Below are 56300 nucleotides of genomic sequence, written 5' to 3' on the forward strand. Positions count from 1 at the left end.
GCGGCCGCCAGGCAGGCATCCGCACCGACGGCGAGCGCATCGCCGACCTGCGCCTCAGCACCCGCGTCGACCAGCGCTCCGACCGCCGGCACGAGCGCGTCGCCGCTCGAGCCATCACCGACCGCAGCCGCCGAGTCGCAGCCGCCCCGCAGGCTGCCGCCCAGCGCGGCCGCCAGGCAGGCATCCGCACCGACGGCGAGCGCATCGCCGACCTGCGCCTCAGCACCCGCGTCGACCAGCGCCTCGACCGCCGGCACCGAAGCACCGTCGACCGTCGCATCCGTCTCGGCGTCCGTGGTCGTCGCCGCAGCGTCGACCAGCACGGCATCGACCGCGCCATCAGCCGTGGTGTCCGCCACCGCCTCCACCGTGGCGTCCACCGTGGCATCCGCTGTCGCGTCCACCACCGCACCCGCCGTCGTGTCGACCGCATCCACCGTGGCACCCGCCGTCGTGTCGACCGCATCCACCGTGGCATCCACCGTGGCATCCGCCGTGGCGTCCACCGTGGCGTCCACCGTGGCATCCGCCGTGGTATCCGCTGTCGCGTCCACCACCGCATCCGCCGTCGTGTCGACCGCATCCGCCGTGGCATCCACCGTGGCGTCCACCGTGGCATCCACCGTGGCGTCCACCGTGGCATCCGCCGTGGCATCCGCTGTCGCGTCCACCACCGCATCCGCCGTCGTGTCCGCCACCGAATCGGTCACGGTCACGACCGCGACCTGGTCTCCGACGCCGACTGTCGCGTCGGCCTCGACGGCACTGGCTACGCCAGTGCCAGCGGCCCAGAGGCCGCCCGCGAGCGCTGTCGTCCACAGCGCTCGCATGATGAGCTTGTTCATCGCTCAGCCCTTCCATTGATTGAGTCGATCTGCCGCCCCGCTCCGGGACGGCCGCGTGCCGCGCGCATGGCGCGGCCGGGGATCGCTCAATCAGGGCTCGCGGCGAGCTCCTCCACGAGTGATGCGGGGACGCGGTCGTGCTCGACCGCGCCGGCGCTCCCGCCCGGCAGCTCGGGCTCGGAGCGGGCATCGAGGGTCGCCGGCGGCTGCCCGGCGGCGCCGCCGCCCGCGCCGGAGGGCGCGAGCGCCGGGGGACCAGGATCCGGACCGGCATCCGGCGACAGATCGACGAGCAGCTCCGACGCCGGCAGCCCAGGCACGGCAGCCCCGGACGACGGCGACCAGCGGACCGCTCCCGATGCGGCGACGACGGATGCGTCGCCGGCCGCGGTCCGGAGCACGAGTCCGGTGACCGCAGGCTCCGGAGCGCTGGGCTCCGCGGCTGCGGATGTCGGGACGGCGATCGTGGATCGCTCCTGGAGCAGCGCATCGGCGACCGGCACGGCATCGACCGCCGGATCGATGCCCTCGGCGATGGACTCGAGCGCGGACGCGACGACCTCGACGGCGTCTCCGCCGAGCGATGCGACCGGTTCCGTCACCGACGCGAGTGGATCCGGCAACGCCGGCACGACCTCAGCCACAGCAGCCGGCACGGCCTCAGCCACAGCAGCCGGCACGACCTCGGCAGCGACCGCTACGGTCTCGACGAGCTCCGCTGCAGGAGCGGCGGGCTCGGGTGCCGGCAGCCCGGCCGGCTCGACCACCGTGATCGCGGCCGCGAGTCCGACGTCGGGATCGGGCGAGAGGGGGATCGCTGCGCCGACAGCGCTGCCGGCTGCGCCCGCACCACCGTCGACGCCGTCCTCGGCGGCGCTCGCAGCAGCACCGCCCACCAGGAGCGAGATCGCAATGGTGCCGATCGACGCCGCCCCGGTGGCGACGGCCAGGCGCAGCAGGCGGCGGCCGCCTGCACGTGCGCCCGACTCGGCCATGCGTGCCTCCGATGCTGGGATCTCCGGGCTCTACCGTGCAGACGGTACTCCCGATGTGCCGCGCATTCCGCGATTCCCAGGACCTTGCCAGGCGCACCTCGCCGCCGAGGCACCGCTCACACCAGCTCGTCTCCAGCCAGCACGGCCGCGGCGAGGAGCACCGCGACGATCACGAGCACGGCGTCGCGCGACCCGAGGCGAGCAGGGCGCCAGGCGGTGCGAGGGCCGTCCCGGAGCCCGCGCGACTCGAGCGCGAGGGCGACGCGCTCGGCGGATCGGATCGCGGCGACGAGGAGCCCGAACGCCTGCCGCGCGAACCCCACGATGCCGCGACGGGGCGTGCCGTCTGCGCGCAGCGGCGCGCGGACCGCGTGCGCAGCGCTGATCGTCGACCACGTGCGCGGCATCCCGGCGAGCATCCGCTGCCCCGCGAGCAGCGCGAACGCGTAGCGCGGGCTCAGCCGAGCGTGCGCCACGAGGCTCGTCATCAGCTCCCTCGGGGGAGTGCTCGCCAGGAAGCCGACCGCGAGTGCGCCGATGACGAGGCCCCGGAGCGCGAGCGCCGCACCGACCGACAGGCCCTCGACCGTGACGCGCAGCGGCGCGTCGGGCAGCAGCGGCTCGCCGGGGCGCGCGAGCGCGTTGATCACGACGAGGCCGAGCCCGAAGAGCGCGAAGGGCGCCTGCGCGAGCGCGAGCGTGCCCCAGCCCACCCGTGCCGCGGCGCGCACGGCGACGAGCACGAGCGCGTGGAGCGCGAGCAGCGGCAGCGGCTCGAACACGAGCTGCAGTGCGACCGAGGCGGCGAAGAGCACGCCCGCCTTCACGGTCGGGTCGCAGCCCGAGAGCCAGGAGTCCTTCACCGCGGCGCCTCCGCAGCAGCGGCCATGGACGCCTGCATCGCCCGGTCGTCGAGCGCGCGGAGCGCCCGCTGCAGGTGGGCCGGGTGCCGCACCGCAGTCGCCAGCCGCCGCAGCGATCGGGACGGTCGCATGCCGGCGGCGGCGAGCAGCGCAGGATCGCGCAGCAGGGCCAACGGCTCGACGTCGGCCGCGAGCCGCCCGTGGGCGATGACGAGGACGCGGTCGGCGTACCCGGCGACGGCCCGTAGATCGTGGCTGGAGAAGAGGACGGCGCGGCGGCCGGCCGCTTCGCGCAGCGCCCGCAGCGCCTCGATCGTGCCGCGGCGGTCGAGGCCGAACGTCGGCTCGTCGGCGAGCAGCAGCTGCCGCTCGTGCACGAGCATCGCCGCGAGGCTCAAGCGCCGCTGCTGACCGCCGGAGAGCCGGTGGGGGTCGCGATCGGCATGCTCGGCGAGCCCGAAGCGCGCGAGCATCGCCTCGACGCGCCCCTGCGCACCAGGGCCGAGGCCGTGCGCGATCTCGGCGCGCACGGTCCGGGCTGCGAACTGGTGCTCGGGATGCTGGAAGACCAGGCCCGCGCGCGCTCCCTCCACCGTGCCCGCCCGGGGCCGTGCGATGCCGGCGAGGCACGTGAGCAGCGTCGACTTGCCGCTGCCGTTCGCGCCGACGAGCGCAGCGGTCTCGCCGGTGCGCAGGTCGAGGTCGATCCCCTCGAGCACCGGCGGACGCCGGGCGGAGCGGCGCGCGAAGGGATCGCGCGGGGCGACAGCGAGTCCGCGGGCGCGCAGCACGGGAGCCGCGGCGGGCGGCGGCGCGGCCGAGGCCGCAGCGGCGTCCGACAGCGCGAGCGCGATCGCCCGGCCCTCGACCGCGTCCGCCCCCTCGGCGGCGTCGGCGTCGAGCAGCGCGCGCAGCTCGAGCTCGAGCGGCAGCCAGCACCCCTCGGCGAGCAGCCGCCGCAGCAGCGGCGCGCCCATCTCGCGGGGCGGCCCGTCGTGCAGCACGCGCCCGGAGCGGCTGAGCACGAGCCAGCGCGGCGGCAGCGCGACCAGCCCCTCGTCGCCCGCGAGCTCGTCGAGGCGGTGCTCGACGAGCACGTGCGCGGCCCCGGTGCGGGTGCGCAGCTCGGCGATCGCGGCCCGCACCGCGCGCACGCCGTCGCCGTCGAGCATCGACGTCGGCTCGTCCAGCAGCAGCAGCGGCGGATCCGCCGCCGTCGCAGCCGCGAGCGCGACCAGCTGCAGCTCGCCGCCGGAGAGCTCCGTCGTGCGGCGCGCCCGCAGGCCGCTCGCGCGGACCCGCTCGAGGGCGGCGGCGACCGCGGGCTCGATGCGATCGCGTGGCACGGCGAGGTTCTCGAGCGGGAAGGCCACCTCGTCCTCGACGTCGGGCATGCACACGCCGCTCTCAGGGTCCTGCGCGAGCACGCCCACCGCATCCGCGAGCGACGCCATCCCATGGACGCCCACCTCGCGCCCGGCGACGGCGACGCGGCCGGTCGTCCGGGCCGGCACCGCGTGCGGCACGGCGCCGTGCAGCATGCGCAGCAGCGTCGACTTGCCCGAGCCGGACGGCCCGACCACGAGCAGCGACTCCCCCCGCTCGACGACGAGGTCGATGGGACCGACCCCGTCGCCGCTCGGGAAGACCGCCTCGAGCGCGCTCGCGACGAGCAGCGGCTCCTCAGCCACGCCGCCGCACGGGCGCGGCCTCGGCCGTCTCGCGGACGATCGGGAATGCATCCAGCACCCCCGTGCGCCGCAGCGCGTCGACGATCAGCTTGGCGAGGATGCCGCCGAGCACGATCCCCGAGACCAGCTGGATGCCCAGGCGCAGCAGCAGGATGTCCTGCTCCCACCACGCGAACCGGAACGCCGAGTAGACGAACACCAGGCCCGCCCCGGCGAGCCCGGAGAGCGCGAAGGTCAGCCAGCCGAACCTGCGATAGCGCCCGAGCGCGAAGGGCAGCTCGCTGCCCGCGCCCTGCAGCAGCGCGGCGATGAGCAGCAGCGGCCCGACGGGCGAGCCGAGGAAGACCACCTCGATGACGGAGGCGATCACCTCGGCGATGATGCCGACGAACGGGCGGCGGATGATCGCGACGGCGATCGGCGCGACGAGCAGCCAACCGCCCAGCAGGAAGTGCTGGGCGAGATCGCCCGCCGGCCCCATCGCGATCGACAGCGCGGTCCACGCCTGCACGAGCGCCCAGTAGAGGAAGCCGAAGACGGCCCCGAGCATCACCATCAGCACGATGTCGCGCATCGCCAGCCGGGGGCGGGCGGCGCGCGGCTCAGCCGACACGGGCGTGGCTCGGGCTGTTGACCGAGATCGTGAGGTGGCTCGTGACGTGCTGCACGCTGCGACCGACCACGACCCATCCGGCGAGCGCCGTGGCGATGACGTCGCCGAGGTCGCCCTCGAGCCGCGTGACGAAGTGCTCCGACGCCCGGTACGTGCCGTTCGACTTCGCGAGCTCGATGGCGGCGAGGATGTCTCGCATGTGATCGGCCTCCTGCGCGCCGGCGGTGTCGGCGAGCGGGTAGAGCGCCCACTCGGCGGCCGCGAACCGGCCGGTGCGGCGGCCCTCGGGCACGACGACCGCGCGCGGGCCGGCACCCCCGGGCAGCTCGCACACGGCTTCGCCGGGGCAGCCGCGCGAGAGGTGGATGGTGATGGATGCGTGCAGGCCGGTGGCCGCGACCGTCTCGGCGAGGCCGGTGAGCGCGCGCAGGAGCTGCGGCTCCGACCCGCCGAGGTAGGTGCTCACGTCCCCGGTCTGCACCGTGAGGCCGGTGGTGTCGGTGCGGCGGAGCGCGTCGAGGACGACCTCGACGAAGCGGTCCGACATCACCGCGACGGTGACGCGGGCGCCGACGCCGAACCGCAGCGGATCCTCCCGCAGCTCCTCCGGCGCGAGCGCTCGCTGGGCTGTGTCGGTCATGGTTCCCCTCCCGGGCGATCATCAGCTCGGGAGGACGCCCCGCTCGACGGGGCTGCTGATCGCTCCCTGCGCTGGCATGATCCAGATCAGGTTCGACGGTCGGAGTTGGAGTACTCCCTCTCAGCCCGCTGTACGGACTCCCGTGCTCGGGACGAGCGTACAGGGCACCGGATGCCGTGTCGACGCCGGACGCCCCGGCTCACGCGGCCGGCTGCTCCTCGGCCGCCGGGCCGCCGATGGGGATGCGCGCGAGCCGCGGCGCTCCGCCCGACGACGCCTCGACGAGCAGGCTGCCCCCGGCGATCCTGCCGTCGCCGTCGGCGAGCCCCTCCCACTCGGCGCACAACGACCGCACGACGGTCGCGGCGTTGGGCCACGGGCCGGCGACCAGCAGCGTCGCGGACGCCTGGCGCAGCCGCGCCGCGATGCGGGCGGCGTCGGTGTGGGTCACGCGCCCGGGCGAGGCGGCGAGCACGACCGGCATCGCCTCGGCGAGGCTCGCGACCACGTCGAGCCAGGCCCGGCCGGGATGCGGCACGAGCGCGATGCGCTCGATCGGCACGCCCAGGTCGCGGGCGGCCTCGACGCCCAGGTCGGGCATCCCCACAATCGCGCCCCACGCGCCGGCCGGCATCGCCGCGCCCAGGCAGGCGAGGGCGAGGCTGCGCGACTCGATGCTGTGCGCGGCGCCTGGCCGGAGCGCGCGCACGACCTCCGCGAGCCCCACCGCGGCCGGCTCGACCGGGGCGGGCTCGACCTGCAGGGAGCCCGCCTGCTGCATGCCGCGCAGCCGCTCGCGCAGCGCCTCGACCGTCGCCGTGCGGTCCTCCCCCGTGCGGCGCTCGAGCCTCGTCGATGCCATCCCCATCCCTCCATTCTCGAACACACGTTCGAACGGGTCAACCGGCGGCGGCGTGTCGACGATCGGCCCCGCGTGGGATGATCGAGCCACCCCGCCCGCTGCGGGGGCGACCGCGACGAGGAGGCCAGATGGCGACCGACGCCGATGCCCGAAGCGTCGCACCGACCGCTGACTCGGCCCCTCGCGGCCCGATCCTCTGCGTCACCACGAACCCCGCGATCGACATCACCTACACGATCGACGAGCTGCGCCCGGGCGTCAGCCATCGCGTGCCCACCGGCCTCGCCCGCGCCGGCGGCAAGGGCGTCAACGTCGCGCGCGTGCTGCACCAGCAGCACGAGGACGCCATGGTCATCGCCCCGATCGGCGGCCCGGTGCAGGCGATCTTCGTGCACGACCTCGACCGCTCGGGCATCCGCCACCGGCTCGTCGAGGTCGACGCGCCCACCCGCCGCACCACCGCGATCGTCACGCCCGCCGGCACCACCAACCTCAACGAGACGGGCGAGGCGGTCGACGCGCGCGGCTGGGAGCAGCTGCTCGACATCCTGCGCGAGGAGGCGCCCGGCGCCCGCGCGATCGCCTCCTCCGGCTCGCTGCCGCCCGAGACCCCCGCGCACCTGTGCGCGAGCATCGTCGAGATCGCCGTCGCTGCCGGCACGCCCGTGATCGTCGACGTCGGCGGCGAGCAGCTGCGCCACGCGGTCGCCGCGGGCGCCACGGCCGTCAAGCCCAACCGGCACGAGCTCTTCGACGCCATGGGCGGCGCCGACCCGCTCGACGCCGCCCGCCGCCTCGCCGCCCTCGGCACCGGCACCGTCTTCGCGTCGCTCGACGTCGAGGGGATGCTCGCGGTGCTGCCCGACGGACGGGCCTGGCACGCGCGCATCCACCAGGTGCTCGACGGCAACCCGACCGGCGCGGGCGACGCCGCCGTCGCCGCGCTCGCGCAGGCGATCCCCGAGGGCGCGACCCTCGAGGAGCAGCTGGCGCGGGCCACCGCGTGGTCGGCCGCGGCCGTGCTGGCAGCCCAGGCGGGCACGATCGCCGACCCGCGCGAGCTCGCTCGGCACATCCGCATCACGCCCATCGGCTGACGCCGAACGTTCATCCCCAGGCCCCTGGGCATCCGTGGGCGCGCTGGTACGGTGTGCGCATGGAGAACCTGCGCCTCGAAGAGCTGAACGCGGCCAACATCGTCGCCGCCAACGGCATGACGCTCAAGCGGGGCCAGGAGGCCTTCCTCGCCGGCAACGCGCGGCTCGAGGAGTTCGTCAACACGCAGAGCGCCTGGCAGCGCGTGATCTTCGACGGCGACGACCCGGTCGCGTTCGTGATGGCGAACTTCGACCCCGAGGTCGACCGCGAGGAGTACCGCTCGAGCATCCTGCGCATGTACGTCGCAGGCGACGCGCAGCGCAGGGGCGTCGGCAGCTTCACCGTCGACCAGGTGTGCGAGGAGGCGCGCCGGCTCGGCTTCGACAGCGTCTACGCCGTCTGGGAGGAGGGCGACCTCGGCCCCGGCAAGTTCTTCGAGGCCGTCGGCTTCGAGGTGATCGGCGAGAACGAGTACGGCGAGGCCATCGGCCGCAAGAGCCTCTGACGCGCCGAGCTCCGAGCCTGCCGTGCCAGCGGGTCGCACCGCGCGCCGCCTGACGGCAGCCGTCGCCACCGCCGCCGTCCTCGCGGTCGCCGGCTGCGCATCCGCCGCCCCCGAGCGCCGCGACACGGGGCTCGCGATGTTCCAGTGGACGTGGGACGCGATCGCCGCCGAGTGCCCCGCGCTCGGCGAGGCGGGCGTCGCCTGGGTGCTGACGTCGCCGCCGCAGGAGCACGTCGACGGCGCGACCGCCGGCCTCGCGGGTGCCGACGGCTCCGAGTGGTGGTGGTCGTACCAGCCGGTCTCGTACGCCGTCGAGTCGCGGCTCGGCACGCGCGACGAGTTCGCCGCGATGACCGCCGCCTGCGCCGAGGCTGGCGTCGACGTCTACGCGGATGCGGTGGTCAACCACATGGCGGGCGTCGAGTCGGGCAGGGGCTGGGCGGGCACCGACTTCACCCACTACGCGTATCCCGGGCTCTACGCGCCCGACGACTTCCACGACTGCGACCGCACGCCGGACGACGACATCGACGCGTACCGCGAGCCGTTCGTGATCCAGCACTGCGAGCTCGAGAACCTCGCCGACCTCGCGACCGAGTCCGAGCGGGTGCGCGCGACCATCGGCGCCTACCTCGACGACCTGCTCGCGCTCGGCGTGACGGGCTTCCGCATCGACGCGGCGAAGCACATCGACCCCGACGACGTCGCCGCGATCGTGGCGGCGCTCCCCGAGGGCACACCCGTCATCAGCGAGGTGATCCGCGGCACGGGCGAGCCGGTGCAGCCCGAGCAGTACACGGCCTCCTCGACCGTGTGGGAGTTCGGATGGGCCGACCGGGTCGGCGCGTTCGTGCGCTCGGGTGCCGCGCGGGCGCTCGCCGACCTCTCCCCCGAGGCCTACGGGCTGCTCGACGAGCAGGCGCGCACCTTCGTCGCGAACCACGACACCGAGCGCAACGGCTCGACGCTCGCCTACCGCGACGGCGGCGCGTTCGCGGCGGCGACCGCGGTGATGCTCGCGAGCGACTACGGCCCGCCGACGCTCTACTCGGGCTACGCCTTCAGCGACCGCGACGCGGGGCCCGCGCTCGAGGCCGACGGCTCGGTGACGGATGCGTCGTGCACGGGCGACGAGACCGCCGACACCGAGTGGGCCGACGGCGCGTGGGTGTGCCAGCACCGCTGGCCCGGCACGCTGGAGCTCGTCGCGTGGCGCACGCGGGTCGTGGATGCGCCGGTGACAGCGACCGAGCCCATGGGCAGCGTGCTGGCGCAGCTGCGCGGCGAGACCGGGGCGTTCGCCGTGCAGCTCGACGACGAGCCGACGACCGTCGAGGTTCCGGTCGAGCTGCCCGACGGCCGCTACTGCGACGTCGTGGTGCCCGACTGCGCATCCGTCGTCGAGGTCGTCGACGGTGTCGCAGCCCTCGAGCTGGGCCCGTGGCAGGCGGTCGCGCTCGACCGCTTCACGCGGCCGTAACCCTCCGGCCGCCGCTGGTCGAGGAGCCGGCCGCCGCCCCCTCCGCTGGTCGAGGAGCCCGCGGCCGCAGGCCGCGGGCGTCTCGAGACCACCCCGCGTCCGCCCCTCCGCTGGTCGAGGAGTCCGCGGCCGCAGGCCGCGGGCGTCTCGAGACCACCCCGCGTCCGCCCCCTCCGCTGGTCGAGGAGTCCGCGGCCGCAGGCCGCGGGCGTCTCGAGACCACCCCGCGTCCGCCTCTTCCGCTGGTCGAGGAGTCCGCGGCCGCAGGCCGCGGGCGTCTCGAGACCACCCCGCATCCTGCAGCAGCGGGGTGGTCTCGACTCGCCGGCCTCCGGCCGGCGGCTCGACCAGCGACGGGAGGCCGGCGGCTCGACCGGCGACGGGCGCTAGCTAGACCAGCGACTCCCGCCACGCGCGGTGCAGCGACGCGAACTTGCCGCCCGCCTCGATCAGCTCGTCGGGCGAGCCGTCCTCGATGATGCGGCCGTGCTCCATGACGAGCACCCGGTCGGCGATCGCGACCGTCGACAGGCGGTGCGCGATGATGATCGCCGTGCGGTCGGCGAGCAGGGTCGTGAGGCCCTCCTGCACGAGCCGCTCCGAGGGGATGTCGAGCGAGGCGGTCGCCTCGTCGAGGATGAGCACCCGCGGGTCGGCGAGGAACGCGCGCGCGAACGACAGCAGCTGCCGCTGCCCCGCGCTCACGCGCCCGCCGCGCTTGTTGACGTCGGTGTCGTAGCCGTCGGGCAGCGCCTCGATGAACTCGTGCGCGCCCACCGCGCGGGCGGCCGCCTCGATCTCGTCGTCGCTCGCGCCCGGCTTCCCGAGCGCGATGTTGTCGGCGACCGTGCCCGAGAACAGGTAGGCCTCCTGCGTGACCATCACGACCGCGCGCCGCAGGTCGTCGTTCGACAGCTGGCGCAGGTCGACGCCGTCGAGCTTGACGCTGCCCGCCGTCGGGTCGTAGAACCGCGAGACGAGCTTCGCGAGCGTCGACTTGCCGGCGCCGGTGGTGCCGACGAGCGCGATCGTCTGGCCGGACGGGATGTGCAGGTCGAAGTCGGGCAGCACGACCTTGCCGCTGCCGTACGAGAACTCGACGCGGTCGAAGTCGATCTGGCCTCGCGAGGCGGGCAGCGCCTTCGCGGCGACCGGCTCCTTGACCGTCGGCTCCTCCTCGAGCACGCCCGAGATCTTCTCGAGCGCGGCCGAGGCCGACTGGTAGCCGTTGAAGAACATGCCGATGCCCTGGATGGGCTGGAAGAAGTTGCGGGCGTAGAGCGCGATCGCGAGCAGCGCGCCGATCTGCAGCGACCCATCCACGACCCGCAGGCCGCCGACGAGCACGAGCGTGGCGACGGTGATCGCGCCGATCGCCATGATGCCCGGCTCGTAGATGCCGAAGATGTTGATGGTGCGGAAGTTCGCGTCGCGGTAGTCGTCGACCCGCTCGTCGAAGTCGCGCTGGTTGGCGGGCTCCTTGCGGAACGCCTTCACGGCGCGGATGCCGGTCATCGTCTCGACGAAGTGCACGATCATGCGCGCGCTCGTCGTGCGCGTCTCGCGAAACAGCACCGTCGAGCGCACCTGGAACCAGCGCGTGAGGATGATCGCCGGGATGAGCGCGATGCCGATGATGAGGCCCGACAGCGGGTCGAGGATCGCCATCGCGATGCCCGTGAACGACATGAACAGCACGCCGCGCACGAGCTCGTTGAGGCCCTGGTCGAGCAGGTCGCGGATCGACTCCAGGTCGCTCGTCTGGCGCGCGATGATGCGGCCCGACGTGTAGGACTCGTGGAACTCGAGGCTCAGGCGCTGCGCGTGGTCGAAGAGCCGGCGGCGCAGCTCGAACAGCACCGTCTGGCTGATGCGCGCGATGCTCACCGTGTAGACGTACATGAGCACGCCGCCGAGGATCGCCGCGACGATGTAGGCGAGCGTCGCAGCCCACAGCGGCATCCAGTCGGCGCGCTCGACGATCGCCGGCAGGCCGTGGTCGATGCCGTACGCGATGAGCATGGGCCCGGCGATGTTCGCGGCGACCGCGATCACCACCAGGATCATCGTCACGACGACGCGGCCGATGTGCGGCCGCAGCAGCGCGCCGAGCAGCTTCCGCGAGCGCGCTCGGATGGCCTTCGACTCGGCCTTCGTGTAGTCGGTGCGGTCCTCGCCCGCGACGCCCTGGACGGTCATCGGGACACCTCCTCGGTCTGTGCGTCGAGACCGTCGAGGTCGTCGAGGTCGACGCGCTGCATCGAGCCGGTGATGGCCTCGATGCTGGTCCTGTCGCGCTCGGCCTCCTCGAGGCTCGAGATCACGTAGCGGTAGTGCTCGCTGCGCGCGAGCAGCTCGGAGTGGGTGCCGACGTCGTCGATCCGGCCGTCGCGCATGAGCGCCACCCGGTCGGCGAGCTGCACCGTGCTCGGGCGGTGCGCGACGATCAGCGCCGTCGTGCGCTCGAGCACGTGCCGCAGCGCGGCCTCGACCTGCGCCTCCGTCTCGACGTCGAGCGCCGAGAGCGGGTCGTCGAGCACGAGCACCGCGGGGTCGGCGGCGACCGCGCGGGCGAGCGCGAGGCGCTGCCGCTGGCCGCCGGAGAGCGAGAGGCCCTCCTCGCCGATCTGCGTGTCGAGGCCGTCCGGCAGGTCGCGCGCGAAGTCGGCCTGCGCGATCGCGAGCGCGCGGTCGAGGGCCTCCTCCGACGCATCCGGGGCGCCCATGAGCACGTTCTCGCGCACCGAGGCCGAGAAGAGCGTGGCGTCCTCGAAGGCCATCGCGACGTGCGTGCGCAGCTCCTGGAGCGACAGGTCGCGCACGTCGACGCCGTCGAGCAGCACGCGGCCGCCAGTGACGTCGTAGAGGCGCGCGGGCAGCGCCGTGAGCGTCGTCTTGCCGGAGCCGGTGACGCCGATGAGCGCCATCGTCTCGCCCGGCTCGAGCACGAGGCTCGCGCCGTCGACGAGGTCGCGCTCGTGCGGCTGCGCGTCCTGGTAGCGGAAGTGCACGTCGTCGAACACGAGCCGCCCCTTCGGCGCCGGGATCGTCGTCGGCCGCTCGGGGTCGACGATCGTGTTCTCGGCGTCGAGGATCTCGTGGAAGCGGCGCGAGGCGTTCGACGCGTCGATGAGGAACGCGAAGAGGAACCCGATCGACTCGATCGGCCAGTTCAGCACCATCGCGACCGCGAAGAACGCGAAGAGCGTGCCGACGGAGATCTGGTCGCTCGCGGCCAGCCAGACGCCCAGGAAGAGGCAGACGGCGTACGAGATGTACGGCACGATCGTCAGCCACATCCACAGGTACCCGTCCATGCGGGCCTTGTCGATCTCGGTCTCGCGCAGCGTCGACGCCTGGTCGGTGAAGCCCTCGAGCGCGTGGCGGCCGCGGCCGAAGGCCTTCAGCACGCGGATGCCGTGGATCGACTGCTCGACCGTCGTGGCGAGGTCGCCCGCCTGGTCCTGCGCGGCGCGCGAGACGACGAAGTAGCGGCGCTCGAAGCGCAGCGCCACGAACACGACCGGCGCCGAGAGCACGACGAAGACGGAGGCGAGCAGCGGGCTCCAGAAGAACAGGATGACGATGCCCACGACGAGCGTGATCGCGTTCACGACCAGCAGCGGCGCGCCGAAGGCGCTGAAGCGGCGGATCATGCCGAGGTCCTGCACGGCGCGGCTGAGCAGCTGGCCCGACTGCCAGCGGTCGTGGAAGGCGACCGGCAGCGCCTGCAGCTTCGCGTAGAGGGTGCGGCGCATCGACGCCTCGACCTGCGTCGACGGCAGCGTCACGAGGAACCGGCGCATGTAGACGAAGAAGGCCTCGCCGAGCGCGAGCGCGAGGATCGCGATCGCGACGGGCCAGACGGCCGCGGAGTCGCGCTCGGCGAGCGGGCCGTCGACGAGCGCGCGCATCGCGATCGGGGTGGCGAGGCTCAGCAGCGCCGAGACGAGCGCGGCGGCGGTGCCCCAGAGCAGCCGCGGCAGCACCGGGCGCAGGAACGGCAGCAGGCGCGCGAGCGCAGGCAGGTGCCCGGCGACCTTGGTGGGAGTGGGATCGGGAGGCGTCGAGGACATGGGAGGGGATCCTTCGAGGTCGCCGACGTCGTGCATCGGCGATGGTGCGGTGCGACGGGTGGGTCGCGATGGTGGTGCTGCATCGATCGTCGGCGGTGCCGCCGACACGACGGGGCGAGCGGTGCTCGCGGCGGGCGGGAGGCCCTGCTCGCTACCGGCGTCCGGCGGGGACGAGGCGGACGCGGAGGGCACGGCCGGCAGCGATCGGGGCGGTCGTCGTCGTGCTCATGGCATCCTCCAGGTCAGCCGCTCCCTGGTGGCGCGGACAGCCTTCGATTGTAAGCAGGCTCACAGCGCCGCGTCCAGCCCCCATCGGCGTTTCCCGATCACTTTCTCGAGCAGTCCTCACCGCGGTTCCCGACCCGATCGACCCGGCACGACCCGGTGCACCGGGTCGTCCGGGGTGGAACGGGTCGGCGAAGCCGGCTCAGCCGAGTTGCGCGAGCAGCGCGTCGGCCTCCGCGGGCCGGCGCAGCAGCAGCACCGGCGGCGCCGACGCATCCGCGTGCCATCGGCGCATCCGCTCGCGCTTCGAGCGCCACGAGCGGAAGTGCCACACGATGATCGAGTCGCGCGCGAGGGCGAGGCGCAGGGTCTCGACGTTGCCGTTGCAGACGAGCTCGCCCGTGCGGATGCGGCGGGCCGTGCGGCGGATGAGCCGCGCCAGCGAGACGTGCCGGGGGTAGTCGAGCGCGACGATCGCGTCGACGCGCTCGAGCGCGACCGCGTTGTGCGGGCCGTAGACGGAGTCGAAGACGTACGCCTCGCGCTCGAGCAGCGGCAGCACGCGCCGGTCGCGCTCCTCCTGCGACGGCTCCCGCCAGCCCGGATCCCAGCACAGGTCGTCGACGAGCGTGACGGGGAGCCCGAGCCGCTCGCCGAGCCGCGTCGCCATGGTCGACTTGCCCGACCCGGTCGCGCCGAAGCACAGCAGGCGACGCGCCCGCCGCACGTCGTCGATGGTCCCGGCGCTCACCCGGAGACCCTACACAGCCGCCCGGTCAATGCGCGAAGTGGCGCTCCCCCGTGAAGTACATCGTGATGCCGGCGGCGTTCGCGGCCGCGATGACCTCCTCGTCGCGCACCGACCCGCCCGGCTGCACGACCGCGGTCACGCCGGCGTCGAGCAGGATCTGCAGGCCGTCGGCGAACGGGAAGAAGGCGTCCGACGCGGCGACCGAGCCCGCGGCCCGCTCCCCCGCGCGCGTCACCGCGAGGCGGCACGAGTCGACCCGGTTGACCTGGCCCATGCCGACGCCGACGGAGGCGCCGCCCGAGGCGAGCAGGATCGCGTTCGACTTCACCGACCGCACCGCCCGCCACGCGAACTCCAGGTCGGTGAGCACCGCATCCGGCACGTGCGGTCCCGAGACGCGCCGCCACGTGTGCGACGAGAAGCCCTCGAAGGTGTCGGGCTGCTGCACGAGCACGCCGCCCGAGACCTGCCGCAGCTCGGAGCCCTCGCGCGCGTAGCCCTCGGGCAGGCGCAGCAGGCGGATGTTCTTCTTCTGCGTCAGCAGCTCGAGCGCCTCGGGCTCGAAGTCGGGCGCGACGACGACCTCGGTGAAGATGTCCTTGACCGTCTCGGCCATCGCGCGCGTGACCGGCCGGTTCGCGGCGATCACGCCACCGAACGCCGAGACCGGGTCGCACGCATGGGCGCGCTCGTGCGCCGAGGCGATCGGGTCGTCGGCGCGCGGCGCGGCGATGGCGATGCCGCAGGGGTTCGCGTGCTTGATGATCGCGACCGCCGGCTCGGTGAAGTCGAAGGCGGCGCGCAGCGCGGCGTCGGCGTCGACGTAGTTGTTGAACGACATCGGCTTGCCGTGCAGCAGCTCGGCCTGCGTGATGCCGCGGCCGCCCGGCAGCGCGAAGATGCCCGCCTGCTGGTGGCTGTTCTCGCCGTAGCGCAGGCCGGCGACGAGCGTCGCCCGGCCGACGGCCTGCAGCAGTCCCGTCGCGCTCGAGGTGTCGGGGGCGGATGCCTCGGCCGGCTCCGGCGCGCGGGTCGCCGCGGGCGAGGCGGCAGCCGGCGCCGCCTCCTCCACCGGCGCCGCGGCCGCATCGCCCGCCGCGGCAGCGGCCGGCTGCGCGGCGGCCGCCTCGTCGACCGGCTCGCCGGCGAACCAGCGCGCGACGGCGCGGTCGTAGGCGGCGGTGTGGGCGAAGGCGTCGCGGGCGAGCGCGCGGCGCTGCATGAGCGACAGCCCGGTGGCGGCGGCCTTCGCGATGAGCGGGTAGATGCGCGGGTCGGTGACGATCGCGACGTTGGCGTGGTTCTTGGCCGAGGCGCGCACCATCGCCGGTCCGCCGATGTCGATCTGCTCGACGACGTCGGCGTCGGCGGCGCCCGAGCGCACGGTCTCGACGAACGGGTAGAGGTTCACGACGACGAGCTCGAACGGCGCGATGCCGAGCTCGGCCAGCTGCGCCTCGTGGTGCTCGAGCCGCAGGTCGGCGAGCAGGCCAGCGTGGATCGCCGGGTGCAGCGTCTTCACGCGCCCGTCGAGCGCCTCCTGGAACCCGGTGACCTCGGCCACCTCGGTGACCGCGAGGCCCGCGTCCGCGAGCATGCGCGCGGTCGAGCCGGTCGAGACGAGCTCGACGCCCGCGTCGGCCAGGGCGCGGCCGAGCTCGACGATGCCGGTCTTGTCGCTCACCGACAGCAGCGCCCGGCGGAAGGGCACCGCGTCGCGCTCGCGGTAGAGGCTCGGGTCGTGCTGGGGTCCGCTCACTGTGCTTCCTCTGGTCTCGGGTCGGGGTGCGTCGGTCGCTTGCGGCCGCGCTCGCTGCCGTGCTCGGCGAGGTCGCACGTGCCGTCGGCGATGTCGCCGATCACCTGTGCGAGCAGGTCGCGCTCGACGAGCTTGATGCGGTCGTGCAGCGAGTCCTGCGTGTCGCCCTGCAGCACGGGCACGCGCTGCTGGGCCAGGATCGGACCGGTGTCGACGCCGCTGTCGACGATGATGACGGATGCGCCGGTCTCGGTCGCGCCGGCCGCGAGCGCGTCGCGCACGCCGTGGGCGCCCGGGAACTCGGGCAGGAACGCGGGGTGCGTGTTGAGGATCGCCGGCTCGAAGCGGGCGACCGCGGCGGCCGACAGCAGCCGCATGAAGCCAGAGAGCACGATCACGTCGGGCTCGAACGCCGCCATCCGGTCGGCGATCCGCATCGACCACGCCTCGCGCGGCGGCTGGAACGGCTCGACGAAGGTGGGGATCCCTGCGGCGCGGGCGATCTCGAGGCCGCCGCACTCGCGGTCGGCGCCGACGGCGATGATCTCGGCGGGCACCCGCCCCGCGCGCGTGCGCTCGAGCAGATCCGCGAAGTTGGTGCCGCTGCCGGAGACGAGGACGACGAGGCGCAGCACGCGCTCCATCCTACGTCGCAGGACGATCCTGCTCGGGCGCGGGCTCCGGATGGGTGGGCTCGGTGTCGGCCGCGCGCTCGGCCCGGGAGTCGGCGAGCGGCGCGATCGCCGCCGTCTCCTGCGCATCCGCGAGCGGCGCGATCGCCGCGGTCTCCTGCTCGTCGGCGCTCGGCGCGACGACCGGCGCGTCGTCCGCCGACGCATCCGCCGCCTCGCCCTCGCCACCGTCGGCCGGATCCGCCGCCTCGTCGCGGGCGTCGGGCGCATCCGCCGCGCCGAAGCCGAGGAGGTCGCGCACCCGCGAGCCCTCGCGCTCGCCGGCGAGCGGCAGCGCGACGCCTGCGAGCGCCCCGGCGCCGCGGCCGCCCGCGGCCATGCCGACCAGCAGCCCGGCGCCCACCTCGAGCGCGCCCCACGCCGCGACGAGCACCGCGTCGGGCCCCGTCTCGGCGAGGCGGCCGGGACCCGCCGAGCCCGTGGCGAGCATGGCGGCGACGCCGAGCAGCGCCCCCGCGAGCACGCCGCCGCCCACGCCGGCGATCGCGAGCTCCCACCAGTGCACCGGGCGCTCGGCCGTGCCGGCGAGCATCGTCTGGCGCGCGAGCACCCCGACGAGCACGCCCGCGAGCACGGGCAGGGCGACCACCGCGAGCATCCAGGGCGCCGCCTCGGGGTCGATCGCGGCGAGGAGCGGGAGCGACGGCACCGGCCCCAGGTCGGTGCCGAGCGGCGAGATGCTCGAGCCGGTGCCGATCATGAAGCCCGGCCCGATCGCCCATGACGCGGCCCACACGACCGCGACGGGCAGGAGCGCCAGCTGCACGAGGAACAGCACGACGACCCCCACGTGCGAGACCTGCAGCGCCTCCATCAGCAGGATGCCGTCGGTGAAGCGCAGCACGAGGCCCGCGCCGAGCACGAGCGCGCCGGCGCCGAGCACCCCGGCCGCGCCGCCCAGGCCCGACCGGATGGCGGTGCGGATGGCGCGCATCCACCCCTCCTCGATCGTGAGCCCGCGCGCGGCGGCGGCGAGCCAGTCGTGGCCGTGCACCGCGAGGACCGCGGCGAGCATGCCCGCGAGCGCGACGAGCGCCGGGTGGGCGAACGCCTGCCCGAGGTTGGGCGCGGCGATGCCGTGCGTCGCCGTCGCGGCGGCGCCGAGGCCCACGAGACCGGTGGCGAGGGCGCCCGCCGCCACGGCGATGCCGGTCTCGATCAGCGGCAGCTCGGCGAGCCGGCGGCCGCTGCGCCAGTGCAGCCAGAAGGTGATGAGCCCGATCCCCCACGCGCCGAGGCTGAGCACGAAGGGCCTCCCGGCCTCCTCGATGCCCACCGCGACGATCGCGTCGGTGCCGAGCGTCACGCCGATCGCGACGCCGTGGCCGAGCAGCCACGCGTCCACCGCGACGCGCCACTGCGCGGACGGGTCGCCGGCGAAGCCCTGGTCGATGCCCCAGACGGCGAGCAGCACGAGCGCGCACAGCACGATGCCGACCGCCACGATGGCGGCCGACTCCACCGCCTGGCCGATCCCGGCCCACAGGCGGCGCACTGCGGGCCCTGTTCTCACGGCTGGCAACTGTATCGACGCATCCGCCCTCGTCGGGGCTGCCCCGCCGCGCGCCGCCCGAGCGAGGTCGCGGTAGGTTGGAGCCGCACGGCGCGGCCCGCGCACGCACTCGCGGCCGCCGCCATTCCGAGACCGCAAGGGGTTCGAGCCGCATGGCCAAGATCATCTACACGTACACCGACGAGGCGCCGATGCTCGCGACGCACTCGTTCCTCCCGATCGTCGAGGCATTCGCTGCCGCGGCCGACGTCGAGGTCGAGCGCCGCGACATCTCGCTCGCCGGGCGCATCGTCGCGTCGTTCGCCGACCGCCTGCCGGCCGACCAGCAGGAGGCGGATGCGCTGGCAGAGCTCGGCGAGCTCGCCAAGACGCCCGAGGCCAACATCATCAAGCTGCCCAACATCTCGGCATCGGTGCCGCAGCTGAAGGCCGCGATCGCCGAGCTGCAGTCGCAGGGCATCGCCCTCCCCGACTACCCGGACGAGGTCACGACCGACGACGAGCGCGACATCCGCGCCCGCTACGACTCCGTCAAGGGCTCCGCCGTCAACCCCGTGCTGCGCGAGGGCAACTCCGACCGCCGCGCGCCCCGCTCGGTGAAGGAGTACGCCCGCAAGCACCCCCACTCGATGGGCGCGTGGGCCGACGACTCGAAGACCGCCGTCGCCACGATGGGCGCCGACGACTTCCGCGCCAACGAGCAGTCGGTCACGATGCCGGCCGCCGACACCCTCCAGATCCGCCTCGTCGCCGACGGCGAGACGACGGTGCTGAAGGACGGCCTCGCGGTGCTCGAGGGCGAGATCGTCGACGCGACGTTCATGAGCGCGAAGGCGCTCGACGCGTTCCTCGCCGAGCAGGTGCAGCGCGCCCGCGACGAGCACGTGCTGTTCTCGGCGCACCTGAAGGCGACCATGATGAAGGTCTCCGACCCGATCATCTTCGGCCACGTCGTGCGCGCGTTCCTGCCCGCCGTCTTCGAGCGCTACGGCGCCCAGCTCGAGGCCGCGGGCCTCTCGGCCGAGAACGGCCTCGCCTCGATCCTCTCCGGCCTGTCGGAGCTCGACGAGTCGACCGCCGCGGGCGTCCGCCAGGCGATCGAGCAGGGCCTCGCCGACGGCCCGCGCCTCGCGATGGTGAACTCCGACCGCGGCATCACGAACCTGCACGTGCCCTCCGACGTGATCGTGGATGCGTCGATGCCGGCGATGATCCGCCAGTCCGGCCACATGTGGGGCCCGGACGGCGAGGAGGCCGACACGCTCGCCGTGATCCCCGACTCCTCCTACGCGGGCATCTACCAGGTCGTCATCGAGGACTGCCAGGCCAACGGCGCCTTCGACCCCACCACCATGGGCTCGGTGCCGAACGTGGGCCTCATGGCGCAGAAGGCCGAGGAGTACGGCTCGCACGACAAGACGTTCCGCATCGAACGGGCAGGCCGGGTCGAGGTCGTGAGCTCGTCCGGCGAGGTGCTCATGGCGCACGACGTCGAGGCCGGCGACATCTGGCGCGCCTGCCAGACGAAGGATGTGCCGGTGCGCGACTGGGTGAAGCTCGCGGTGACGCGCGCCCGCGCCTCGTCGACGCCCGCGGTCTTCTGGCTCGACAAGGCGCGCGCGCACGACGCGGAGCTGATCAAGAAGGTCGAGGAGGAGCTCGCGAAGCACGACACCGACGGGCTCCAGATCACGATCCTCAGCCCGGTCGAGGCGACGAAGCTCTCGATCGAGCGCATCCGGCGCGGCGAGGACACCATCTCGGTCACGGGCAACGTGCTGCGCGACTACAACACCGACCTGTTCCCCATCCTCGAGCTCGGCACGAGCGCGAAGATGCTGTCGGTCGTGCCGCTGCTCAACGGCGGCGGCCTGTTCGAGACCGGCGCCGGCGGCTCGGCGCCGAAGCACGTGCAGCAGCTCGTCGAGGAGAACCACCTGCGCTGGGACTCGCTCGGCGAGTTCATGGCGCTCGCGGAGTCGTTCCGCCACCTGTCCGAGACGACCGGCAACGCCCGCGCGGGCGTGCTCGCCGAGACCCTCGACGCGGCGACGGGCACCTTCCTGAACGAGAACAGGTCGCCGTCGCGGAAGGTCGGCGAGATCGACAACCGCGGCAGCCACTTCTGGCTCGCGCGCTACTGGGCCGAGGAGCTCGCGGCGCAGACCGACGACGCCGACCTCGCGGCCACGTTCGGGCCGGTCGCCGAGCAGCTCGTCGCGCAGACGGCGACGATCGAGCAGGAGCTGCTCGACGTGCAGGGCAGCCCGGTCGAGCTGGGCGGCTACTACCGCGTCGACGCCGAGCTCGCCGACGCGGCGATGCGCCCGAGCGCGTCGCTGAACGCGATCCTCGCGCCGCTGCGCTGACGCAGCGCTCGAAGGGCCCGGCTCCGGCCGGGCCCTTCGTCGTCGAGCGGGGCGGATGCGCCCGAGCGTGGTGGGCGCGCCGGCCCCAGACGGGCGCATCCGCCCCACTCGACGCGGCGGGTGCAGCGCGGCGCCCTACGTGAGGTCGTCGTGCTCGCCCGTCACCCAGGCGATGTGCCGCTCGGCGCTGCGGGCGATCGCGGCGGGGCCGTCGTCGATCACCTGCCCGCCGATGTTGCCGTAGATGCGCCGGAAGCGCAGCGTCGCCGCCTGGTCGGCCAGCCGCCGCACGACGCCCGCCGACAGCGGGATGTTGTTCGGGTACGACCGCATGAAGCCGACGCTCGCGCGGTCGGGCTTCGGCTGCATCGTGTCGCCCGCCAGCAGCGAGCCGTGCCCGTCGCTGCCCTGCTCCCACAGCACGACCGCCGCGCCGGGGAAGTGCCCGCCCATGCGGATGAGCCGCACGCCGGGGAGCACCTCGAGCTCGTCGTCCCACTGCTCGACGCGCGGATGCTCGCGCTGCACCCAGGACGCGTCGCGCGCGTTCACGAGCACGCGCGCGTCGAGCGCGTCGGCCCACGCGCACTGCACGCCGAACATGTGCGGGTGCGAGGCCGCGACGACCGCGAGGCCGCCGAGCTCCTGCACCTGCTCGACCGCCGCATCCGTGATCGTGCCGAGCGGATCCCACAGCAGGTTGCCCTCGGGCGTCTGCACGAGCAGCGACCGCTGCCCGATGCCGACAGCCGGGTCGGAGGTGAGCGCCCACAGGCCCGGCTCGTCCTCGACGAGGTCGATGCGCATCCCGCGCTCGGCGTGCTCGCCGGTGCTCGTCCAGATCTGCCCGTGCAGCGGCACCCACTGCCGCTCGTCGGCGCAGATGGCGCAGGTCTCGGGGAGCGGCTCGCCGGTCTCGACGCCGCACGTCGCGCAGAGGATGGTCATGCGCCCACTCTGCACCCGCACCGGGCGCTCGCGCGAGCGTCCGATGCCGCCGGCGCTAGCGCGAGGGCAGGTCGGGGCCCGCCTGCTCGTCCTCCTCGGGCTCGAACGTCGACTCCTCGTCGGTCGTCGTCGCGCCGAGGCCGTCCGGGTCGTTCGGGATGGTGCCCTCGTCGCCGAGGCCGCCGGGCTTCCTCGTGCCGTCGTCGCCCGCGTCGTGCTGGTGGTCGTGCTGGTGGTCGTCGTGATGGCTCATGTCGTCCTCCGTGCTCGCGTCAGGTGCGCCCACCCTAGCCCCCGCATCCGCACGCCGGCATGACGGAGGGCCCCGGCCGCAGCCGGGGCCCTCCGCGAGCGCTCACGTCAGAGCGACTCGATGACCTCGCGCATGAGGCGGGCGGTCTCGGACGGCGTCTTGCCGACCTTCACGCCGGCGGCCTCGAGGGCCACCTTCTTCGCCTCGGCGGTGCCCGACGAGCCCGAGACGATCGCACCTGCGTGGCCCATCGTCTTGCCCTCGGGCGCGGTGAAGCCGGCGACGTAGCCGACGACCGGCTTCGTCACGTGCGCCTTGATGTAGTCGGCCGCGCGCTCCTCGGCGTCGCCGCCGATCTCGCCGATCATCACGATCGCCTTCGTCTCGGGGTCGGCCTCGAAGGCCTCGAGCGCGTCGATGTGCGTCGTGCCGATGACCGGGTCGCCGCCGATGCCGATGGCGGTCGAGAAGCCGAGGTCGCGCAGCTCGAACATCATCTGGTACGTCAGCGTGCCCGACTTCGACACCAGGCCGATCGGGCCCTTGCCGGTGATGTTCGCCGGCGTGATGCCGACGAGCGACTCCTCCGGCGTGATGATGCCGGGGCAGTTCGGGCCGATGATGCGGGTCGTGCCCTTCGCCTTCGCGTGCGCCCAGAACTCGGCGGAGTCCTGCACGGGGATGCCCTCGGTGATGACCACGAGCAGGCCGATGCCCGCGTCGATGGCCTCGAGACATGCGTCCTTGGCGAAGGCCGGCGGCACGAAGACGATCGAGACGTCGGCGCCGGTCTCGGCCATCGCCTCCGCGACCGAGCCGAAGACCGGCAGCGAGACCTCGGAGCCGTCCTTCGCGGTGTGCGTGACGGTCGTGCCGGCCTTGCGCGCGTTGACGCCGCCGACGACCTGGGTGCCGGCCGCGAGCATGCGGGCGGTGTGCTTGGAGCCCTCGCCGCCGGTGATGCCCTGGACGATGACCTTGCTGTCCTTGTTGAGGTAGATCGACATCTTCTGCTCTCCTATGCCGCAGCCAGCTCGGCGGCCTTGGCCGCTGCCTCGTCCATGGTGCCGACGACGGTCACCAGCGGGTGGTTCGCCTCGGCGAGGATGCGTCGGCCCTCCTCGACGTTGTTGCCGTCCAGTCGGACGACGAGCGGCTTCGAGGCCTCGTCGCCGAGGATCTCGAGCGCCTTCACGATGCCGTTGGCGACCTCGTCGCACGCCGTGATGCCCCCGAAGACGTTGACGAAGACGCTCTTGACGTCCGCGTCTCCCAGGATCACGTCGAGGCCCGCCGCCATGACCTGGGCGGATGCGCCGCCGCCGATGTCGAGGAAGTTCGCGGGCTTCACGCCGCCGAACTGCTCGCCGGCGTACGCGACGACGTCGAGCGTCGACATGACGAGGCCCGCGCCGTTGCCGATGATGCCGACCTGGCCGTCGAGCTTGACGTAGTTGAGGTCGGCGGCCTTGGCCTTCGCCTCGAGCGGGTTGGCCTCGGCCTTGTCCTCGAGGTCGGCGTGCGCAGGGTGGCGGAACGCGGCGTTCTCGTCGAGCGTGACCTTGCCGTCGAGCGCGATGACGTCGCCGCCCGCGGTGAGCACGAGCGGGTTGACCTCGACGAGCGTGGCGTCCTCGGCGGCGAAGACGCCGTAGAGCTGCACGAGCACGGGGGCGACCTTGGCGACGAGCTCCTCGGGGAAGCTCGCGGCGCGCACGATCTCCTCGGCCTTGGCGGCGTCGATGCCGACGGCGGGGTCGACCTCGACCTTCGCGAGCGCCTCGGGGCGCTCCTCGGCGAGCTGCTCGATCTCCATGCCGCCCTCGTACGAGCACATGGCGAGGTACGAGCGGTTGGCGCGGTCGAGCAGCACGGAGAAGTAGTACTCCTCCTCGATCGATGCACCCTCGGCGACCATCACGCGGTGCACCGTGTGCCCCTTGATGTCGAGGCCGAGGATGGCCTCCGCCGCGGCCTTCGCCTCGGCGGGGCTCTTCGCGAGCTTCACGCCGCCGGCCTTGCCGCGGCCGCCGGTCTTGACCTGCGCCTTCACCACGACGACACCGCCGCCGAGCTCCGTGGCTGCTGCCTCGGCCTGCTCGGGGGTGTCGGCGGTGATGCCTCGCAGCACGGGCACGCCGTGCTGCTCGAACAGGTCCCTTGCCTGGTACTCGTAGAGATCCACGCGTCATCCAATCCGTGTGTGGGTGGGGGATTCGCCTGGGCAAGCCTAGCCCTCCGGCGGAGGCCGCCCCCGCCGCTTTCGGCCCGCCGAAGCCCGAAGATTCGGGTTTCTTGCCGGAATCGCACGAGCCTCGCCTTGCTTGCGGGGGTCCCGGCGACCGCCGACGATGGACCCAGGAGGAACCATGGATCCCGCGATGCAGCGCCGTCCCGACCTGCCCCCGCCGGTCGAGTCGATGGCGTCGAAGCTCAACTGGCTGCGCGCCGGCGTGCTGGGCGCGAACGACGGCATCGTGTCGACGTCGGCGCTCATGGTCGGCGTCGCCGGCGCCGGCACGGGCATCGGCGGCATCCTCACGGCGGGCGTCGCCGCGCTCGTCGCGGGCGCCTTCTCGATGGCGGTCGGCGAGTACGTCTCGGTCTCGTCGCAGCGCGACAGCGAGCGCGCGGCGATCCGCCGCGAGCTCGCCGAGCTCGAGAGCAACCCCGAGGGGCAGATCGACCAGCTCGCCCACATGTACGAGGCGCGCGGCCTCGCCCCGGCGACCGCGCACCAGGTGGCGGTCGAGCTCACCGAGGCCGATCCGCTGCGCGCGCACCTCGACGTCGAGTACAAGCTCGACCCCGACGACCTCAACAACCCCTGGTCTGCAGCGGCGTCCTCGGCGGTCGCGTTCACGCTCGGCTCGCTCGTGCCGCTCGTCGCGGCGCTCGTCGCGCCCGCGGCGTGGATGCCCTGGCCGATCGTCGTCGCGACGGTGCTGGCGCTGCTCGTCACGGGCGTCGTCTCGGCACGGATCGGCGGCTCCGGCAAGCGCATCGGCATGCTGCGGGTGCTGCTCGGCGGCATCCTCGCGCTCGCCGCGACCTGGCTGATCGGCACGCTCGTCGGCACGCCCGTGCACTAGCGCGGCGGGCCGCCGCCGCTCAGCGGCGCGCGGTGTACCGCAGCTCGGGGCGCCCGGTGCCGCCGTAGCGGGGCGCGACCTCGGCCGCGCCGTCGACGACGAGCCGCTCGAGGTAGCGGCGGGCGCTCACCCGCGACATCCCGAGCCGCTCCCCCACCTCCGCCGCGCTCACGTCGGCGCCGATCGAGTCGAGCAGCGCCGCGACGCGGTCGAGGGTGAGCTGCGACCCCGCCGGCGCCGGCTTCGCCGAGCGCTCGGACGGCTGCAGCATCGCGTCGACCGCGCGCTGGTCGAGCGCGCGCGGCCCGTGCGCCTCCGCCCGCTCGATCTCGGCGCGGATCGCCTCGAGCCGCTCCCGCATCGCCTCGAGCCCGAACGGCTTCACGAGGTAGTGGCGCACGCCGAACGCGCGCGCCGCGCGCACGGTCTCGAGGTCGCGCGCAGCGGTGACCGCGACCACCTCGCCCGCGAAGCCGCGCGCGCGGGCGACGCGCAGCACCTCGATGCCGGATGCGTCGGGCAGGTGCACGTCGAGCAGCACGAGGTCGGGGCGCACGGCCTCGATCGCCTCGAGCGCGTCGCGCCCGGTGGCGGCCTCCCCCGCGACGACGAACCCGCCGTGGCGCTCGACGAAGCCGCGGGTGACGATCGCGACCGCCTTGTCGTCCTCGACGATCAGCGCGCGCAGCGGCCTCACGCGGGCACCTCGCTGCGGTCGACCGGCAGCGTCGCGACGAAGCGCGCGCCGCCGAGCGGCGACGTCTCGACCCGCACGTCGCCGCCGAGCCGCTCGGCGACGCGGCGCACGAGCGTCAGCCCGTAGCCGCGGGTGAGGCCGGCGGCGTGCGTCTTCGTCGAGACGGCGAGGTCGAAGATGCGCTGCCGCCGCTCCTCGGGCACGCCGGGACCGTCGTCGTCGACCGCCATCGTGACGACCCGGCCGGCATCGGTGTCGTCGTCGGCGATCGCGACCTGCACGCGCCCGCCGCCCGACGCATCCACCGCGTTGTCGATGAGGTTGCCGAGCACCGTCACCCAGTCGCTCGAGCCCGCCGTCGACGCGGCGGGGCGCAGCGTCGACCCGGGCGCGACCGCCAGCTCGACGCCGTGCTCGCGCGCCTGCGCCCGCTTGGCGAGCAGCAGCGCCGCGACCTCGAGGTCGAGCACGCCCTCGGCGGGCGCGAGCGACGACAGCGCCCCGCCGGCGCCCGCGCGAGCGATGACCTGCATCGCCGCGTCGGCCTCGCCGAGCTCGAGCAGGCCGCCGAGCGTGTGCAGCGTGTTGGCGAACTCGTGCTGCTGCGCCCGCAGCGTCTCGGTCATGCCCTGCGCGCCCGCGAGGTCGCGCAGCGCCGCGTCGAGCTCGGTGCGGTCGCGCAGGATGAGCACGGTGCCGACCGTGCGGCCGTCGACGACCACGGGGTCGGCGCGCGCGACGAGCACGCGCTCGCCGGCGAGCACGAGCTGCTGCTCGCCCGCGTCGGCCAGCAGCGGCTCGAGCCGCGCGTCGAGCACCTCGGCGACCGGCACGCCCGCGAGCTCGTCGCCCTCGCGCCCCAGCAGCCGCAGCGCCGCGTCGTTGCAGAGCGCGATCGTCGCCCGCTCGTCGAGCACCACGAGGCCCTCGCCGATGCCGTGCAGGGTCGCGTTGCGGGTCTCGAGCATCGACTTGATCTCGTCGGGCTCGACGCCGTGGATGCGCCGGCGCACGAGCGACGCGGCCCAGCTCGCGAGCAGCACGCCGACGACGGCGGCCGCGGCGAGGCACAGCGCGAGCACCCAGATGCTGCCGAGCCAGTCGGCGTGCAGCTCGGCCTCGAGGATGCCCACCGAGACCTGGCCGATCACCTGACCGTCGGCGTCGTGCACGGGCACCTTCACGCGCCACGAGGTGCCGAGCGTGCCGGTCTGCGTGCCGACGAACCGCTCGCCCGACTGCGCGGCGGTCGGGTCGGTCGAGACGACCTCGCCGATGCGGTCGGGGTTCGGGTGCGAGTAGCGCACGCCCGCGACGTCGGTGACGACGACGTACGTGACGGCGGATGCGACGCGCACCGTCTCGGCGATCGGCTGGATGACCTCGGCGGGGTCGGGATCGTCGAACGCGTCGACCACCGACGGCAGCTGCGCCACCGACGAGGCGACGCCCACCATGCGGTCGAGGTAGGCGTCGCGGATCGCGCGCTCCTGCACCCAGGCGGCGGCGACGCCGGAGCCGACGATGACGACGAGCATGATGGCGCTCTGCAGCAGCACCAGCTGCGTCCGCAGCGTCATCGCCCGCCCCATGCCCTCAGGATAGGCGCGCGCTGGCTCCCGCGGCGGGCGACCGAAACGACCGAAACGTGCACATCGACCACAACCGCGCACCGGGCATCCGTCGCCGCTAGCGTCGCCCCCAGATCGCGACCCGGCACGGCGCCGGGCGCTCAAGGAGGAGACGTGCGATCCATGCACCCACGCACCGCGCCCAGCACGCGCACCAGCACCATCGTCCGCATCGGCCTCGCGGGGGCTGCAGCGCTCGCGCTCGCCGCCTGCTCGTCCGGCGGCGCCCCCGCCTCGACCGGCGGCGCCGAGGGCGAGGCGCCGGCCGCCGTCACCGAGGTCAGCGTCATCGCCCCCGCCGACCCGGGCGGCGGCTGGGACCAGACCGCCCGCGCCATCGGCCAGGTGCTGACCGACACCGACCTCGTCAGCTCGGCGCCGGTCGAGAACATCGGCGGCGCTGGCGGCACCGTCGGCCTCGCGAGCCTCGCGACCGAGACCGACCCGAACACGCTCATGATCACCGGCTCCGTCATGGTCGGCGCCGTGGAGACGAACGCCTCCGAGGTGCGCATCGAGGACATGACGCCGATCGCGAAGCTCACCGAGGAGCCGCTCGTCATCGTCGTGCCGGCCGACTCTCCCTACGAGAGCCTGCAGGACCTGGTCGACGCGATCGTCGCCGAGGGCCAGGGCCTCGCGGTCACCGGCGGCTCCGCCGGCGGCATCGACCACATCCTCGCGGGACTGCTCCTCACCGAGGCCGGCGTCGACGCGGCAGAGGTCCCGACCACGCTCAACTACGTCGCCAACTCCGGCGGTGGCGAGGCGCTCACGATGCTGCTCGGCGGCACCGTGCAGGCCGGCATCTCGGGCGTCGGCGAGTTCTCGGAGTCGGTGCTCTCGGGCGACCTGCGCGCCCTGGCCGTCTCGAGCGAGGAGCCCGCGCAGGCGCTGCCCGACGTGCCGACGATCCAGGACGAGGGCATCGACGTGACGCTCACGAACTGGCGCGGCGTGATCGCCCCGGGCGGCATCACCGACGAGGAGCGCACGGCGCTCGTCGACCTCGTCACGCAGCTGCACGAGCAGGACGCGTGGACCGAGACGCTCGAGACCAACGGCTGGACGGATGCGTTCATGCCGGGCGACGAGTTCGACGCGTTCCTCGCCGACGACATCACGCTCACCCAGGAGACGCTGCGCACGATCGGCCTGATCGAATGAGCACCGCCCCGGCCGGCGCACCCACGGGTGCGTCGGCCGCGGCGCGCTCGGCCCGCATCGAGGCGATGGTCTTCGTCGGGCTGCTCGTGGTGCTGGCGATCGCCGTGCTCATCTCGACCACCACCATCCGCGAGCCCCCGGGATCGACCAACACGCTCGGCGCGCGCGTCGTGCCGTACGCCGTCGGCGGCCTGCTGCTGCTCTCGTCGCTCGTGGTGCTCGTCGGCCAGCTCCGCGGCCGCTTCGGGCACGCCGAGGAGGGCGAGGACATCGACCTGAAGCACGGCACCTCGTGGGGCTCGACCGGCATCGTCGTGCTGAGCTTCCTGTCGCTCATGCTCACCATCCCCCACCTCGGCTGGCCCCTCGGCGTCGCCATCCTCTTCACCGGCGCCTCGCTCGCCCTCGGCGCGAAGCGCTGGTGGCTCGCCGCCGCGATCGGTCTCGCCCTCGGCGTCGTCACGCAGCTCGTGTTCGGCACGCTGCTCGGCCTCTCGCTGCCCGCCACCGGCACCCTGACCTCCTGGATCGGCCTCTGATGGACACCTGGACCCTGCTGCTCGAGGGCTTCGCGACCGCGCTCCAGCCCGTCTACCTGCTGTACGCGCTGCTCGGCGTGCTGCTCGGCACCGCCGTGGGCGTGCTGCCCGGCATCGGGCCGGCGATGACGGTCGCGCTCCTGCTGCCCATCACGTACGCGCTCGAGCCGACCGCGGCGTTCATCGTCTTCGCCGGCATCTACTACGGCGGCATGTACGGCGGCTCGACCACGTCGATCCTGCTCAACACCCCCGGCGAGTCCGCGTCGATCGTCACCGCCCTCGAGGGCAACAAGATGGCGCGCGCCGGCCGCGGCGCGGCGGCGCTCGCCACCGCCGCGATCGGCTCGTTCGTCGCGGGCACGATCGCCACGGTGCTGCTGACGCTCCTCGCACCCACCGTCGCCCGCCTCGCGGTCAGCCTCGGCCCATCCGACTACTTCGCGCTCATGGTGATCGCGTTCCTCACGGTCGGCGCGCTGCTCGGCGACAGCGCCTGGCGCGGCATGGTGTCGCTGTCGATCGGCCTCTTCATCGGCCTCATCGGCGTCGACTCGCTCACCGGGCAGGCGCGCTTCACGCTCGGCATCCCGCAGCTCGGCGACGGCATCGACGTCGTGCTCGTCGCGGTCGGCCTCTTCGCGCTCGGCGAGGCCCTGTACGTGGGCTCCCGCCTGCGCAACGGCGAGATCCCGATCATCCCCATCACGCGCGGATGGCGCACGTGGATGCGCCGCTCCGACTGGGCGAGGTCGTGGAAGCCGTGGCTGCGGGGCGCCGGCATCGGCTTCCCGATCGGCTCGATCCCCGCCGGCGGCGCCGACGTCGCGACCTTCCTCTCCTACGCGACCGAGCGGAGCCTCGCGAAGGGCGAGTACCGGAAGCAGTTCGGCAAGGGCGCGATCGAGGGCGTCGCGGGTCCGGAGTCGGCCAACAACGCGGCGGCCGCGGGCGTGCTCGTGCCGCTGCTGACGCTCGGCATCCCGACGACGGCGACCGCGGCGATCATCCTGAGCGCCTTCCAGACGTACGGGATCCAGCCGGGCCCGCGCCTGTTCGACACGCAGCCGGCGCTCGTGTGGGCGCTCATCGCGAGCCTCTTCATCGGCAACGCGATGCTGCTCGTGCTCAACCTGCCGCTCGTGGGCATGTGGGTGAAGCTCCTGCAGATCCCCCGCCCCTACCTCTACGCGGGCATCCTCGTCTTCGCCGGGCTCGGCGCCTACGCGGCGAACTTCACCGTCTTCGACATCGCGGTGCTGCTCGTGCTCGGCGTGCTCGGCTTCTTCATGCGGCGGCTCGGCTTCCCGATCGCGCCGCTCGTGGTGGGCGCGATCCTGGGCCCGATGGCCGAGGAGCAGCTGCGCAAGGCCATGCAGATCGGCCAGGGCGACCCCGCCTACCTCGTGCACAGCCCGTTCTCGATCGTCGCCTACGCGCTGCTCGCGCTCATCATCGCGCTCGCGCTGTGGCTCAAGCGCCGCCGCGCGCGCTTCGAGGCCGCGCTGCCCTCGATCGACACGACCACGATCGCCGCGGTCGACGAGGAGATCGAGTCGCACGAGCCGCACCCCGAGCTCGACCGCGGCCGGCTGTCGACCCGCGCGGTGCCGCTGCAGCGCGGCGGCGCCGACCCGGACGCGGAGCCCGGCCCGGGTCGCGACCCGGATCGCGACCGCGACGCGTAGCGAGCCGCCTCGGAGCCGCCGCCCGGATCACTCCGGCGCGGCGGCTCCGTCGTCGGGGCGGTCGTCGTCGCGCCGCTCGGCCTCCGGCGACGGCAGCCGGCCCATGACCGCGATCGTGACGTCCTGCACGCGCCAGTCGAGCGCGGTGACCTGCGCGACCGCGCGGTCGACGTCCTCCACCTTGACCTTGCGCCGCAGCGGCACGACGTACGCCTCCACGTGGAACACGTGCCCCTCGTCGCGCACGCGACTGGCCGCATCCCGCACCCACGGCAGCCGCCGCAGCGTGTCCTCGATGCGGACGATGAGCGGGTCGGGCTCCGACTGGTCGACGGTCGTCGCGCGCATGTCCATGAGGTCGAGCACCGAGGCGCGGGTGTTCTTCACGCCGTCCCAGATGATGCCGGCCGAGATGAACAGGGCGGCTGCGCCGTCGAGCCACCAGATGCCGAGGCCGACGCCCAGCACGCCCACGATCGAGCCGGCGTGCGTCGTCCAGTCGGCGCGCATCATGTCGGCGTCGGCGTGCAGCAGCTTGCTGTGCAGCTGCTTCGCGAGCCGCATCTTGACGATGCCGAGGATCACGGGCGGCGCCGAGATGAGCAGCATCGTGCCGACCATGAGCCAGCCGAGCCAGATCGTGGTGCCGAAGAGCCGCACCGTGCCGATCGACGGGTGCTCGAGCGAGGCGAGCCCGCTGATCGCGTCGAACGCGAGGGTCGCCCCGACGGCGAAGAGCGCGACGCCGGCGACGAGGTGGCCGATGCCCATCGCCCGGTGGTACCCGTACGGATGCTTCTGGCTCGGCGGGCGGCGGATGACCGCGAGGGCGATGAGGAACGCGAGCTGCGGGACGGTCGAGAGCATGTCCTCGATCCACGCCGTGCGCATCGCCTGCGAGCCGCCCATCACGAGGCCGACGAGCGTGATCGCGATCGCGGCGTAGCCGAGGCTCAGCCACTCGACGAGGCGCGCCTTGCGGAGCGCCTGCTCCTGGGCCGGGGGCAGCTCGGTGCGGCCGATGCGCTTCATGGCGCCGCCTCGTCGAGGTGCTGCTCGAGGGCGGCGAGGAAGGCGTTCTCGCCCATCGGCGTGAGCATGACGACGCCGGTGGTCGAGCCGTCGGGCTGCAGCGCCTGTGCGTAGGCGCGCGTCGGCGCGGCGTGCGCCGCCCAGGGCGTCTGCTCGGTGATGCCGCCGATGACGAGGTCGAGGTCGCCCTCCTCGAGCTGGCGCACGAGGTCCTCCTCGCTGCCGACCGTCCACGAGAGCTCGGCGTCGATCGACGCCGCGAACGACTCGACGAGCGTCACCTCGGTGCCCGACGGCTCCTCGTCGTCGGCGTCGTCGATCTCGGTGAACGGCGGGTTGGGCGTCACGCCCACCTCGAGCACGCCGCCCGAGACGGTCTCGAGGGTGCCGTCGGGGTCGGAGGGCACGGTGAGGCCGCAGCCCGCGAGGGCGAGCGCGAGCGCTGCGATGCCGCTCGCTCCGACCAGTCGACGCATGCTTCGCACCATAGTCCGGCGCTGCCTGTGCGTCGCTGATCGTCTCGTGGGAGGCTGGGGCGCATGCAGGAGCAGCGCCACGAGCACGACCGCGTCCCGCCCGAGCTCGACCCCTACTTCGAGCGCTTCGACGACGACCGGCCGCCGCGCACGATGGCGCGCCGGTTCCGCCCGCTCATCGTGGGCGCCGCGGCGCTCACCCTCGTGGCGATGGTGCTGCTGGTGACGCAGGCGCTGTAGCCGCCGCCCTCCCGCCGGTCGAGCCGGGCCGCCGCCCTCCCGCTGGTCGAGCCGGGCTGCCGCCGGAGGCGGCCGCCCGAGTCGAGACCATGGTTCAGAGCAGCTCGATCGGCGCGATCTTGATCAGCAGCCGCTTGCGCCCCACCTGGTCGAACTGCACCTCGGCGATGCGCTTCGCGCCCGCGCCCGAGACCGCCTGCACGCGCCCCTCGCCGAAGTCCTTGTGGCGGATGCGGTCCCCGGGCGAGAGCTCGAGGGCCGAGTTGTCGCGCACCTCGGTGATGGTGTTGGCGAAGGTGCCCTTGCCCTTCGGGAGCGGCTTCGGGTCGCGGAAGCCCGTCACGAACGACTCGCGCGGCCCGTCGCTCCAGCGCCCCACGGCGCGCTGCGCGGGCGCCGGCCGCATCGTCGTCGGCAGCGTGCGCCAGTCGACCAGCTCGGCCGGGATCTCCTCGAGGAACCGGCTCGGCACCGCGGGGTTGACCTCGCCGAACTGCGCGCGCGTCATCGCGAGCGACAGGTGCAGCCGCTGCCGCGCGCGCGTGATGCCCACGTAGAACAGCCGCCGCTCCTCGGCGGGCCCGCCGGGCTCGTTCGCCGAGATGCGGTGCGGCAGCAGATCCTCCTCGACGCCGGTGATGAACACCGCGTCGAACTCGAGCCCCTTCGCCGTGTGCAGCGTCATGAGCGAGACCTGGCCGCCCGAGTCGTCGAGCTCGTCGGCGGCGGCGACGAGCGCCGTCTCGGTGAGGAAGTCGATGAGGTTGCCGCCCGGGTTCTGGCGGCGGTACTCGCGCGTCACCGCGACGAGCTCCTCGACGTTCTCGAGCCGCGCGGCGTCCTGCGGGTCGGGCGAGCGGCGCAGCTGGTCGGTGTAGCCGGAGCGGCTGAGCAGATCCCGCAGCACCTCTCCCGGGTCGGCCTCGGGCCGCTCGCTCCAGTGGTCGAGCAGCGCCGCCAGATCCTTGATGGCCGCGGCCACCTTCGGGCCGAGGGCGATCTCGTCGACGCGCCGCAGCGCATCCCGCAGCGTGATGCCGTGCTCGTCGGCGAACGCCTGCAGCGCCGCCTCGGTCGCGGGGCCGATGCCGCGCTTGGGCACGTTCATGATGCGCCGCAGGCTCAGCGGATCGGCGGGGTTCGCGACGGTGATCAGGTACGCCATCGCGTCCTTGATCTCGGCGCGCTCGTAGAACTTCGTGCCGCCGATCACCTTGTAGGGGATGGCGGTGCGGATGAGCACCTCCTCGAGCGCGCGCGTCTGGGCGTTGGTGCGGTAGAAGACGGCGATGTCGCTGTAGGCCATGCCGCCCGAGGTGAGCTCGACGATCTCGTCGGCGACGAACTGCGCCTCGTCGTGGCCCGAGTAGCCGGTGAAGCCGACGATCTTGGCCCCGTCGCCCGAATCGGTCCAGAGCCGCTTCTCGCGCCGGTCGAAGTTGTTGCCGATGACGGCGTTGGCGGCCGAGAGGATGTTCTGCGTCGAGCGGTAGTTCTGCTCGAGCAGGATCGCGCGGGCGCCGGCGAAGTCGCGCTCGAAGTCGGTGATGTTGCGGATGTCGGCGCCGCGGAAGGCGTAGATCGACTGGTCGGAGTCGCCCACGACCGTGAGCGAGGCGCCCGGCAGGTCGCTGCGCAGGTCGGGCAGGTCGGCGCGCGTGACGGGCTGCGTCAGCTCGCGGATGAGCGCGTACTGCGCCGCGTTGGTGTCCTGGTACTCGTCGACGAGGATGTGCCGGAAGCGCTTGCGGTACTGGGCGGCGACGTGCGGGAACGCGCGGAAGAGGAAGACCGTCTGCGAGATGAGGTCGTCGAAGTCGAAGGCGTTGGCCCGCCGCAGCTCGCGGTCGTAGTCGCGCCAGAGCTCGAGGAACGCCTGGTCGAGCGGGTTCTCGAGGTTGGCCGTGCGCGCCCACGAGTCGACGTCGTGCAGCTCGTTCTTGGCCTTCGAGATGCGCGCCGAGACGCCGCCGGGCGTGAGGCCCTGGATGTCGGCGCCGCGCTCCTTGATGAGCCGCTTGATCAGCGCCCGCACGTCGCCCGAGTCGTAGATCGTGAACGACTGCTTGAAGCCGAACTCCTCGGCCTCGCGGCGCAGGATGCGCACGCACGCGGAGTGGAACGTGCGGATCCACATGCCGCTCGCCTCCTCGCCGATGAGGCTGTGGACGCGCTCGCGCATCTCGGCGGCGGCCTTGTTCGTGAAGGTGATCGCGAGGATCTGGCTCGGCCACGCCTCGCGGGTCGCGAGCAGGCCGGCGATGCGGTGGGTGAGCACGCGCGTCTTGCCGGAGCCGGCGCCGGCGACGATGAGGAGGGCGGGCCCGCGGTGCAGCACGGCCTCGCGCTGCGGCGGGTTCAGCCCCTCGAGCAGGTGCTCGGGCACGGCGTCGCCGCGCGGCCCGATCGGCGAGGGTCGCTGGACCGAGTCGAAGCCTTCGTCGCCCAGTCCCCAGAGATCGCTCATCAGCAGACCAGTCTACGAGGGGCCGGTGACGCGCCGGGCCGGGCCGGCGTCGTCGGATGCGCCGGCTACGCCTCGAGGCGGCGCCAGAGGTCGGGGTGGTCGGCGAAGACCGCCTCGAGGCCGAGCGATGCGAGCATGCGCCACTCGGTCGTCCAGTCGCCCCACGCGGCCGGGTGCTCGCCGAGCCGGTGCTCGGCCTCGAGGAAGGCGTTCTCGGGCCGCAGCGTCCAGGCGATGGTGCCGAGGCCGACGGCGCGGGCGCGCTCGACGAGGTCGCTCGCGCGCAGCGCGCCGTCCGACCGGTCGAAGAGCACCGCCTTGTCGACGCTGATCGCGTCGACGCGCCGGGCGAGCTCGGCGAGCGACGCGTCGCCGCGCTGCTCGGCGTACGTGGGGGCGGATGCGCCGTCGCGGCCGACGAGGTCGGCGGCGGTGCCGCCCTCCCCCATCAGGTAGACGAGGCGCGCCTCGACGCCGCGGTCGCGCACCTCGTGGAGGACGCCCTCCTCGAACGACTCGACCGTCAGCCGCCCGTCGCCCGCCCAGTGGGTGCCGGCCACCGCATCCGCCAGCAGCGCGTCGAGCGGGAGCCCGAGCGCGGCGTGGTGGCTCGCGTGCTTGAGCTCGGCCACCACGTCGAGCCCCGTCTCGTCGGCGATCGCGAGCAGGTCGCTGAAGCGGAGCACGCCCTCGCGGCCCTCGCGCAGCGCGCCGAGCGGGCGCAGCCGCGGCAGGCGCTCCCGGGCGCGGAGCGTGGCGACCTCGGCCCAGGTGCAGTCCTCGACGAACCAGCCGGCGACCTCCTCGCCGTCGATCGTCTGCGTGCGGCGCCGGTCGGCGAGCTCCGGCCGGTCGGCGATGTCGGTGGTGGAGCCGAGCTCGCTGTCGTGCCGCACGACGAGCACGCCGTCGCGGGTGGCGACGAGGTCGGGCTCGACCGCGTCGGCGCCGAGCCGCGCGGCCAGCCGCACGGCCGTCTCGGTGTGCTCGGGCGCCCAGCCGGACGCGCCCCGGTGGGCGATGAGTCGAGTGGGCTGCACGGCGCCAGGCTAGGGCGCGCGGGTGAACGATCGGCGCGGTGCGGGTGAACGGCCTGCGCCTGGCGCGAACATGCCCGGATCCACAGGGAGATCTGGGCATCCGTCGCTACGCTGAACGTGTCCGCCCATGCGGCGGCAGCTCGACCTTCTCGAACAGGAGACCTTCCCTTGGCAGGCAACCCGGCGTTCCGCAACTCGCCCGCGTTCACCGAGAACACCCAGCGCGCCGCGCAGGCTGCTCCCGGTGGCCAGCAGGCGCCCTACGGCCAGCAGCAGTACGGCCAGCAGCCCTTCGGTCAGCAGCAGTACGGCCAGCAGCCCTACGGGCAGCCGATGCAGTACGGCCAGGCCCCTTACGGCCAGCCCTCGCCCGACCAGCTCGACCAGCAGTTCAACCGGCCGGCGGCGTCGCCGCTCGAGACCGAGCGGCTGACCTACGAGGGCGTCATCACGAAGACCGTGGTCACGCTCGGCGTCACCGCGCTCGGCTTCATCGTGACGCTCGGCATGCTGCTGATGACGGGCACCTCGCTGCCCTTCTACGTGCTCACCTACGGCGGCGCGCTCGTCGGCTTCGTGCTGGCGCTCGTCAACATCTTCAAGAAGGAGCCGAGCCCGGCGCTCGTGCTCGCCTACGCCGGCGCCCAGGGCCTCTTCCTCGGCGGCTTCTCGGGCCTGCTCGAGTTCGGCATGGGCCTCGACGGCATCATCTTCCAGGCGCTGCTCGCGACCGCCTGCGTGATCGCCGCGACGCTCGCGCTCTACGCGTTCCGCATCGTGCGCACGTCGCCGCGGATGAACAAGATCTTCTTCATCGTGCTGATCGGCTACGGCCTGTTCTCGCTGGTCAACTTCGGCATGATGCTCTTCGGCGCCACGGGCGACCTCGCCTTCGGCATGCGCTCGGCGCCGAGCCCGATCTTCGGCATCCCGTGGGGCGTGCTGCTCGGCGGCCTCGCGGTGCTGCTCGGCGCGTACTCGCTCGTCATGGACTTCGAGGGCATCGAGCTGGGCGTGAAGCGCGGCGTGCACAAGAAGTACGGCTGGTCGGCGGCGTTCGGCCTGACGATGACGATCATCTGGCTCTACGTCGAGATCCTGCGCATCATCGCGATCCTCCGCGGCAACAACTAGCGTCCGGAGCGCTCAACTTCGCGCAGCGAAGTTCAGCGCGGAGGACGCTAGATCGAGGAGCGCGCGACGAAGTCGCACGCGTATCGAGATCTCCCGCTCCGCAGGAAGGGCCCCCGGCACACCCCGGGGGCCCTTCCTCATGCCCTCACTGCTCCCGCGACGACAGCACGCAGAACTCGTTCCCATCGATGTCGGCGAGCACCGTCCACGACACGTCTGGCCCCTGGCCGACATCGATGCGACGTGCGCCGAGCCCCTCGAGCCGGGCGATCTCGGCGTCGCGGTCGTCGCTCGTGTGCGGCGCGAGATCCATGTGGATGCGGTTCTTCGTCGCCTTCTCGTGGTCGACGCGCACGAAGACGAGCCCGGGCGGGAACTGGTGGAACGTCAGCCGCTCGCCGAGCTCCTGCGCCCACTTCGGGATCACCACCGACTCGTCGTCGGTCTCGTAGATGACGTCCCAGTCGAGCGCGTCGGCCCACCAACGGGCCAGCCGCACGACATCGGTCGTCTCGATCACGTTCGAATACCAGCGCAGCGCCATCGCGGCCTCCTCGGAGTCGATGGGGCAACGCTACGCCCCGCCGCCCACAGCGGGGCGACGGGGCGGGGCGGGAGCGTGCGGGACGCGGAGCGGATGCCTCAGCTGGCGACCGGCTGGTCGTCGAGCGCGGGCGTCGTCGAGGCCGCGCCCTTCGGCGGGCGCCGCGACCAGTACGAGGCCAGCAGCGAGCCCGACACGTTGTGCCAGACGGAGAAGATGGCTGCCGGCAGCGCCGACTCGGGCGTGAAGTGGGTGCGGGCGAGTCCCGCGGCGAGGCCCGAGTTCTGCATGCCGACCTCGATCGCGACGGCGCGGCGGGCGCTCTCGTCGAGGCCCACGGCCTTCGCGGCGAGGAAGCCCAGGCCGTAGCCGATGCCGTTGTGGAGGATGACGACGAGCGCGACGAGCAGGCCGACCGAGAGGATCGTCGCGGCGGAGCCGGCGACGACCGCGAGCACGACGAGGGTGATGCCGATGACCGACACGAGCGGCAGCCACGGCAGGATGGCCCGCACGACCTTCGGCAGCAGCATCCGCAGCACGAGGCCGGCGATCACCGGCAGCAGCACGATCATGATGATCGACTGGAACAGGCCCCACGCGTCGACCGGCAGGTAGGAGCCGGCGAGCCACAGCACGAGCAGCGGCGTGAGCACCGGCGCGAGCAGCGTGGAGGCGGTCGTCATCGCCACCGAGAGCGCGGTGTCGCCCTTGGCGAGGTAGACCATCACGTTGGAGGCGGTGCCGCCGGGCGCCGAGCCGACGAGCACGACGCCGACGAGCAGCTCGGGCGGCAGCTGGAAGGCGAGCGCGAGCCCGATCGCGGCGAGCGGCATGACGACGTACTGCGCCACGACGCCGACGGCGAAGGCCTTGGGCTTCTTGGCGATGACGGCGAAGTCGACCGGCTGCAGCGTGAGGCCCATGCCGAGCATGATGATGCCGAGCAGCGTGTTGATCCACGGCCCGATCGGCAGGAAGACCTGCGGGACGAGGATCGCGATCGCGCCGGCGGCGAGGACGATGAGCGGGAACCAGGTGCCGGCGACGCGCCCCACGCGCTCGCCGATCGTCATGGTGCGGGACATGGCAGACCTCCTCTGGTGCTATCAGACAGCGAACCACAGCATGCATGCCGCTCGCGCGCAGGAGGCTTCGGCGTCAGCGCCCGAGCTCGGTGAGCGCCTCCTCGAGCGCGACCCACGCGAGCATCGCGCACTTCACCCGCATCGGGAACCTCGCGACCCCGGCGAACGCGACCGCGTCGCCGAGCACCGCCTCGTCGGGCTCGACCGCGCCGCGCGAGCGCAGCAGCTCGCGCAGCGCCTCGATGCGCGAGCGCACGTCGGCGATCGCGAGGCCGGGCGCGAGCTCGGCGAGCACCGACGCCGACGCCTGCGAGATCGAGCAGCCCTGACCCTCCCAGCCGAGCGCGCCGATCGCGTCGCCGTCGAGCCGCACGCGCAGCCGGATCTCGTCCCCGCACGTGGGGTTGCGCAGGAAGCGCTCGCCGTCGAACGGCTCGAGCGCACCCTCCCCCTCGCGCCGCTTCGCGTGCTCGAGGATGAGCTCCTGGTAGAGCCCCGCCAGCGGATCGCTCATGCTCGCCCCGCCCCGAAGTAGCCGCGCACGGTCGAGAGCACGTCGAGGAACCGGTCGACCTCGGCCTCGGTCGTGTGGAGGTAGGTGGATGCGCGGGTCGTCGCGGCGACGCCGAGGCGGCGGTGCAGGGGCTGGGCGCAGTGGTGGCCGACGCGCGCCGCGATGCCCGCGGCGTCGAGCACCTGGCCGACGTCGTGCGCGTGCACGCCGTCGACGACGACGCTCGCGAGCCCCGCGCGCTCGACGCCGGGCGGCGGCCCCACGAGCCGCACGCCCTCGATCGCGACGGCACCGGCCGCGAGCCGTTCGCCGAGCGCGACCTCGTGCGCCTCGATCGCCGCCATGCCGACGCCCTCGAGGTAGTCGACCGCGGCGGCGAGGCCCACGATCGCCGACACCGGCTGCGTGCCGGCCTCGAAGCGCTGCGGCGCGGGGAGGAACTCGCGCTCGGTCATCGTCACGGTCGTGATCATCGAGCCGCCCACGCGCGCAGGCGGCAGCGCGGCGCCGAGGCGCTCGGCGAGGTAGAGCACGCCGATGCCGCCGGGGCCGAGCATCTTGTGGCCGCTGAACGCGGCGGCGTCGACGCCGAGCGCGCCGAGGTCGACCCGGCGGTGCGGCACCGACTGGCACGCGTCGAGCACGACGAGCGCGCCGACCGCGTGCGCGGCGGCGACGATCGGCTCGACCGGCGCGATGAGGCCCGTGACGTTCGAGACGTGCGCGACCGCGACGACCCGCGTGCGCTCTGTGATGAGCGCGAGCGCCGCATCCGCCGTCCACACCCCGTCGTCGTCGACCTCCACCCAGCGCAGCCGCGCGCCGGTCTCGTCGGCGAGCCGCTGCCAGGGCAGCAGGTTGGCGTGGTGCTCGGCCTCGGTGACGAGGATCTCGTCGCCCTCGCGGATGCGCAGCGCCGGGTCGACGTCGCCGGCCCGGTTGGCCTCGGCGAGCGACAGCGCGACCGTGTTGAGCGCGTCGGTGGCGTTCATCGCCCAGGAGATCTCGGTCGGGCGGGCGCCGACGAAGCGCGCGACGCGGTCGCGGGCCGACTCGTAGTCGTCGGTCGCGAGCGACGCGAGGGTGTGCGCGCCGCGGTGCACGGCCGCGTTGTGCCGGGTGCGGAAGGCCCACTCGGCCTCGAGCACCTGCCGCGGCTGCTGGCTCGTCGCGCCGGAGTCGAGGTAGACGAGCGGCACTCCCGCGGGCTGCTCGGCGAGGATCGGGAAGTCGCCGCGGAGCTGCTGGATGCGCTCCTCGGTCAGGGCGGGCTGGGTTCCGATCGTCACGCTCCCAGGGTAGTCGCCGCCGCCCCGGTCGCCGCGGGCGGGCTGGCGCGGGCGGCCCTCGGCGGACGGCCCGGGCTCAGCGCCCCGCGGCCGCCCGCGCGAGCAGCACGGCGCGCTCGCGGGCGTTCTGCGCCCGCTCCGCCGCGAGCGCGAACGCCTCCCGTGCCTCCGCGTCGCGCCCGAGGCGCGCGAGCAGCTCGCCGCGCACCGACGGCAGCAGGTGGCCGGCCCTGAGCGCCCGCTCCCCCGCGAGCGCGTCGACGATCGCGAGCGCCGCCGCCGGCCCCTCCGCCATCGACACGGCGACGGCCCGGTTGAGGGCCACGACCGGCGACGGCGACAGCTGCAGCAGCCCGTCGTAGGCGGCGACGATGCGCGCCCAGTCGGTCGAGGCGACGTCGGATGCGACAGCGTGGCACTCGGCGATGGCCGCCTGCAGCCCGTACGGGCCGAGGCCGCGGCCGAACCCCTCCGCCCGGCGCAGCGCCGCACGCCCGCGGCGGATCGCCGCGCGATCCCAGCGGCGCCGGTCCTGGTCGGCGAGCAGCACCGGCTCGCCGTCGGCGCCCACGCGCGCCGGGAAGCGGGCGGCGGTGAGCTCGAGCAGCGCCAGCAGCGCGTGCACCTCCGGCTCCTCCGGCTGCAGCGCGGCGAGGATGCGCGCGAGCCGCACCGCCTCGCGGGCGAGGTCGGGCCGCATCCACTCGTCGCCGGCGGTCGCGGCGTGCCCCTCGGTGAAGATGAGGTAGACGACGCCGAGCACCGCCCCCAGCCGCTGCGCCCGCTCGGCGCGGGCGGGCGTCTCGAACGGCACGCGCGCCTCGGCGAGCGCCTGCTTCGCGCGCACGATCCGCTGCTGGATCGTCGCCACGGGCACGAGGAAGGCGCGCGCGATCTCGGCGGTCTCGAGGCCCGCGACGACGCGCAGGGTGAGGGCGACGCGCGCCTGCGGGCTCAGCACCGGGTGGCACGCGGTGAGCACGAGCCGCAGCACGTCGTCGTCGATCGCGTCCGGATCCCAGGGCACCGCATCCGCCTCCTCGTGCTCGGCGCGCTCGAGGTCGTGGGCGATCGCGGCGAGGCGGTCGTCGTAGCGCTCGCGCCGGCGCCAGTGGTCGATCGCCTTGCGCTTCGCGACCGCGGTGAGCCAGGCCGCACCGTTCCGGGGCGCGCCCTGCGCGGGCCACTGCACGAGCGCATCCGCGAGCGCCTCCTGCGCGAGATCCTCGGCGAGCGCGAAGTCGCCCGTGAAGCGCGTGAGCGTCGCGACGATGCGCGCCGACTCGATGCGCCAGACGGCGACGACGGCGCGGCGGGCCGAGTCGTCGGCCCGCCGCGCCCGGTCGTCACCGGTCGCCGGCTCCGTCACCGGCGCAGGTCCTCCTCGCCGTGCACCCGCCGCAGCTCGAGCTTCGTGCCGGGCCCGAGCGGTGCCCGGCTCGCCCACTCGACCGCGGCGTCGCGCGAGGGCACGTCGATCACCCAGAAGCCGTTGCAGAGCTCCTTCGTCTCGCCGTAGGGGCCGTCGGTGACGAGCGGCGGGTCGGCGGAGAAGTCGACGACGATGCCGGTGCCGGGGCTCGCGAGGCCCTGCGCGCTGACGAGCACGCCCGCGTCGGCCATGGCCCGGTTGTACCGGCCCATCCGCTCGAGCATCGCCTGGAAGGGCGCGTCGCGTCGCTCGACGGCCGCGGCGTCCTCGTCGCGCATGATGAGCATGAACTGCATGAGCCGCTCCTCGCCGGCCCCTCAGCCCGCGACGCCGCCGGGCGCGTCCGCGGCCTTGCGGGCCGCCTGCTCCTCGCGCCAGCCCTCCTCCTTCTGCACCCACTCGTTGTCGGCCGGGAAGTCCTCGGGGCCGGTCACGCGTCGCACCTCGAGCCTCGCGCCGGGGCCGAGCGGGCAGCGGCTCGCCCACTCCGCGGCCTCCTCCTTCGACGACACCTCGAGGATCCAGAAGCCGTTGAACAGCTCCTTCGTCTCCCCGTACGGGCCGTCGGTGACGAGCGGCGGGTCGGCCGAGAAGTCGACGACGAAGCCCTCCGAGGCATCCGACAGGCCCTCGCCGGCGATGAGCACGCCCGCCTCCATCATCGACTCGTTGTACTTCCCCATCGCCTCGATGACCTGCTCGAAGGGGATCTCGCGATACGTGGCGACGGCGTCGTCGTCCGCGCGCATGATGAGCATGTACTGCATGGTTCCTCCTGTGATCCGGGGGCCGTCGTCCGACCCTCTCACTCACTGCGTCGAACGGGAACGGCTCGGATCGACATCGGTGGCGGATGCGCTCCGGCGGGCCCGGCGGTCGGGTCCGGTGGCCGCCGCCACGGTCCACCCCGCGGCGATGGCCGACGCCGCGACGATGCCCGACGGCAGGGTGCCGAGCGACGACATCGCCGCCGCGCCGAGCAGCAGCAGCATGGCGCCGGCGAGCTGCAGCGTCGCGAGGCGCGGGAACGCGCCGACCGCCCGCACGCGCAGGCCCACGAACGCGAGCGCGCCCGCGAGGGCGGTGCTGAGGGCGGGGACCATGGCGCGCTCGGCCCACATGGCGACGCGCGACGCCTCGTAGCTGACGCCGCCCGCGTCGTGCACGAGCGCGTCGACGAGCAGCAGCGCGAAGAGCACGATCGTCGGCGCGACCGCGATGATGCCGATCGCCGCCAGCTGGCCCGCGCGCTCGCGCGGCGCATCCCAGGTGGCGCGCACGATGAGCGCCGCCCAGCCGAGCGCGAGCGCGCCGAGCGCGACGATGCCGATCGCCGGCCACAGGAGCGCCGCCTGGTCGTCGCAGACCCAGTCCTCGCCGACGAACGCGCAGCCGAAGCGCAGCCGCGCCTGCAGGTAGCTGGCCGGCGACAGCCCGACGAGCACGCTGGCGACGAAGCCGATCACGAGCGTCCAGAGCGCCGTGGCGCGAGCCGCTCGCGTGCGCGCCGTGTCCCGGGTCATGCGCCCATCATGCTCCTGTCGGCGCTACTCCCACTCGATGGTGCCCGGCGGCTTCGACGTGACGTCGAGCACGACCCGGTTGACCTCGGGCACCTCGTTCGTGATGCGGTTCGAGATGCGCGCGAGCACGTCGTAGGGCAGCCGCGTCCAGTCGGCGGTCATCGCGTCCTCGCTCGAGACGGGGCGCAGCACGACGGGGTGGCCGTAGGTGCGGCCGTCGCCCTGCACGCCCACCGAGCGCACGTCGGCGAGCAGCACCACGGGGCACTGCCAGATCTCGCCGTCGAGGCCGGCGGCCGACAGCTCGGCGCGCGCGATCGCATCCGCCCGCCGCAGCGTGTCGAGGCGCTCCTCGGTGACCTCGCCGATGATGCGGATGCCGAGGCCCGGGCCGGGGAACGGCTGCCGGCCGACGATCGCCTCGGGCAGGCCCAGCTCGCGGCCGATCGCGCGCACCTCGTCCTTGAACAGCGCCCGCAGCGGCTCGATGAGCTGGAACTGCAGGTCGTCGGGCAGGCCGCCGACGTTGTGGTGGCTCTTGATGTTGGCCGCGCCCGTGCCGCCGCCCGACTCGACGACGTCGGGGTAGAGCGTGCCCTGCACGAGCCAGCGGATCGGCTCGCCGTCGGCGGCCGCCTCCGCGGCGAGGTCGCGCTCGGCCTGCTCGAAGACGCGGATGAACTCGCGCCCGATGATCTTGCGCTTCTCCTCCGGGTCGGTCACTCCCTTGAGCGCCTGCATGAACCGCTCCCGCGCATCCACCGTCACGAGCCTGACGCCCGTGGAGGCGACGTAGTCCTCCTCGACCTGGCGGCGCTCGTCCTGCCGCAGCAGGCCGTGGTCGACGAAGACGCAGACGAGCTGGTCGCCGATCGCCTCGTGCACGAGCGCGGCAGCCACGGCCGAGTCGACGCCGCCCGAGAGCGCGCACAGGACCTTGTCGGAGCCGACCTGCTCGCGGATGCGCGCGACCTGCTCCTCGATGATGTTCCCCGAGTCCCAGTCGCCCGGGAGCCCGGCGATCTCGTGCAGGAACGACGACAGCACGCGCTGCCCGTGCTCGGAGTGCTTGACCTCCGGGTGCCACTGCACGCCGGCCATCCTCCGCTCGCGGTGCTCGAAGGCGGCGACCGGGGTGTCGGCGGTCGTCGCGAGCACCGTGAAGCCCTCCGGCGCCTCGGAGACCGAGTCGCCGTGGCTCATCCACACCGTCTGCGCCTCGGGCTGGCCGTTGAGCAGCGTGCCGGGCGCGTCGACGGTGACGGCCGTCGAGCCGTACTCGCGGTTGCCGGTGCGGGCGACCGTGCCGCCGAGCTGCGCCGCCATCACCTGGAAGCCGTAGCAGATGCCGAACGTCGGCACCCCGAGCTCGAGGATGCCCTCGTCGAGGCGGGGCGCGCCCGGCTCGTAGACGCTCGACGGGCCGCCCGAGAGCACGATCGCCGCCGGATCCTTGGCGCGCACCTCCTCGGCGGTGATCGTCGAGGGCACGATCTCGCTGTAGACGTCGGCCTCGCGCACGCGGCGCGCGATGAGCTGCGCGTACTGCGCGCCGAAGTCGACGACGAGCACGGGGCGCTGGGCGGTGTCGGACATCAGGACTCCCGGTGGGCGGAGGCGGTGGCGGATGCGCTGTCCCGGGCGGCCCTCTCGGCCTCCAGGCGAGCGACGTCGGCGAGCGCGATGCGGTGCATGCGGCGCTCGACGAAGAAGGAGAGGAACGGCACGACGCCGCCGGCGGCCATGGCGAGCAGGCGCGCGAACGGCCAGCGCAGCAGGCTCCAGAGGCGGAACGACGCGAGCAGGTAGACGACGTAGATCCAGCCGTGCACGATGAGGATCGCGAGCGAGATGTTGAACCCGTCGCCGAGCGAGACGATCTCGCAGCCCATGCCGCCGGGCACGAACAGCGAGTACCACTGGCACCCGTCGCCGGGCACGACCGGCTGCAGCGACAGCGGGCCGCCGGAGCCGCCCGAGAAGACCTCGACGTGGCTCGGCGCGTACTTCAGCACCATCTCGGCCACGAGCAGCAGCAGGAAGACGCCCGTCACCCACGACATGACGCGGTAGAAGGTGACCGCGGAGCGGATCTGCGGGAGCTGGTCGATGGGGCGCGGCACGGTGTCCAGCCTATCCGCGCGCGGGTGCGCCGCCGGCGGCGGCAGCGGCTGCCTCCGCGTCCTCGATCGCCTCGACCTCGCGCTCGAGGGCGTCTTTGACGAGCCGGTACCAGAGGTAGAAGGCGAACAGCATGAAGGCGATCCACTCGACGGCGTAGAAGATGTTGAGCGCGTTCAGCTGGGTGTCGACGACGGGCCGCATCGACACGATCGGCTCGCCGCCCGCGTCGAGGGCCCCGGATGCGGCTGCCGACGGCTCGTCGAGGATCGCGTACGTGCCGTAGACGCGGCCGTCCCAGCCCTCCCACTCGTTGATGAGCGCCGCGACGCTCATCGCCTCGCGGGTGTCGCCCTGGATGTCGCCCATCGTGGGCGCCTCGGTCGGCATCAGCCGCCCGACCAGCTCGGCCGGCGCATCCGCCGCTCCCGCCGCGAGCGCGGCGGCGTGCGCCTCGGCCGCCGCCGGCTCGGCGAACCACGCGACCGCGACCGGCAGCGAGACGGGCTCCCCCGAGGGCTGCTCGGCGAGCACGCGGCCGATCACCCACGTGCCCTGCGCGTCGTGCTGCGTGCGCCCGGCGAGGGTGTCGAAGTCGCCCGGCGCCCACGCGCCCGAGAACGACACCATGCGGCCGCCCGCCTCGGTGGTGAGGGATGCGTTCGGCTCGGCCACGCTCGTGAGCGGCACCGCGGTCTCGGTGTCGCGCTCGTCGGCCTGGCCCTGCTCGACGGCCCGCTCGATCTGCCACTGGCCGAGCAGCGCGAAGACGGCCGCGACCGCGAGGCAGCCCAGCAGCGCGGCGATCCAGCGCGGCCGCACGGCGACCTGCCGGAAGGTGGGGATGGAGGCGCTCATAGGCACGCCCATCCTACCGGCGGATCAGGCCGCCGGCTCCTTCCGCGTGCCCACGGTGTCGGCCGTCGGCAGGGCGCTCAGCGGGATGATCTCGGGCGCCTCGGTGCGCGCGCGGTCGGCCGACTCGTCGTCCGGCAGCTGCTGGCTCGCGAGCTCGGCCGCCACCCGCTTGTTGTAGGTGTTGATCTCCTTCTCGATGCGCGCCTCGTCCCAGCCCAGCACCTCCGCCATGATGCGCGCGGCGACGGGCGCCGCCGCGACGCCGCGGTCCCACGACTCGATCGAGATGCGGGTGCGGCGGGCGAGCACGTCGTCGAGGTGCAGCGCGCCCTCGTGGGTGCAGGCGTAGCGCACCTCGGCGCCGATGTAGTCGTCGGCCCCGGGCAGCGGCTCGGCGAGCTGCGGCTCCTGCTTGATCATGTCGAGCAGCTCGTCGGTGAGCACGCCGTAGCGGTTGAGCAGGTGCTCGACGCGCGCCTTGTGCAGGCCGAACGCGCGCGCGATCTTCGCGCGCTTGTTCCAGGCGGCGCGGTAGCCGGTCGCGCCGAGCAGCGGGATCTGCTCGGTGCACGACTCGGGCACCTTGCCGTCGATGGCGCTCACGGCCTCGTCGATCGCATCCTTGGCCATCACGCGGTAGGTGGTCCACTTGCCGCCGGCGACGAGCACGAGGCCCGGCACCGTGTGCGAGACGTGGTGCTCGCGCGACAGGTTGGCGGTCGACGAGCCGTCGCCCGCCGCGAGCAGCGGCCGCAGCCCCGCGTAGACGCCCTCGACGTCGGCCCGGGTGAGCTTCGTCGCCAGCACCTTGTTGACGTTGTCGAGGATGTAGTCGATGTCGGCCGCGGTCGCCGCCGGGTGCGCCTTGTCGAGGTTCCAGTCGGTGTCGGTCGTGCCGAGGATCCAGTGGCGGCCCCACGGGATGACGAAGAGCACGCTCTTCTCGGTGCGCAGCAGCAGCCCCATCTCGGAGTGGAAGCGGTCGCGCGGCACCACGAGGTGCACGCCCTTCGAGGCGCGCACCTTGAACTCGCCGCGCTCCCCGACCATCGCCTGCGTCTCGCCCGTCCAGACGCCGGTCGCGTTCACGACCTGCTTCGCGCGGATCTCGAACTGCTCGCCGGTCTCGTAGTCGTGCGCCTGCACGCCCACGACCCGCTCGCCGACCTTCAGGAACCCCTCCGCCCGCACGCGGCTCGCGACGTGGGCGCCGTAGAAGGATGCGGTGCGCGCGAGCTCGGCGACGTAGCGGGCGTCGTCGACCTGGGCGTCGTAGTACGTGAGCCCGCCGACGAAGGCGTCGGGGTCGAGCGACGGGATCTGCTTGAGCACCTGCTTCTTCGTGAGGTGCCGGTGGATGGGCACGCCCGGCTTCATGAAGCCCGTGTAGCTGAAGATGTCGTACAGCGCCATGCCGGCGCCGATGTAGGCGCGCTCGATGAGCGGCTTCTCGAGCGGGTACAGGAACCGCACCGGCTTCGCGAGGTGCGGCGCGATGCGCTGCAGCAGCAGGCCCCGCTCGATGAGCGCCTCGCGCACGAGGCCGAAGTTCAGCTGCTCGAGGTAGCGGATGCCGCCGTGGATGAGCTTCGACGAGCGGCTCGACGTGCCCGACGCGAAGTCGCGCGCCTCGATCAGGCCCACGCGCAGGCCGCGGGTGACCGCGTCGAGCGCGGCGCCCGTGCCGACGATGCCGCCGCCGATCACGAGCACGTCGACCTCGCGGTCGCGCATGGTGGCGATCGCGGCGGCGCGCTCCTCCGGGCCGAGCTTCCTCGACCGACTGACGCTGTTGGTGGTCTCCGACATGGCTCCTCCTTGGTTGCTCGCCCGAGTGCCGGGCGGATCTAGCGCGGCGGGTTGGCCTCCACGACCACGTCGATCCGCTGGAACTCCTTGAGGTCCTTGTAGCCGGTCGTCGACATGGCCTTGCGCAGGGCGCCCATGATGTTGGCGGTGCCGTCGGCCGACGGCGACGGGCCGTTCAGCACGACGTCGAGCTGGCCGACCTGGTCGACCTGCACGCGGTTGCCGCGAGGCAGCTTCTGGTTGTGCGCCTCAGGGCCCCAGTGCCAGCCCCGGCCCGGCGCATCCGTCGCCCGCGCGAGCGCGGTGCCGAGCATGACGGCGTCGGCGCCGCACGCGAGCGACTTCACGATCTGGCCCGACGTGCCGAGCGAGCCGTCGGCGATGACGTGCACGTAGCGGCCGCCCGACTCGTCGAGGTAGTCGCGGCGCGCGGCGGCGACGTCGCTCACCGCGGTCGCCATGGGCGCGGCGACGCCGAGCACCTTCTCGCTCGTCGAGGCGGCGCCGCCGCCGAAGCCGACGAGCACGCCCGCGGCGCCGGTGCGCATGAGGTGCAGCGCCGCCGTGTAGGTCACGACGCCGCCGACCACGACCGGCACGTCGAGCTCGTAGATGAAGCGCTTGAGGTTGAGGGGCGCGCCCGACTCGGCCGAGACGTGCTCGGCGCTCACCGTCGCGCCGCGGATGACCATGAGCTCGACGCCCGCGGCGAGCACGGTCTCGTAGTGCTCCTGCACCGCCTGCGGGCTCAGGCTGCCGGAGACGACCACGCCGGCGTCGCGGATCTGCGCGAGGCGGTCGCGGATGAGCTCGGGCTTGATGGGCTCGGCGTAGATCTCGCGCATGCGGTTCGTCGCGAGGTCGGCGGGGAGCCCTGCGATCTCGGCGAGCAGCGGCTCGGGGTCGTCGTAGCGGGTCCAGACGCCCTCGAGGTTGAGCACGCCGAGCCCGCCGGCCCTGCCGAGCGCGATCGCGGTGGCGGGGCTCATCACCGAGTCGGTGGGTGCGCCGAGCACCGGGATGTCGAACTTGAAGGCGTCGATCTGCCACTGCAGCGACACGAGGTCGCTGTCGCGCGTGCGCCGCGACGGCACGATGCTGATGTCGTCGAAGCCGTAGCCCATCCGGGCGCGCTTGCTGCGGCCGATCTCGATCTCCGTCACGCTCCCCAGCCTATCCCGGGCCGCCCCGGAGCCGACCCAGAGCCGCCCGGGAGCGCCCCCAGCGCCGCCCGATGCTCAGAGCACGCTCTTGATGCGCAGCAGCGCCGCCTGCAGCTCGTCGCGCACCCGGGTCGCGGCCGCGGCCGACATGCGCTCGCCGCGGTCGGCGCGCACCGCCTCGCGCACCTGCTGCCTGAAGTCGTTGAGCGCGAGGTCGACGTCGTGGATCGCGATGCGCGCGGCCGCCCGCCCGGGCGCCGACAGCGCATCCGCCCGCTCCTCCGGCTCCGGCCGCGGTGCGCTCCACGGGTTCTGCACCGGCCGCTCGGGGGGTGCGGATGCGTCGGGCCGGGCGGGCTCGGGAGGCCGCGGCGCGCTCGACCACGAGAGCGCGCTCGGCGCGCTGCGCGCATCGCGCTCGGCCGCGGCGAGGTCGGCCCGCAGCGCCTGCATGGCGCTCTTGACGCCCGCCCGCACGTCGGAGGCCATCCGCCGCACCGAGTCGGTGATCTCGCCCTCGAGGTCGCGCAGCTCGCCCTGCCGGGCGGCGAGCTCGGCGCGGCCGGCGTCGGTGATCTCGTAGGTGGTCTTGCGGCCGTCGGCGGTCTTCGTCAGCAGCCCCTCCTCCTCGAGCTTCGCGAGCCGCGGGTAGATGGTGCCCGCGCTCGGCGAGTACGTGCCGCCGAAGCGCTGCTCGAGCGCCTGCATGAGCTCGTAGCCGTGGCGCGGCGCCTCGGCGAGCAGGCTCAGCAGGTAGAGGCGGAGCGCCCCGTGGCCGAAGACGGGCGTCATGCGTCCCTCCGCACGACGGTGATGTCGCCCGAGACGGTGTTGGCCGAGAAGCCGAAGGCGCTCGCGCCGTCGATCGTCTCGCTGCCGCCGCGCTTCGGCAGCGAGCGGCCGACGACGCTGCCGCGGCCCGAGACGGTGCGCGTGGTGGCGCGCACGCCCTGGCCGGCGTCGAGCCGCAGCGTCACGTCGGCCGAGACGGTGTTGGCCGAGATGCTGCGGGGCGAGCCATGCACGTCGAGCAGCACCTCGCCGCTGACGGTGTCGACGCCGATGTCGGTGAGGGCGCCGCTCGCGGTGACGTCGGCCGAGACCGCGTGCACCGAGAGGGAGCCCGCGCCGCCCGAGACCTCGACGTCGCCGGAGACGGTGTTGAGGTCGAGGTCGCCGCGGTGCGACTCGACCTGCAGCGGGCCCGACACGGTGCTGAGGGTCGCCTGGCCGCTGAGGCCCGAGACGAGGGCGGATGCGCTCACCTGGCCGAGCGACAGCGCCACCTGCCGGGGCACGAGGATGCTCAGCTCGACCCGGGCGCGCACGCCCACGAGGGCCTTGACCGACTCCCACACGTCGTCCCAGCTCACGCGCGGGTGCGCGATCGAGAGCCGCCCCTGCTCGAGCGTGACGGTGAGGTCGCGCCCCTCGACCTTGTGCACCTCGACGCGCGCGGTCGGCTCGTCGTGCCCGACGATGTCGACGCTGCCGCCGACCACGCCGACGCGCAGCGACTGCACCGCGTCGAGGTCGATCACGCGGCTCTGGCCCTCGGCGATCGTCCACCGCTCGGTGATCGCATCGGCGCCCGAGGCGCCCGCGCCCGATGCGCTGCGCGGCCTCGTGTCGCCGCTCTCCCACTGCTGCTCCATGCTGAGCTCCTCCCGCTCACTCGCGATATATCGCGTCTGCTGCGACACACGATATATCGCGTCTTCGCGCCGCACAACCCCGAGTTCGCAGACGTGCCGCGCCCATCCGCCATGCGCCTCTCGCCGCGCCCCTGCGGCAGCGAGTGGGGCAGGTGCGCCCGAGCGGGGCGGGCGCGCCGGCCCCGCTCAGGCGCAGCCGCCCCACTCGGCGAGCGTGGCGAGCTCGCGGGCAGCGATGGTCGCCGCGGAGCGAGGCGGCCGTTGTGCACACCGCGGCGCGCGGCCGGATGCGCGGGCGGACGGATGCGGCACGGTGCGCGCATGGACCTCGACATCCTCGCCGCCGACGCCGGGGAGCCGATGCGCCTCCGGCGCGCTCCCGACCTGCGGCGCATCCGGCGCGGCGCCTACGTCGACCGGGCGGCGTACGCGGCGCTCCCCGAGCACGGCCGGCACGCGGTCGCGGTGCGCGCCGTCGCCCTCACGCGTCCCGGCGCGGTCTTCGCCCGCGAGTCGGCGCTCGCCCTCGCCGGGCTGCCGCACGGGCGGCCGCGCGAGGTGTTCACGATCGGCGACCCCAGTGCCTCGGGTCGCCGCCACGGCGTGGTCAGCGCACGCGTCGCCATCGCCGACGACGACGTCATCGTCGAGGACGGCATCGCGCGCTGCACCACCGCATACGCGCTCGCGCACCTCGCGCGGGTCGGACGCCAGGTGGACGCGGTGAGCGCGCTCGACGAGGCGCTCCGGCTCGAGGTGGCCACCAGGGAGGAGGTGACGGATGCCCTCGGCCGCCAGGGCCCGCGGGGCCGGCGACGCGCATCCTGGGTGCTCGCGTTCGCCGACCCGCGCTCGCAGTCGGTGGGCGAGTCCTGGAGCCGCGTGGCGATCCACCGCATCGGCGCGCCGGCACCGCAGCTGCAGGTCGAGGTCGCCACGCGGCTCGGCGCCCGCTACCCCGACTTCCTCTGGGAGCGGCCCGGCATGCGGCCGCTGGGCGGCGAGTTCGACGGCGCGTGGAAGTACGGCGTGATCGCGGAGGCGGACGGCGTGCAGCCGGTCGACGCGGTGATCGCCGAGAAGCGCCGCGACGACGCACTGCGCGAGCACATCGACACGCTGCACTGGATGTGGGACGCGGCGCAGCGCCCCGAGCTGCTGCGCGCGATGCTCGCGCAGGCGCACCTGCCCGTGCGCAGCGCCCTGCTGCCCGGCTGGTGAGCCCCCGCGCCAAGTCGGCGCCGCCGACTGGGGCAGCTGCGCCCCGCTGGGGCGGGCGCGCCGGCCCCGCTCGGGCGCGAGCGCCCCACTCGCCGAGGCGGCAGCGCGACGCGCGCGGCTACCGGCGGTAGTTCGGCGCCTCGACCACCATCTGGATGTCGTGGGGGTGCGACTCCTTGAGGCCCGCGGCGGTGATCTGCACGAAGCGGCCCTTCTGCTGCAGCTCCTCGATCGTGCGCGCGCCCGTGTAGAACATCGACTGCCGCAGGCCGCCGACGAGCTGGTACGCGACCGAGCCGAGCGGGCCGCGGTACGGCACCTGGCCCTCGATGCCCTCGGCGATCAGCTGCTCGTCGCTCGGCACGTCGGCCTGGAAGTAGCGGTCGCGCGAGTACGACGTCTTCTTGCCGCGCGTCTGCATCGCGCCGAGCGAGCCCATGCCGCGGTACGTCTTGAACTGCTTGCCGTTCACGAGCACCAGGTCGCCCGGGCTCTCGTTGGTGCCGGCGAGCAGCGAGCCGAGCATGACCGACGAGCCGCCGGCGACGAGGGCCTTCGCGATGTCGCCCGAGTACTGCAGCCCGCCGTCGGCGATGATCGGGATGCCGGTGCCCGCGTCATGCGCGGCGCGCGCGGCGTCGTAGATGGCCGAGACCTGCGGCACGCCGACGCCCGAGACGACGCGGGTGGTGCAGATCGAGCCCGGTCCGACGCCGACCTTCACGGCATCGACGCCCGCCTCGATGAGCGCCGCGGCGCCCTCGTAGGTCGCGACGTTGCCGCCGATGATGTCGATCTCGGCGAAGCGCGGGTCGCCCTTCAGCCGCGCGACCATGTCGAGCACGCCCTGGCTCTCGCCGTTGGCGGTGTCGACGACGATCACGTCGACGCCGGCCTCCGCGAGCGCCTCGGCCCGCTCGAACGCGTCGCCGAAGAAGCCGATCGCGGCGCCGACGCGGAGCCGCCCGTGGGCGTCCTTCGTCGCGTTGGGGTACTGCTCGACCTTGTCGAAGTCCTTCACCGTGATGAGGCCGCCGAGGCGCCCGTCCTCGTCGATGAGCGGCAGCTTCTCGAGCTTCGTCTGGTGGAAGATCTCGAAGGCGTCCTCGCGGGAGATGCCGACCTTCGCGGTCTTGAGCGGCGACGGGGTCATCACGTCGCGCACGAGCGTCGTCGCGAACTCGTCGCGGGGCACGAAGCGCATGTCGCGGTTCGTGACGATGCCGACGAGCACGCCCGTCTCGTCGACGACCGGCAGGCCCGAGACCTTGAACTCGCCGCAGATGCGGTCGACCTCCTCGATCGTCGCGTCGGCGTGCGTCGTGACGGGGTCGGTGATCATGCCCGACTCCGACCGCTTCACGCGGTCGACCATCCCGGCCTGGTCGGCGATCGAGAGGTTGCGGTGCACGATGCCGATGCCGCCCTGGCGGGCCATCGCGATGGCCATGCGGTCCTCGGTCACGGTGTCCATCGCGCTCGACACGAGCGGGATGGCGAGGCGGATGCGGCGGGAGAGCCGCGTGCCGGTGTCGGCCTCGCTCGGGATCACATCCGTGCGGCCCGGCAGCAGCATGACGTCGTCGTAGGTGAGGCCGATCGGCCCGAACGGGTTGCGCATCTCCATCGCCTCCATCGTATCGATTCGGTTACGGTCCAGCGGCATCCCGGTGAAGAACGGCGCAGGGCTCTGCAATTGGACGATCGGCGGTCCAGGCGGCCGCTACTGTGTCACCACCGATGTAACGGGCATCCTGCGAACCGCATTCCTGCGGCCCCGCCCGCCCCACAGCATGGAGGACATGTGAAGACGTCCAGCAGACCGCGACGGAGCGGGCTGCGGCGAGCGATCGCCGTTGCCCTGGCCGTCATGGGGATGGTGGCAGGAGGCGCGACCGCGGTCGCCGCCGCTCCCCTCCCCGCGACCGAGCAGCCCAGCCCGTTCAGCTTCAACGGCATCATCCGGGACGGCCAGGAGCCGGTCGAGGGCGTCGCGATCACCGTCACCGGCAACGGGGTGGATGAGACGGCCGAGACGGGCGCGGACGGCCGGTGGTCGATCGGCGTGCCCGAGCGCGGCACCTACACCGTCTCGATCGACACGTCGACGCTGCCCGAGGGGCTGACGCTCCGCGATCCGTCGTTCGAGAGCCGCGAGTTCGAGATCGGCGGCTCGAGCTCGGTGGGCGTGCTGTTCCCGTTCGGCGAGTCCACGGGCGGCTCCGGCGGCACCGGTGGCAACACCGGCACCGGCGGCAACACGGGCACGGGCGGCGAGGGCGGCACGGGCGGAGAGCCCGCGACCGGCGGCGAGGGTTCGCCGGGCGGCGAGACCTCCACGGGCACCTCCTCGAACGACTTCGGCTCGCAGCTGCTCTCACGCATCATCTCGGGCCTCAACTTCGGCCTGCTGCTGGCCCTCGCCGCGATCGGCATCACGCTCATCTTCGGCACCACCGGCGTCAACAACTTCGCGCACGGCGAGCTGCTGACCTTCGGCGGCATCGTCTTCTACGTCACGACGACGCTCGTGAACTGGCCGGCCTGGATCGCGATCGTCTTCACGCTCGCCGCCTCCGCGGCCTTCGGCTGGCTGCACGACTGGGGCATCTTCAAGCCGCTGCGGCGCCGCCGCGTGGGGCTCGTGCAGGTGCTGATCGTGACGATCGGCCTCTCCATCGCGCTGCGGTACTTCTACCAGTTCCTCATCGGCGGCGGCACGTACGGCCTCTCGGTCGACCGCGGCCCGGTCCTGCAGATCGGCCCCGTGCTCATGACGACGTCGAACGTCGTCAGCACCGTCATCGCGATCGTCGTGCTCATCGCCGTCGGCCTCTTCCTCACCCGCACGCGCATCGGCAAGGCCACGCGCGCGGTGAGCGACAACGCGAGCCTCGCCGCCGCATCCGGCATCGACGTCGACCGGGTCATCCGCATCGTCTGGGTGCTCGCGGGCCTCCTCACCGGCGGCGCGGGCATCCTCTACACCTACTTCATCGGCGCGAACATCAAGTGGGACGTGGGCTTCACGATCCTGCTGCTGCTCTTCGCCGGCGTCACCCTCGGCGGCCTCGGCAGCGCCTTCGGCGCGCTCGTCGGCGCGGTGATCATCGGCCTCGTCACCGAGATCTCGACGCTGTTCATCGCACCCGACCTGCGCTACGCGATCGCGCTGCTGGTGCTCATCCTCGTGCTGCTCTTCCGACCGCAGGGCATCCTGGGTCGACGGGAAAGGATCGGCTGACATGGACTTCCTCAGCATCCTCAACACCGCTGCGGGCGAGATCCTCTCCCCCACCACGGCCGCCTTCGCGCTCGCGACCATCGGCCTGAACATCCACTTCGGCTACTCGGGCCTGCTGAACTTCGGCCAGGCCGGCTTCATGGCGATCGGCGCGTACGCGTTCGCGATCTTCACGATGATGGCCGACCCGACCGCGACGCTCGGCTGGCCCGCGTGGCTGTCGTTCCTCACCGCGGTGATCGTCGCGATCGTGGCGGCGGTGGTGTTCGCGCTCATCCTCGGCATCCCGACGCTGCGGCTGCGCGGCGACTACCTCGCGATCGTCACGATCGCGGCCGCCGAGATCATCCGCTTCACCGTGCGCACGCAGGACCTCACCGCCGTCACGGGCGGCTCGCAGGGCCTGCGCGGTCAGGACTACAAGGGCGACTTCGACGCCATGAACCCCCTGACCGGCA

At 73.5% G+C, this 56300-nt stretch carries 52 protein-coding genes and 1 riboswitch (1 of these 53 only partly in view); of the genes, 13 read left to right on the forward strand and 39 right to left on the reverse strand.

Annotated features, from left to right (window positions below; all coding sequences use genetic code 11):
* From AC1RNL_RS00700 to imuA', 7 genes are all read right to left on the reverse strand, one after another.
* Positions 1-845 (reverse strand): hypothetical protein (locus tag AC1RNL_RS00700; RefSeq protein ID WP_492934158.1); only part of this gene is annotated, 845 nt, incomplete at its 3' end.
* 86 nt (positions 846-931) lie between these two features.
* Positions 932-1840 carry a hypothetical protein gene (locus AC1RNL_RS00705; RefSeq protein WP_492934159.1) on the reverse strand — a complete coding sequence of 303 codons (909 nt, stop codon included), beginning with the start codon at positions 1838-1840 and terminating at the stop codon, positions 932-934.
* Between the two features lie 116 nt (positions 1841-1956).
* Positions 1957-2703, reverse strand: coding sequence for an energy-coupling factor transporter transmembrane component T family protein (locus tag AC1RNL_RS00710; protein ID WP_492934160.1), 747 nt, complete (start codon positions 2701-2703; stop codon positions 1957-1959).
* Entirely contained in the window at positions 2700-4394 is a 1695-nt protein-coding gene (locus AC1RNL_RS00715; protein WP_310121973.1) for an ABC transporter ATP-binding protein, read from the reverse strand. Before AC1RNL_RS00715 ends, AC1RNL_RS00710 begins: the two co-directional genes overlap by 4 nt.
* Positions 4387-5007, reverse strand: coding sequence for an ECF transporter S component (locus AC1RNL_RS00720; RefSeq protein WP_310121976.1), 621 nt, complete (start codon positions 5005-5007; stop codon positions 4387-4389). Before AC1RNL_RS00720 ends, AC1RNL_RS00715 begins: the two co-directional genes overlap by 8 nt.
* Complete coding sequence (locus tag AC1RNL_RS00725) at positions 4997-5647, reverse strand: YkoF family thiamine/hydroxymethylpyrimidine-binding protein (protein ID WP_492934161.1); 651 nt, start codon at positions 5645-5647, stop codon at positions 4997-4999. The genes AC1RNL_RS00720 and AC1RNL_RS00725 overlap by 11 nt, the downstream gene beginning before the upstream one ends.
* 46 nt (positions 5648-5693) lie before the next feature.
* Positions 5694-5801: riboswitch (TPP riboswitch) on the reverse strand.
* Positions 5802-5846: 45 nt separating this feature from the next.
* Complete coding sequence (gene imuA' / locus AC1RNL_RS00730) at positions 5847-6515, reverse strand: DnaE2-dependent mutagenesis accessory factor ImuA' (protein ID WP_492934162.1); 669 nt, start codon at positions 6513-6515, stop codon at positions 5847-5849.
* A 122-nt stretch (positions 6516-6637) separates the two neighbouring features.
* On the opposite strand from imuA', the gene AC1RNL_RS00735 reads away from it, so the two are divergent.
* Genes AC1RNL_RS00735 through AC1RNL_RS00745 form a run of 3 tightly spaced genes read left to right on the forward strand, consistent with a single transcriptional unit; the run spans position 6638 to position 9592 of the window.
* A complete protein-coding gene (locus AC1RNL_RS00735) occupies positions 6638-7606 on the forward strand; it encodes a 1-phosphofructokinase family hexose kinase (RefSeq protein WP_492934163.1) in 969 nt (322 codons plus the stop codon).
* Positions 7607-7665: 59 nt separating this feature from the next.
* The gene (locus tag AC1RNL_RS00740) at positions 7666-8112 is read left to right on the forward strand and encodes a GNAT family N-acetyltransferase (RefSeq protein WP_310121987.1); all 447 of its coding nucleotides are present in this window, start codon (positions 7666-7668) and stop codon (positions 8110-8112) included.
* Positions 8113-8134: 22 nt separating this feature from the next.
* Positions 8135-9592 (forward strand): alpha-amylase family glycosyl hydrolase, encoded by a 1458-nt coding sequence (locus AC1RNL_RS00745; RefSeq protein ID WP_492934164.1) that lies wholly within the window; start codon positions 8135-8137, stop codon positions 9590-9592.
* A 390-nt stretch (positions 9593-9982) separates the two neighbouring features.
* Here the strand turns inward: AC1RNL_RS00745 and AC1RNL_RS00750 are convergent, their stop codons facing one another.
* The 6 genes from AC1RNL_RS00750 to AC1RNL_RS00775 all read right to left on the reverse strand — a co-directional run bounded on the left by AC1RNL_RS00750 (position 9983) and on the right by AC1RNL_RS00775 (position 18608).
* Positions 9983-11791, reverse strand: a complete 1809-nt coding sequence (locus AC1RNL_RS00750) for an ABC transporter ATP-binding protein (RefSeq protein ID WP_492934165.1) — start codon at positions 11789-11791, stop codon at positions 9983-9985.
* Positions 11788-13668, reverse strand: a complete 1881-nt coding sequence (locus AC1RNL_RS00755) for an ABC transporter ATP-binding protein (RefSeq protein ID WP_492934166.1) — start codon at positions 13666-13668, stop codon at positions 11788-11790. The genes AC1RNL_RS00750 and AC1RNL_RS00755 overlap by 4 nt, the downstream gene beginning before the upstream one ends.
* 427 nt (positions 13669-14095) lie before the next feature.
* A complete protein-coding gene (locus tag AC1RNL_RS00760; RefSeq protein WP_128190191.1) occupies positions 14096-14644 on the reverse strand; it encodes a P-loop NTPase family protein in 549 nt (182 codons plus the stop codon).
* Between the two features lie 25 nt (positions 14645-14669).
* Positions 14670-16403 (reverse strand): bifunctional phosphoribosylaminoimidazolecarboxamide formyltransferase/IMP cyclohydrolase, encoded by a 1734-nt coding sequence (gene purH, locus AC1RNL_RS00765; RefSeq protein WP_492934167.1) that lies wholly within the window; start codon positions 16401-16403, stop codon positions 14670-14672.
* Positions 16400-17038 carry a phosphoribosylglycinamide formyltransferase gene (gene purN / locus AC1RNL_RS00770; RefSeq protein WP_246990390.1) on the reverse strand — a complete coding sequence of 213 codons (639 nt, stop codon included), beginning with the start codon at positions 17036-17038 and terminating at the stop codon, positions 16400-16402. The genes purH and purN overlap by 4 nt, the downstream gene beginning before the upstream one ends.
* Positions 17039-17048: 10 nt before the next feature.
* Positions 17049-18608 (reverse strand): cell division protein PerM, encoded by a 1560-nt coding sequence (locus AC1RNL_RS00775; RefSeq protein ID WP_492934168.1) that lies wholly within the window; start codon positions 18606-18608, stop codon positions 17049-17051.
* A gap of 152 nt (positions 18609-18760) precedes the next feature.
* On the opposite strand from AC1RNL_RS00775, the gene AC1RNL_RS00780 reads away from it, so the two are divergent.
* Positions 18761-20977, forward strand: a complete 2217-nt coding sequence (locus AC1RNL_RS00780; RefSeq protein WP_128190195.1) for an NADP-dependent isocitrate dehydrogenase — start codon at positions 18761-18763, stop codon at positions 20975-20977.
* 135 nt (positions 20978-21112) lie between these two features.
* Here the strand turns inward: AC1RNL_RS00780 and AC1RNL_RS00785 are convergent, their stop codons facing one another.
* The 4 genes from AC1RNL_RS00785 to sucC all read right to left on the reverse strand — a co-directional run bounded on the left by AC1RNL_RS00785 (position 21113) and on the right by sucC (position 24363).
* Complete coding sequence (locus tag AC1RNL_RS00785) at positions 21113-21925, reverse strand: MBL fold metallo-hydrolase (protein ID WP_128190758.1); 813 nt, start codon at positions 21923-21925, stop codon at positions 21113-21115.
* 55 nt (positions 21926-21980) lie between these two features.
* Entirely contained in the window at positions 21981-22178 is a 198-nt protein-coding gene (locus AC1RNL_RS00790) for a hypothetical protein (protein WP_128190757.1), read from the reverse strand.
* Positions 22179-22285: 107 nt separating this feature from the next.
* Positions 22286-23185, reverse strand: coding sequence for a succinate--CoA ligase subunit alpha (gene sucD / locus AC1RNL_RS00795; protein ID WP_246990386.1), 900 nt, complete (start codon positions 23183-23185; stop codon positions 22286-22288).
* Positions 23186-23196: 11 nt separating this feature from the next.
* Positions 23197-24363, reverse strand: coding sequence for an ADP-forming succinate--CoA ligase subunit beta (gene sucC, locus AC1RNL_RS00800; RefSeq protein WP_246990385.1), 1167 nt, complete (start codon positions 24361-24363; stop codon positions 23197-23199).
* A 184-nt stretch (positions 24364-24547) separates the two neighbouring features.
* Between sucC and AC1RNL_RS00805 the strand changes: the two genes are divergently transcribed.
* The gene (locus AC1RNL_RS00805) at positions 24548-25270 is read left to right on the forward strand and encodes a VIT1/CCC1 transporter family protein (protein WP_310122013.1); all 723 of its coding nucleotides are present in this window, start codon (positions 24548-24550) and stop codon (positions 25268-25270) included.
* A 19-nt stretch (positions 25271-25289) separates the two neighbouring features.
* Here AC1RNL_RS00805 and AC1RNL_RS00810 read toward each other — a convergent pair whose 3' ends face one another.
* Positions 25290-25967, reverse strand: coding sequence for a response regulator (locus AC1RNL_RS00810; protein ID WP_492934169.1), 678 nt, complete (start codon positions 25965-25967; stop codon positions 25290-25292).
* Positions 25964-27559 (reverse strand): ATP-binding protein, encoded by a 1596-nt coding sequence (locus tag AC1RNL_RS00815; RefSeq protein ID WP_128190434.1) that lies wholly within the window; start codon positions 27557-27559, stop codon positions 25964-25966. Before AC1RNL_RS00815 ends, AC1RNL_RS00810 begins: the two co-directional genes overlap by 4 nt.
* A 162-nt stretch (positions 27560-27721) precedes the next feature.
* On the opposite strand from AC1RNL_RS00815, the gene AC1RNL_RS00820 reads away from it, so the two are divergent.
* The 3 genes from AC1RNL_RS00820 to AC1RNL_RS00830 are packed head-to-tail and all read left to right on the forward strand — an operon-like array spanning position 27722 to position 30992.
* Positions 27722-28765 carry a Bug family tripartite tricarboxylate transporter substrate binding protein gene (locus tag AC1RNL_RS00820; protein ID WP_146355596.1) on the forward strand — a complete coding sequence of 348 codons (1044 nt, stop codon included), beginning with the start codon at positions 27722-27724 and terminating at the stop codon, positions 28763-28765.
* Positions 28762-29304, forward strand: coding sequence for a tripartite tricarboxylate transporter TctB family protein (locus AC1RNL_RS00825; RefSeq protein ID WP_492934170.1), 543 nt, complete (start codon positions 28762-28764; stop codon positions 29302-29304). The genes AC1RNL_RS00820 and AC1RNL_RS00825 overlap by 4 nt, the downstream gene beginning before the upstream one ends.
* Entirely contained in the window at positions 29304-30992 is a 1689-nt protein-coding gene (locus tag AC1RNL_RS00830; RefSeq protein WP_146355600.1) for a tripartite tricarboxylate transporter permease, read from the forward strand. The genes AC1RNL_RS00825 and AC1RNL_RS00830 overlap by 1 nt, the downstream gene beginning before the upstream one ends.
* Before the next feature lie 27 nt (positions 30993-31019).
* On the opposite strand, the gene AC1RNL_RS00835 is transcribed toward AC1RNL_RS00830, so the two are convergent.
* Together AC1RNL_RS00835 and AC1RNL_RS00840 are read right to left on the reverse strand one after the other, a co-directional pair.
* On the reverse strand, positions 31020-32024 hold the full coding sequence (locus AC1RNL_RS00835) for a cation diffusion facilitator family transporter (RefSeq protein WP_492934171.1): 1005 nt from the start codon (positions 32022-32024) through the stop codon (positions 31020-31022).
* On the reverse strand, positions 32021-32500 hold the full coding sequence (locus AC1RNL_RS00840) for a transporter substrate-binding domain-containing protein (RefSeq protein ID WP_240671413.1): 480 nt from the start codon (positions 32498-32500) through the stop codon (positions 32021-32023). Before AC1RNL_RS00840 ends, AC1RNL_RS00835 begins: the two co-directional genes overlap by 4 nt.
* A 63-nt stretch (positions 32501-32563) precedes the next feature.
* Between AC1RNL_RS00840 and AC1RNL_RS00845 the strand changes: the two genes are divergently transcribed.
* Entirely contained in the window at positions 32564-32740 is a 177-nt protein-coding gene (locus tag AC1RNL_RS00845; protein WP_164877197.1) for a hypothetical protein, read from the forward strand.
* A 94-nt stretch (positions 32741-32834) separates the two neighbouring features.
* On the opposite strand, the gene AC1RNL_RS00850 is transcribed toward AC1RNL_RS00845, so the two are convergent.
* Positions 32835-35207 carry an ATP-dependent helicase gene (locus AC1RNL_RS00850; RefSeq protein ID WP_146355606.1) on the reverse strand — a complete coding sequence of 791 codons (2373 nt, stop codon included), beginning with the start codon at positions 35205-35207 and terminating at the stop codon, positions 32835-32837.
* A 65-nt stretch (positions 35208-35272) separates the two neighbouring features.
* The gene (locus AC1RNL_RS00855) at positions 35273-36247 is read right to left on the reverse strand and encodes a glycerophosphodiester phosphodiesterase family protein (RefSeq protein ID WP_492934172.1); all 975 of its coding nucleotides are present in this window, start codon (positions 36245-36247) and stop codon (positions 35273-35275) included.
* A gap of 168 nt (positions 36248-36415) precedes the next feature.
* Between AC1RNL_RS00855 and AC1RNL_RS00860 the strand changes: the two genes are divergently transcribed.
* Positions 36416-37381: a Bax inhibitor-1/YccA family protein gene (locus AC1RNL_RS00860; protein ID WP_192575845.1), complete on the forward strand. Its 966-nt coding sequence runs from the start codon at positions 36416-36418 to the stop codon at positions 37379-37381.
* 145 nt (positions 37382-37526) lie between these two features.
* On the opposite strand, the gene AC1RNL_RS00865 is transcribed toward AC1RNL_RS00860, so the two are convergent.
* The 15 genes from AC1RNL_RS00865 to AC1RNL_RS00935 form a co-directional block, all read right to left on the reverse strand.
* Complete coding sequence (locus AC1RNL_RS00865) at positions 37527-37925, reverse strand: VOC family protein (protein ID WP_492934173.1); 399 nt, start codon at positions 37923-37925, stop codon at positions 37527-37529.
* Between the two features lie 98 nt (positions 37926-38023).
* Entirely contained in the window at positions 38024-39013 is a 990-nt protein-coding gene (locus AC1RNL_RS00870) for a bile acid:sodium symporter family protein (RefSeq protein ID WP_492934174.1), read from the reverse strand.
* A 73-nt stretch (positions 39014-39086) separates the two neighbouring features.
* Positions 39087-39527: a Fe-S cluster assembly sulfur transfer protein SufU gene (gene sufU / locus AC1RNL_RS00875; protein ID WP_492934175.1), complete on the reverse strand. Its 441-nt coding sequence runs from the start codon at positions 39525-39527 to the stop codon at positions 39087-39089.
* Positions 39524-40816 (reverse strand): aminotransferase class V-fold PLP-dependent enzyme, encoded by a 1293-nt coding sequence (locus AC1RNL_RS00880; RefSeq protein ID WP_492934176.1) that lies wholly within the window; start codon positions 40814-40816, stop codon positions 39524-39526. Before AC1RNL_RS00880 ends, sufU begins: the two co-directional genes overlap by 4 nt.
* Positions 40817-40892: 76 nt before the next feature.
* Positions 40893-42185 carry an RNA polymerase sigma factor gene (locus AC1RNL_RS00885; RefSeq protein ID WP_492934177.1) on the reverse strand — a complete coding sequence of 431 codons (1293 nt, stop codon included), beginning with the start codon at positions 42183-42185 and terminating at the stop codon, positions 40893-40895.
* Positions 42182-42544 (reverse strand): YciI family protein, encoded by a 363-nt coding sequence (locus tag AC1RNL_RS00890; protein ID WP_492934178.1) that lies wholly within the window; start codon positions 42542-42544, stop codon positions 42182-42184. The genes AC1RNL_RS00885 and AC1RNL_RS00890 overlap by 4 nt, the downstream gene beginning before the upstream one ends.
* Before the next feature lie 21 nt (positions 42545-42565).
* Positions 42566-43015, reverse strand: coding sequence for a YciI family protein (locus tag AC1RNL_RS00895; protein ID WP_492934179.1), 450 nt, complete (start codon positions 43013-43015; stop codon positions 42566-42568).
* 42 nt (positions 43016-43057) lie between these two features.
* Positions 43058-43771: a hypothetical protein gene (locus AC1RNL_RS00900; protein ID WP_492934180.1), complete on the reverse strand. Its 714-nt coding sequence runs from the start codon at positions 43769-43771 to the stop codon at positions 43058-43060.
* Positions 43772-43795: 24 nt separating this feature from the next.
* The gene (guaA, locus tag AC1RNL_RS00905; RefSeq protein ID WP_246990372.1) at positions 43796-45367 is read right to left on the reverse strand and encodes a glutamine-hydrolyzing GMP synthase; all 1572 of its coding nucleotides are present in this window, start codon (positions 45365-45367) and stop codon (positions 43796-43798) included.
* Entirely contained in the window at positions 45367-45894 is a 528-nt protein-coding gene (locus tag AC1RNL_RS00910; RefSeq protein WP_310122059.1) for a DUF3817 domain-containing protein, read from the reverse strand. The genes guaA and AC1RNL_RS00910 overlap by 1 nt, the downstream gene beginning before the upstream one ends.
* Positions 45895-45904: 10 nt before the next feature.
* Positions 45905-46750, reverse strand: coding sequence for an SURF1 family cytochrome oxidase biogenesis protein (locus AC1RNL_RS00915; RefSeq protein WP_492934181.1), 846 nt, complete (start codon positions 46748-46750; stop codon positions 45905-45907).
* Positions 46751-46774: 24 nt separating this feature from the next.
* Positions 46775-48559, reverse strand: coding sequence for a glycerol-3-phosphate dehydrogenase/oxidase (locus AC1RNL_RS00920; RefSeq protein WP_128190488.1), 1785 nt, complete (start codon positions 48557-48559; stop codon positions 46775-46777).
* A gap of 38 nt (positions 48560-48597) precedes the next feature.
* Entirely contained in the window at positions 48598-49722 is a 1125-nt protein-coding gene (locus AC1RNL_RS00925; protein ID WP_146355622.1) for a GuaB3 family IMP dehydrogenase-related protein, read from the reverse strand.
* 75 nt (positions 49723-49797) lie between these two features.
* Entirely contained in the window at positions 49798-50514 is a 717-nt protein-coding gene (locus AC1RNL_RS00930; protein WP_492934182.1) for a PadR family transcriptional regulator, read from the reverse strand.
* Positions 50511-51377, reverse strand: a complete 867-nt coding sequence (locus AC1RNL_RS00935) for a DUF4097 family beta strand repeat-containing protein (RefSeq protein ID WP_492934183.1) — start codon at positions 51375-51377, stop codon at positions 50511-50513. Before AC1RNL_RS00935 ends, AC1RNL_RS00930 begins: the two co-directional genes overlap by 4 nt.
* A gap of 321 nt (positions 51378-51698) precedes the next feature.
* On the opposite strand from AC1RNL_RS00935, the gene AC1RNL_RS00940 reads away from it, so the two are divergent.
* The gene (locus AC1RNL_RS00940) at positions 51699-52598 is read left to right on the forward strand and encodes a hypothetical protein (RefSeq protein ID WP_246990368.1); all 900 of its coding nucleotides are present in this window, start codon (positions 51699-51701) and stop codon (positions 52596-52598) included.
* Between the two features lie 118 nt (positions 52599-52716).
* Here AC1RNL_RS00940 and guaB read toward each other — a convergent pair whose 3' ends face one another.
* A complete protein-coding gene (gene guaB, locus AC1RNL_RS00945; RefSeq protein ID WP_128190092.1) occupies positions 52717-54225 on the reverse strand; it encodes an IMP dehydrogenase in 1509 nt (502 codons plus the stop codon).
* A gap of 243 nt (positions 54226-54468) precedes the next feature.
* Here guaB and AC1RNL_RS00950 point away from each other — a divergent pair, with 243 nt between their 5' ends.
* Both AC1RNL_RS00950 and AC1RNL_RS00955 read left to right on the forward strand, forming a co-directional pair.
* Positions 54469-55842, forward strand: coding sequence for an ABC transporter permease subunit (locus AC1RNL_RS00950; RefSeq protein WP_492934184.1), 1374 nt, complete (start codon positions 54469-54471; stop codon positions 55840-55842).
* Between the two features lies 1 nt (position 55843).
* Positions 55844-56300: the start of a branched-chain amino acid ABC transporter permease gene (locus AC1RNL_RS00955; protein ID WP_128190090.1), read on the forward strand. Its footprint extends 560 nt past the window's final position; only the first 457 of its 1017 coding nucleotides appear in the window; the start codon lies at positions 55844-55846; its stop codon lies beyond the right edge, outside the window.

The sequence above is a fragment of the Agrococcus sp. GW821-FHT14H11 genome (assembly GCF_058803545.1).

Excerpts from the sequence above, each read along its gene's own strand:
- AC1RNL_RS00705 (WP_492934159.1), bottom strand. The coding sequence starts at position 1,840 with ATGGCCGAGTCGGGCGCACGTGCAGGCGGCCGCCGCCTGCTGCGCCTG.
- AC1RNL_RS00725 (WP_492934161.1), bottom strand. The coding sequence starts at position 5,647 with ATGACCGACACAGCCCAGCGAGCGCTCGCGCCGGAGGAGCTGCGGGAG.
- imuA' (WP_492934162.1), bottom strand. The coding sequence starts at position 6,515 with ATGGGGATGGCATCGACGAGGCTCGAGCGCCGCACGGGGGAGGACCGC.
- AC1RNL_RS00735 (WP_492934163.1), top strand. The coding sequence starts at position 6,638 with ATGGCGACCGACGCCGATGCCCGAAGCGTCGCACCGACCGCTGACTCG.
- AC1RNL_RS00740 (WP_310121987.1), top strand. The coding sequence starts at position 7,666 with ATGGAGAACCTGCGCCTCGAAGAGCTGAACGCGGCCAACATCGTCGCC.
- AC1RNL_RS00750 (WP_492934165.1), bottom strand. The coding sequence starts at position 11,791 with ATGACCGTCCAGGGCGTCGCGGGCGAGGACCGCACCGACTACACGAAG.
- AC1RNL_RS00755 (WP_492934166.1), bottom strand. The coding sequence starts at position 13,668 with ATGTCCTCGACGCCTCCCGATCCCACTCCCACCAAGGTCGCCGGGCAC.
- AC1RNL_RS00780 (WP_128190195.1), top strand. The coding sequence starts at position 18,761 with ATGGCCAAGATCATCTACACGTACACCGACGAGGCGCCGATGCTCGCG.
- AC1RNL_RS00785 (WP_128190758.1), bottom strand. The coding sequence starts at position 21,925 with ATGACCATCCTCTGCGCGACGTGCGGCGTCGAGACCGGCGAGCCGCTC.
- AC1RNL_RS00790 (WP_128190757.1), bottom strand. The coding sequence starts at position 22,178 with ATGAGCCATCACGACGACCACCAGCACGACCACCAGCACGACGCGGGC.
- sucD (WP_246990386.1), bottom strand. The coding sequence starts at position 23,185 with ATGTCGATCTACCTCAACAAGGACAGCAAGGTCATCGTCCAGGGCATC.
- AC1RNL_RS00805 (WP_310122013.1), top strand. The coding sequence starts at position 24,548 with ATGGATCCCGCGATGCAGCGCCGTCCCGACCTGCCCCCGCCGGTCGAG.
- AC1RNL_RS00815 (WP_128190434.1), bottom strand. The coding sequence starts at position 27,559 with ATGGGGCGGGCGATGACGCTGCGGACGCAGCTGGTGCTGCTGCAGAGC.
- AC1RNL_RS00820 (WP_146355596.1), top strand. The coding sequence starts at position 27,722 with ATGCACCCACGCACCGCGCCCAGCACGCGCACCAGCACCATCGTCCGC.
- AC1RNL_RS00825 (WP_492934170.1), top strand. The coding sequence starts at position 28,762 with ATGAGCACCGCCCCGGCCGGCGCACCCACGGGTGCGTCGGCCGCGGCG.
- AC1RNL_RS00830 (WP_146355600.1), top strand. The coding sequence starts at position 29,304 with ATGGACACCTGGACCCTGCTGCTCGAGGGCTTCGCGACCGCGCTCCAG.
- AC1RNL_RS00835 (WP_492934171.1), bottom strand. The coding sequence starts at position 32,024 with ATGAAGCGCATCGGCCGCACCGAGCTGCCCCCGGCCCAGGAGCAGGCG.
- AC1RNL_RS00840 (WP_240671413.1), bottom strand. The coding sequence starts at position 32,500 with ATGCGTCGACTGGTCGGAGCGAGCGGCATCGCAGCGCTCGCGCTCGCC.
- AC1RNL_RS00845 (WP_164877197.1), top strand. The coding sequence starts at position 32,564 with ATGCAGGAGCAGCGCCACGAGCACGACCGCGTCCCGCCCGAGCTCGAC.
- AC1RNL_RS00850 (WP_146355606.1), bottom strand. The coding sequence starts at position 35,207 with ATGAGCGATCTCTGGGGACTGGGCGACGAAGGCTTCGACTCGGTCCAG.
- AC1RNL_RS00865 (WP_492934173.1), bottom strand. The coding sequence starts at position 37,925 with ATGGCGCTGCGCTGGTATTCGAACGTGATCGAGACGACCGATGTCGTG.
- AC1RNL_RS00870 (WP_492934174.1), bottom strand. The coding sequence starts at position 39,013 with ATGTCCCGCACCATGACGATCGGCGAGCGCGTGGGGCGCGTCGCCGGC.
- sufU (WP_492934175.1), bottom strand. The coding sequence starts at position 39,527 with ATGAGCGATCCGCTGGCGGGGCTCTACCAGGAGCTCATCCTCGAGCAC.
- AC1RNL_RS00890 (WP_492934178.1), bottom strand. The coding sequence starts at position 42,544 with ATGCAGTTCATGCTCATCATGCGCGACGAGGACGCCGCGGCCGTCGAG.
- AC1RNL_RS00895 (WP_492934179.1), bottom strand. The coding sequence starts at position 43,015 with ATGCAGTACATGCTCATCATGCGCGCGGACGACGACGCCGTCGCCACG.
- AC1RNL_RS00900 (WP_492934180.1), bottom strand. The coding sequence starts at position 43,771 with ATGACCCGGGACACGGCGCGCACGCGAGCGGCTCGCGCCACGGCGCTC.
- guaA (WP_246990372.1), bottom strand. The coding sequence starts at position 45,367 with ATGTCCGACACCGCCCAGCGCCCCGTGCTCGTCGTCGACTTCGGCGCG.
- AC1RNL_RS00915 (WP_492934181.1), bottom strand. The coding sequence starts at position 46,750 with ATGAGCGCCTCCATCCCCACCTTCCGGCAGGTCGCCGTGCGGCCGCGC.
- AC1RNL_RS00920 (WP_128190488.1), bottom strand. The coding sequence starts at position 48,559 with ATGTCGGAGACCACCAACAGCGTCAGTCGGTCGAGGAAGCTCGGCCCG.
- AC1RNL_RS00930 (WP_492934182.1), bottom strand. The coding sequence starts at position 50,514 with ATGACGCCCGTCTTCGGCCACGGGGCGCTCCGCCTCTACCTGCTGAGC.
- AC1RNL_RS00935 (WP_492934183.1), bottom strand. The coding sequence starts at position 51,377 with ATGGAGCAGCAGTGGGAGAGCGGCGACACGAGGCCGCGCAGCGCATCG.
- AC1RNL_RS00940 (WP_246990368.1), top strand. The coding sequence starts at position 51,699 with ATGGACCTCGACATCCTCGCCGCCGACGCCGGGGAGCCGATGCGCCTC.
- guaB (WP_128190092.1), bottom strand. The coding sequence starts at position 54,225 with ATGGAGATGCGCAACCCGTTCGGGCCGATCGGCCTCACCTACGACGAC.
- AC1RNL_RS00950 (WP_492934184.1), top strand. The coding sequence starts at position 54,469 with ATGGGGATGGTGGCAGGAGGCGCGACCGCGGTCGCCGCCGCTCCCCTC.